This window comes from Mesorhizobium sp. B4-1-1 (genome assembly GCF_006439375.1).
Lineage (GTDB): Bacteria > Pseudomonadota > Alphaproteobacteria > Rhizobiales > Rhizobiaceae > Mesorhizobium.
The window spans coordinates 1-57136 of the sequence record NZ_VFTH01000019.1 but is presented as its reverse complement, the minus strand read 5'-3'; the positions used below and the strand labels follow the sequence as shown (position 1 = coordinate 57136).

General features: G+C 64.6%; 49 protein-coding genes and 1 pseudogene (1 of these 50 cut by a window edge). 25 read left to right on the top strand and 25 right to left on the bottom strand.

The window, feature by feature from the left end; genetic code table 11:
- The 3 genes from FJW10_RS23520 to FJW10_RS23510 form a co-directional block, all read left to right on the top strand.
- Window positions 1-1057, top strand: partial view of a PAS domain-containing sensor histidine kinase gene (locus FJW10_RS23520; protein WP_140901835.1) — the 3' portion only. Its footprint begins 680 nt before the window's first position; only the last 1057 of its 1737 coding nucleotides appear in the window; its start codon lies beyond the left edge, outside the window; the stop codon is at window positions 1055-1057.
- The gene (locus tag FJW10_RS23515) at window positions 1032-1823 is read left to right on the top strand and encodes a peptidoglycan-binding domain-containing protein (protein ID WP_140901834.1); all 792 of its coding nucleotides are present in this window, start codon (window positions 1032-1034) and stop codon (window positions 1821-1823) included. The genes FJW10_RS23520 and FJW10_RS23515 overlap by 26 nt, the downstream gene beginning before the upstream one ends.
- A 73-nt stretch (window positions 1824-1896) precedes the next feature.
- Window positions 1897-2244 (top strand): DUF1491 family protein, encoded by a 348-nt coding sequence (locus FJW10_RS23510; protein ID WP_140831007.1) that lies wholly within the window; start codon window positions 1897-1899, stop codon window positions 2242-2244.
- Window positions 2245-2249: 5 nt separating this feature from the next.
- Here FJW10_RS23510 and FJW10_RS23505 read toward each other — a convergent pair whose 3' ends face one another.
- The 5 genes from FJW10_RS23505 to FJW10_RS23480 form a co-directional block, all read right to left on the bottom strand.
- Window positions 2250-3248: a DUF2336 domain-containing protein gene (locus tag FJW10_RS23505; RefSeq protein WP_140901833.1), complete on the bottom strand. Its 999-nt coding sequence runs from the start codon at window positions 3246-3248 to the stop codon at window positions 2250-2252.
- 398 nt (window positions 3249-3646) lie between these two features.
- Window positions 3647-4195, bottom strand: a complete 549-nt coding sequence (locus FJW10_RS23495; protein ID WP_140901831.1) for a DUF1254 domain-containing protein — start codon at window positions 4193-4195, stop codon at window positions 3647-3649.
- Complete coding sequence (locus FJW10_RS23490; protein WP_140643545.1) at window positions 4188-4772, bottom strand: DUF1214 domain-containing protein; 585 nt, start codon at window positions 4770-4772, stop codon at window positions 4188-4190. The genes FJW10_RS23495 and FJW10_RS23490 overlap by 8 nt, the downstream gene beginning before the upstream one ends.
- Window positions 4773-4852: 80 nt before the next feature.
- Window positions 4853-7009: a penicillin-binding protein 1A gene (locus tag FJW10_RS23485; protein WP_140901830.1), complete on the bottom strand. Its 2157-nt coding sequence runs from the start codon at window positions 7007-7009 to the stop codon at window positions 4853-4855.
- Between the two features lie 164 nt (window positions 7010-7173).
- Window positions 7174-7812: a TetR/AcrR family transcriptional regulator gene (locus tag FJW10_RS23480; RefSeq protein ID WP_140901829.1), complete on the bottom strand. Its 639-nt coding sequence runs from the start codon at window positions 7810-7812 to the stop codon at window positions 7174-7176.
- 111 nt (window positions 7813-7923) lie between these two features.
- Between FJW10_RS23480 and FJW10_RS23475 the strand changes: the two are divergent.
- From FJW10_RS23475 to FJW10_RS23465, 3 genes and pseudogenes are all read left to right on the top strand, one after another.
- Window positions 7924-10334 (top strand): annotated as a pseudogene (locus FJW10_RS23475) (FAD-dependent oxidoreductase).
- Window positions 10335-10346: 12 nt separating this feature from the next.
- A complete protein-coding gene (locus FJW10_RS23470; RefSeq protein ID WP_140901828.1) occupies window positions 10347-11900 on the top strand; it encodes a trimethylamine methyltransferase family protein in 1554 nt (517 codons plus the stop codon).
- A gap of 138 nt (window positions 11901-12038) precedes the next feature.
- Window positions 12039-12446: a DUF3168 domain-containing protein gene (locus tag FJW10_RS23465; protein WP_140901827.1), complete on the top strand. Its 408-nt coding sequence runs from the start codon at window positions 12039-12041 to the stop codon at window positions 12444-12446.
- 14 nt (window positions 12447-12460) lie between these two features.
- On the opposite strand, the gene FJW10_RS23460 is transcribed toward FJW10_RS23465, so the two are convergent.
- On the bottom strand, window positions 12461-12844 hold the full coding sequence (locus tag FJW10_RS23460; RefSeq protein ID WP_140831866.1) for an ester cyclase: 384 nt from the start codon (window positions 12842-12844) through the stop codon (window positions 12461-12463).
- 315 nt (window positions 12845-13159) lie between these two features.
- On the opposite strand from FJW10_RS23460, the gene FJW10_RS23455 reads away from it, so the two are divergent.
- The 12 genes from FJW10_RS23455 (at window position 13160) to FJW10_RS23400 (ending at window position 27444) form a co-directional block, all read left to right on the top strand.
- Window positions 13160-13459, top strand: coding sequence for a hypothetical protein (locus tag FJW10_RS23455; RefSeq protein WP_140901826.1), 300 nt, complete (start codon window positions 13160-13162; stop codon window positions 13457-13459).
- A gap of 63 nt (window positions 13460-13522) precedes the next feature.
- Window positions 13523-14188, top strand: coding sequence for a response regulator transcription factor (locus FJW10_RS23450; RefSeq protein WP_140901825.1), 666 nt, complete (start codon window positions 13523-13525; stop codon window positions 14186-14188).
- Window positions 14172-15599, top strand: coding sequence for an ATP-binding protein (locus tag FJW10_RS23445; protein WP_140901824.1), 1428 nt, complete (start codon window positions 14172-14174; stop codon window positions 15597-15599). The genes FJW10_RS23450 and FJW10_RS23445 overlap by 17 nt, the downstream gene beginning before the upstream one ends.
- Window positions 15600-15727: 128 nt before the next feature.
- A complete protein-coding gene (locus tag FJW10_RS23440) occupies window positions 15728-16165 on the top strand; it encodes a hypothetical protein (protein WP_140643565.1) in 438 nt (145 codons plus the stop codon).
- 104 nt (window positions 16166-16269) lie between these two features.
- A complete protein-coding gene (gene ccmI, locus FJW10_RS23435) occupies window positions 16270-17406 on the top strand; it encodes a c-type cytochrome biogenesis protein CcmI (RefSeq protein ID WP_140901823.1) in 1137 nt (378 codons plus the stop codon).
- 4 nt (window positions 17407-17410) lie between these two features.
- Window positions 17411-17851: a cytochrome c maturation protein CcmE gene (gene ccmE / locus FJW10_RS23430; protein ID WP_140901822.1), complete on the top strand. Its 441-nt coding sequence runs from the start codon at window positions 17411-17413 to the stop codon at window positions 17849-17851.
- Complete coding sequence (locus FJW10_RS23425) at window positions 17851-19836, top strand: heme lyase CcmF/NrfE family subunit (RefSeq protein WP_140901821.1); 1986 nt, start codon at window positions 17851-17853, stop codon at window positions 19834-19836. Before ccmE ends, FJW10_RS23425 begins: the two co-directional genes overlap by 1 nt.
- Window positions 19833-20297 (top strand): cytochrome c-type biogenesis protein, encoded by a 465-nt coding sequence (locus FJW10_RS23420; RefSeq protein ID WP_140901820.1) that lies wholly within the window; start codon window positions 19833-19835, stop codon window positions 20295-20297. Before FJW10_RS23425 ends, FJW10_RS23420 begins: the two co-directional genes overlap by 4 nt.
- 132 nt (window positions 20298-20429) lie before the next feature.
- Window positions 20430-21986: a Do family serine endopeptidase gene (locus tag FJW10_RS23415; protein WP_140831036.1), complete on the top strand. Its 1557-nt coding sequence runs from the start codon at window positions 20430-20432 to the stop codon at window positions 21984-21986.
- Between the two features lie 311 nt (window positions 21987-22297).
- A complete protein-coding gene (locus FJW10_RS23410) occupies window positions 22298-22972 on the top strand; it encodes a response regulator transcription factor (protein WP_040991372.1) in 675 nt (224 codons plus the stop codon).
- Window positions 22973-22980: 8 nt separating this feature from the next.
- Window positions 22981-24462, top strand: coding sequence for a HAMP domain-containing sensor histidine kinase (locus tag FJW10_RS23405; RefSeq protein WP_140831038.1), 1482 nt, complete (start codon window positions 22981-22983; stop codon window positions 24460-24462).
- Window positions 24463-24474: 12 nt separating this feature from the next.
- Window positions 24475-27444, top strand: coding sequence for a bifunctional [glutamine synthetase] adenylyltransferase/[glutamine synthetase]-adenylyl-L-tyrosine phosphorylase (locus FJW10_RS23400; RefSeq protein ID WP_140901819.1), 2970 nt, complete (start codon window positions 24475-24477; stop codon window positions 27442-27444).
- On the opposite strand, the gene FJW10_RS23395 is transcribed toward FJW10_RS23400, so the two are convergent.
- Together FJW10_RS23395 and pepN are read right to left on the bottom strand one after the other, a co-directional pair.
- Window positions 27441-29762: a PAS domain-containing sensor histidine kinase gene (locus FJW10_RS23395; protein WP_140901818.1), complete on the bottom strand. Its 2322-nt coding sequence runs from the start codon at window positions 29760-29762 to the stop codon at window positions 27441-27443. The two genes, FJW10_RS23400 and FJW10_RS23395, sit on opposite strands and share 4 nt — an antisense overlap.
- Window positions 29763-29927: 165 nt before the next feature.
- A complete protein-coding gene (gene pepN, locus FJW10_RS23390) occupies window positions 29928-32573 on the bottom strand; it encodes an aminopeptidase N (protein WP_140901817.1) in 2646 nt (881 codons plus the stop codon).
- A gap of 214 nt (window positions 32574-32787) precedes the next feature.
- Here pepN and FJW10_RS23385 point away from each other — a divergent pair, with 214 nt between their 5' ends.
- A complete protein-coding gene (locus FJW10_RS23385) occupies window positions 32788-33735 on the top strand; it encodes a DMT family transporter (RefSeq protein WP_140901867.1) in 948 nt (315 codons plus the stop codon).
- Between the two features lie 4 nt (window positions 33736-33739).
- Here FJW10_RS23385 and FJW10_RS23380 read toward each other — a convergent pair whose 3' ends face one another.
- From FJW10_RS23380 to FJW10_RS23370, 3 genes are all read right to left on the bottom strand, one after another.
- The gene (locus FJW10_RS23380) at window positions 33740-34552 is read right to left on the bottom strand and encodes a helix-turn-helix transcriptional regulator (RefSeq protein WP_140901816.1); all 813 of its coding nucleotides are present in this window, start codon (window positions 34550-34552) and stop codon (window positions 33740-33742) included.
- A gap of 89 nt (window positions 34553-34641) precedes the next feature.
- Window positions 34642-35568 (bottom strand): uracil-DNA glycosylase, encoded by a 927-nt coding sequence (locus FJW10_RS23375; RefSeq protein ID WP_140901815.1) that lies wholly within the window; start codon window positions 35566-35568, stop codon window positions 34642-34644.
- A 46-nt stretch (window positions 35569-35614) separates the two neighbouring features.
- Window positions 35615-36253: a hypothetical protein gene (locus FJW10_RS23370; RefSeq protein WP_140831052.1), complete on the bottom strand. Its 639-nt coding sequence runs from the start codon at window positions 36251-36253 to the stop codon at window positions 35615-35617.
- A 251-nt stretch (window positions 36254-36504) separates the two neighbouring features.
- On the opposite strand from FJW10_RS23370, the gene FJW10_RS23365 reads away from it, so the two are divergent.
- Both FJW10_RS23365 and FJW10_RS23360 read left to right on the top strand, forming a co-directional pair.
- Entirely contained in the window at window positions 36505-38184 is a 1680-nt protein-coding gene (locus tag FJW10_RS23365; RefSeq protein WP_140901814.1) for an electron transfer flavoprotein-ubiquinone oxidoreductase, read from the top strand.
- Between the two features lie 150 nt (window positions 38185-38334).
- On the top strand, window positions 38335-38931 hold the full coding sequence (locus FJW10_RS23360; RefSeq protein WP_140901813.1) for a DUF922 domain-containing protein: 597 nt from the start codon (window positions 38335-38337) through the stop codon (window positions 38929-38931).
- Between the two features lie 30 nt (window positions 38932-38961).
- Here the strand turns inward: FJW10_RS23360 and FJW10_RS23355 are convergent, their stop codons facing one another.
- The 5 genes from FJW10_RS23355 to FJW10_RS23340 all read right to left on the bottom strand — a co-directional run bounded on the left by FJW10_RS23355 (window position 38962) and on the right by FJW10_RS23340 (window position 42603).
- Window positions 38962-39972, bottom strand: a complete 1011-nt coding sequence (locus tag FJW10_RS23355; protein ID WP_181177637.1) for an endonuclease/exonuclease/phosphatase family protein — start codon at window positions 39970-39972, stop codon at window positions 38962-38964.
- Window positions 39973-40100: 128 nt separating this feature from the next.
- The gene (locus FJW10_RS23350) at window positions 40101-41558 is read right to left on the bottom strand and encodes an AMP nucleosidase (RefSeq protein ID WP_246674354.1); all 1458 of its coding nucleotides are present in this window, start codon (window positions 41556-41558) and stop codon (window positions 40101-40103) included.
- A gap of 126 nt (window positions 41559-41684) precedes the next feature.
- Entirely contained in the window at window positions 41685-41879 is a 195-nt protein-coding gene (locus FJW10_RS23345) for a hypothetical protein (protein ID WP_140901810.1), read from the bottom strand.
- Window positions 41880-41928: 49 nt separating this feature from the next.
- Window positions 41929-42063, bottom strand: coding sequence for a hypothetical protein (locus FJW10_RS30995; protein ID WP_281405140.1), 135 nt, complete (start codon window positions 42061-42063; stop codon window positions 41929-41931).
- A 198-nt stretch (window positions 42064-42261) separates the two neighbouring features.
- The gene (locus FJW10_RS23340) at window positions 42262-42603 is read right to left on the bottom strand and encodes a DUF2147 domain-containing protein (RefSeq protein ID WP_140831065.1); all 342 of its coding nucleotides are present in this window, start codon (window positions 42601-42603) and stop codon (window positions 42262-42264) included.
- A 428-nt stretch (window positions 42604-43031) separates the two neighbouring features.
- Between FJW10_RS23340 and FJW10_RS23335 the strand changes: the two genes are divergently transcribed.
- Both FJW10_RS23335 and FJW10_RS23330 read left to right on the top strand, forming a co-directional pair.
- Window positions 43032-43298: a sel1 repeat family protein gene (locus tag FJW10_RS23335; protein ID WP_140901809.1), complete on the top strand. Its 267-nt coding sequence runs from the start codon at window positions 43032-43034 to the stop codon at window positions 43296-43298.
- A 368-nt stretch (window positions 43299-43666) separates the two neighbouring features.
- Window positions 43667-44788, top strand: a complete 1122-nt coding sequence (locus tag FJW10_RS23330) for an ABC transporter substrate-binding protein (protein WP_140901808.1) — start codon at window positions 43667-43669, stop codon at window positions 44786-44788.
- A 123-nt stretch (window positions 44789-44911) separates the two neighbouring features.
- On the opposite strand, the gene FJW10_RS23325 is transcribed toward FJW10_RS23330, so the two are convergent.
- The 8 genes from FJW10_RS23325 to FJW10_RS23290 form a co-directional block, all read right to left on the bottom strand.
- Window positions 44912-46876, bottom strand: a complete 1965-nt coding sequence (locus tag FJW10_RS23325) for an acetyl/propionyl/methylcrotonyl-CoA carboxylase subunit alpha (RefSeq protein ID WP_140901807.1) — start codon at window positions 46874-46876, stop codon at window positions 44912-44914.
- Between the two features lie 49 nt (window positions 46877-46925).
- On the bottom strand, window positions 46926-47303 hold the full coding sequence (locus FJW10_RS23320) for a hypothetical protein (protein ID WP_140901806.1): 378 nt from the start codon (window positions 47301-47303) through the stop codon (window positions 46926-46928).
- Window positions 47304-47422: 119 nt separating this feature from the next.
- Window positions 47423-47953, bottom strand: a complete 531-nt coding sequence (locus FJW10_RS23315; protein WP_140901805.1) for an O-acetyl-ADP-ribose deacetylase — start codon at window positions 47951-47953, stop codon at window positions 47423-47425.
- 2 nt (window positions 47954-47955) lie between these two features.
- On the bottom strand, window positions 47956-49563 hold the full coding sequence (locus tag FJW10_RS23310; protein WP_140901804.1) for a carboxyl transferase domain-containing protein: 1608 nt from the start codon (window positions 49561-49563) through the stop codon (window positions 47956-47958).
- A 2-nt stretch (window positions 49564-49565) separates the two neighbouring features.
- The gene (locus FJW10_RS23305; RefSeq protein WP_140901803.1) at window positions 49566-50729 is read right to left on the bottom strand and encodes an isovaleryl-CoA dehydrogenase; all 1164 of its coding nucleotides are present in this window, start codon (window positions 50727-50729) and stop codon (window positions 49566-49568) included.
- A gap of 48 nt (window positions 50730-50777) precedes the next feature.
- On the bottom strand, window positions 50778-51425 hold the full coding sequence (locus FJW10_RS23300) for a TetR/AcrR family transcriptional regulator (RefSeq protein ID WP_140901802.1): 648 nt from the start codon (window positions 51423-51425) through the stop codon (window positions 50778-50780).
- A gap of 96 nt (window positions 51426-51521) precedes the next feature.
- The gene (locus FJW10_RS23295) at window positions 51522-51803 is read right to left on the bottom strand and encodes an acylphosphatase (protein WP_140901801.1); all 282 of its coding nucleotides are present in this window, start codon (window positions 51801-51803) and stop codon (window positions 51522-51524) included.
- Between the two features lie 68 nt (window positions 51804-51871).
- Window positions 51872-52984 (bottom strand): pyridoxal phosphate-dependent aminotransferase, encoded by a 1113-nt coding sequence (locus tag FJW10_RS23290; RefSeq protein ID WP_140901800.1) that lies wholly within the window; start codon window positions 52982-52984, stop codon window positions 51872-51874.
- 134 nt (window positions 52985-53118) lie between these two features.
- On the opposite strand from FJW10_RS23290, the gene FJW10_RS23285 reads away from it, so the two are divergent.
- Window positions 53119-54801, top strand: coding sequence for a sulfotransferase (locus tag FJW10_RS23285; protein ID WP_140901799.1), 1683 nt, complete (start codon window positions 53119-53121; stop codon window positions 54799-54801).
- 65 nt (window positions 54802-54866) lie between these two features.
- Window positions 54867-56546, top strand: a complete 1680-nt coding sequence (locus FJW10_RS23280; RefSeq protein WP_140901798.1) for a sulfotransferase — start codon at window positions 54867-54869, stop codon at window positions 56544-56546.
- Between the two features lie 349 nt (window positions 56547-56895).
- Here the strand turns inward: FJW10_RS23280 and FJW10_RS23275 are convergent.
- A partial coding sequence (locus FJW10_RS23275) for a porin (RefSeq protein ID WP_181177636.1) occupies window positions 56896-57136 on the bottom strand: 241 nt, incomplete at its 5' end.

The following is a 57136-nucleotide window of genomic DNA, read 5'->3' as shown; positions in this document are numbered from 1 at the left end:
CGTCCATCTTTCCGACCGCGTCGCCTATCTCACCGCTTTGGCCGACATGCGCGAGGGCGCGCCGAAGCGCCGGCTTGATCTGCGCATCCGCTTGCCGCGCGAGGGTTCCAGCGCGACCGACAATTTCCGCCCGTTCAGCCTCGATCTGCTGCGCGGCGAAGTCGACCGCGACGTCTTCACCCTGGTCCTGCGCGAAAACGACGCCGTCGCGGCACTTCACGACGAGCTTGCGGAAGCCAGAGAGGCCGCTGCGGCCGCCGAAGTGGCCAAGGGCCGCTTCCTGGCGGTGGTCAGTCACGAGCTGCGCACGCCGCTCAACGCCATCATCGGCTTTTCCGACATGCTGCTGCATGAGATGTTCGGCGCCTTCAAGGATCCGCGCCAGAAGGAATATGTCGGCCTGGTCAGGGAGTCCGGCCAGCATCTCCTGTCCGTCGTCACCTCGATCCTCGACGTCTCGCGCATCGAGGCGGGCGCCTATGCGACCGAGCTGGAGCCGTTCCGCTTCGTCGAGGCGGTCGACATGTGCCGCTCGATGATGCGGCCGCTGGCCGACGCCAAGAGCATAATTCTTGCCACGCAGATCGCCCCGGATGCGGGCGAGATCAATGCCGACCGCCGGGCGGTCCAGCAGATCCTGATCAATCTCGCTTCGAACGCCGTGAAGTTCACGCCCGATGGCGGCAGCGTGGTGATCGGCGCCAAGCGTGTCGGGTCGCACCTGCATTTCTGGGTGAGCGACACCGGCATCGGCATCGCCGAGGAGGACATGGCCAATCTCGGCAAGCCGTTCATGCAGGTCCAGAACGACTACACGCGCCGTTTCGAGGGAACCGGGCTCGGCCTGTCGCTGGTCAAGGGCCTGGTGGCGCTGCACGAGGGCACGATGTCAATCGAGAGCGCGCCGGGTGAGGGCACCACGGTGACGATCGGCCTGCCGGTGAACGGGCCGAAGCGGCGTTCCGGTGCGCCATCCGGCGTGCTGGCCATGCCGGCGGCCAAGCCGAAGGGGGATGCAGATGGGGACAGCAATGGCTCGCTCCGCAAAACGGCCTAAGGTGGTCGAACCAGAGCGCGGCGTCCTCGCCGAGGGCGCTGTTGCCGTCGGTCAGCTGATCGCGAGCAATCCGGTCCTGGTCGGCGGCTCGACCGCTTTCCTGGTGACGCTGTTCTACGTCTCGGCCAATGCGCTCTGGTATCAGCCCTTTCCGCATACCGGCGCCTTCTTCGCCACCCGGACCATCGTGAATTTCCCGCATACCGTCTCCGACGAACCGGAAACCACCATCAACATCGTGCGCCAGGCGCCGGCGCAGCCGGTGGCCAAGCCGGATCCGGTCGTCCAGCAGGTGCAGGGCATTCTGAAGGACCTCAACTTCTACGACGGCACCGTCGATGGTCTCACCGGGCCGGCCACGCGCAAGGCCATCCAGGCCTATCAGTTGAAAGTCGGGCTGCCGGGGTCGGGCGAGATCGACACGGCGCTGCTCGACCAGCTTGGCGCTCGCCAGACCACGGCGGCCATCCCGCACCCGGCGCCGCGGCCGGCCGGCGCGGCAGCCGCGACGCCGTCGGCCAAGCCGTCGGCAATTCCGGTCTCGGCCCCGGCCGATGACCCGACATTATCTCCCGACGCCCGCATCGTCAGGATCCAGGCCGGCCTGAAGGCTTTCGGCAATAGCGACATGCAGCTCGACGGCAAGGTCGGCGCCCGCACCAAGTCCGCAATCAAGGAATTCCAGGCCCTCTTCGGCCTTCCCGAGACTGGCGAGCCAGACGAGGCCGTCTATGTCAAGATGCGCGAGATCGGCCTGACGAACTGAGCGGCGGCGCCCGATCATTTTGGTTCCTTCATTCTTGCTGTAAGGAACCGCGCATGACATCCGGAACCTTGCCATGCGCGTAACCGCCGATCTCTGGGTCTCGGCCCTTGTGCGTCGCGTCTTCGGCGCCGGCGGCTTTGCCGCCATCGTCAAGCGCGGAGCGACGGAGGCCGGCGCTGTCTTCGTGCTGTCGCGAGGCCGGATGGGAGAGGTGGCCCTCTATGGGCCGGCGCCGCAGACGAGCTACGATTCGGCCAAGCCCGATGACCGGTTCTTTACCGCGCTCGGTACGAGCGACGATGGCTCGGCTTTCGATGCGCGGCTGGAGCGGGAGAAGAAATTCGATCCCGACATCTGGGTGGTCGAGATCGAGGGCGGGACCGTTCCCGTCGAAGAGCTTCTTTCCGTGAAGGCGGATTAACCGCGTCAGGAGGCCTTGAGTCCGGCGCTCGCCTCGTCGCTGTTTGAGGCTTCGCGGCTTTCGGTGTGTACTGCATTGCCTCGGATCGCCCGCGAAAGGGTCTCGGCCTTCCAGGCGCGGACCTTGTCCAGCGCCGCCTCGCGATGCAGCAGCCGGTAGCGATCGAGGAACAGGCGGATCGCCTGCGGATGCGGGAACTCGCCGGGATAGACCGCGACTGCGATCAGGAATGCCCTGTCTTCGCTGAGGTCGAGAGCCCGCAGCGCCGCAAGCAGGGCGGCATAGCTCGACTGCCCGGTCACCGAACGGGCCGTCGCGAAGTCGATATCCAGCGCGTCGGCAAGCGCGGTCTGGAAGAAGGCCGCGTTCCCCGTCAGCGCCGTCTCGCGCAGTTTCACATAGGCCGGCTGGCCGAGGAAGGTATTGACGTCGGCGCTGTCACCGGTCGGGCGCATCATCGACCGCAGGCGGCGCCGCGCATTCTCCTCTGCATGGCCGGGCGCGGGGCGGTCGGCGTCCGCCTTGGCCTTGGCCTCCGGTTTCGGCGCAAGCCTAGTGACCGTCTCGGGCGGCTGCGTCATGACCAGCGTCGGTCTTTCCAGCGCGCGGATCAGGTCGGCGATCGTCGGGTTGAGTTCCTTGCGGCGCGCGATGGCGCGCGCGTGCGGCAGCCCGTGCCGGCCGATCAGCGCGATGAGGTCGACGTTGCTCAGCGCCTTGGAGCGGGTGAGCAGGGGGGCTGCGGTCTCGACCGGCTCTTCGGCCAGTCGCCTGACCAGCGCGGCCGGCGCATATTCGCATTCGGAAAGGGCAGCGGCGACATAGCGGCGCGACTCGACAGAAACCTCGTTGAACAGCGGCAGCGTCAGATCCTCGAGCTGGGCGATCTCGCGGCGCGAGGGGCGCGTCAGCGAGCAGAAGGCCGACACGGCGGCGCGGAACAGCCTTTCGGCCTTTCCAGCTTCGGTCCGGATAGCGATTTGCCTGAAATCCGAAGATGACACGGAGGATACGCCCGACACTCGACACAATCCTGAGCCGCGCAATCCGGCCGGGCCGGTTTCGCAACTCCAGGAAAAACAAACATCAAATTAGCCGCGATCCGTTAGCGCTCCGTTAACCCTCTACACTCCTTAATCAACTTTGGAGGCGTTGCGTTGTGCTCCGGTCAAACCGAGAGGGAATGCGCGAACCATGGGCATGGTCCTGTCTTTTGTGCCGCGAGCGGCACCTGTAAATCGAGCAAGTCACGACACCGCGACGGCGGCAGCGGTCATCATTTTCCCCGGCGTCCGCTATGAGTTGCATCCGCAGGCCGGTGAGGCACGGCCCGGCGAGAGCGGCCCCGACAGGCCGGGCTCCTCGCCACCTGCCAAGCCGCATCACTGATCGGGCGCCTTTCTCAGTAATCCTGCAATTCGCAGGCGCTCTGCTCGAGGAAGCGTGACACGATCGGCTTCCAGCTCTCGTCCGGCACGAAGGCGCGGACGACGAAGATGCCTTCATCGATCGGCGCCTCGACGAAGATCGCGCCCTGCAGATCCTCCGGAAGGTCGCGCCGCACGTCGATCATCTGCGCCGGCGTCAGCACGATGGCATCGAGTTTTTCGCCATTGGCGTTGTGATCGTTGAAGGAATAGATGTTGTGGCCGCTGCGGTCATAGACCGAGGCCGACCAGAACGGCACGTCGCCGGGCGCTCTGATCCTGACCAGTCCGTCCGTGAGATCGAATCGGCAGGCGGCGGCATAAAACAGCGGATCGACCGATTTCACCACCGGCGCGCCGCCGGCCTCGGCGTCGAGCCGCGTCATCTTGTAGAGGTCCGAAGCCATCGCCAGCCGCGACCAGGCATCGCGTTCGGAAAATTCCGGCACCAGGAACAGCACCACGATGTGTACGATGCCGGCGCCGAGCAGGCCGAGGATGAGGGCGTGCAGCAGGCTACGCATTGCAGCCCGCCTTCAGGATGCGCGGCAGCGTGACGTCCGAGAGGCCGGTGCTCGAGGCGATCGGCGTGTCGTAGAAGGTCAGCACGAAATACATCTTGCCGGAGCCGCCGGTCAGCAGCCAGTTGCCGGGAGCCGGGCGATTGCCGACGGAAATGACGACGGAATTGTCGGGCTGACGCAGCACTTCGTAGGATTGCAGCGCCGACTGCCTCGGCTTGCCTGTGTCGATCACGCCAAGCGACTGGTCGGCGGCATAGAGCGTCCAGAAGCGGGCAGTGGGATAACCGCCCTCGATCGTGTAGGCGCATTCGCGTTTCAGCGGCTCGCCCGCGTCGTCGCGCTCGGCCACGAAGGCAAGCCCCTCGGCCTGGCCGAGCGCCAGCACGCCCTCGCGCGCCACGCGCGCCTTGGAATAGGGGTCGGCCGCCAGCGTCCCGACTTCGGGGAAGGCGGTCCATTGGCCGATGCGGATCGCGCCGACGCCGTCCTGCGCGTTGAGCGCATACCAGACGCTGTAGCCGCCAAGTCCGATGGCCATGGCAAGCGAAAGCAGCGTCAGGATGGCGTTCTTGAGCATGAGAGCCGCAAACAGAGGAGGTTGCCCGGGATATCGCGGCGCGGGGTGCCGTGGCAAGCCGGCTTCGCGCCAGCGCGGTCCTAAAGCGCCGAAAGCGTCTCCGGCAGGCTGGGGGCGCCCAGCACGGGCGCGGCCTGGAACGCCTTGCTCATTTCTCGTAGCGTCTGGCTGGTGCGGCTGGAAAGCACCGGCGGGCGTTCGGCCTCGGCCTGCGCCGCCGCCGCGTCGGCTTCCTTCTTCGCCGCTTCCTCGGCCTTGGCCGCGACTTCCGGGTCGACCCACGGATGATCGATGCCCGGGATCGGCTTCAGGTCGATGTTCTGATGGGCATAGACCATCAGCCGCTGCCAGACCATCGCCGGCAGCGAACCGCCGGTCATTTTGTTGGTCGGCGTGAAGTCGTCATTGCCGAGCCAGACGGCGGCGGTGTAGTTGCCGGTGAAGCCGACAAACCAGGCATCGCGATAGGATTGCGTCGTGCCGGTCTTGCCGGCGACGACAATGTTCGGAAGCTGGGCGCGTCTCGCGGTGCCTATAACCGGCACCGCCGCCAGCATGGTGTTCATGTATTTCAGCGCCTTTTCCGACAGCACGCGGTGCGGCGCCGCAGCATCCTTGGCCCAGTCATAGACCACCTCGCCGGTGCGGGTGACCAGTTGGGTGATGCCGTGGCGCGAGCCGACGAAACCGTTTTGCGCAAAGACGCTGTAGCCGGTCGCCTGGTCCATCACCGTCATGCCGGAGGTGCCGAGCACCATGGTCTTGTGCGCTTCCAGCGGCGATTCGACGCCCATCGATTCGGCCATCGCCTTGATCGGGCCGATGCCGAGATAATCCTTGGCGAGCCGCACCGGCACCGTGTTGATCGACTTGGCGATCGCCGTGAGCAGCGTCACGTTGCCGGCCGACCCGCCGCTGTAATTGTGAGGCGACCAGTTGCCCCAGCTGACGGCGCCGCCGGAAACCACCGAGTCCGGCGTGAAACCGTGCTCCATCGCTGTGGCGTAGACATACGGTTTGAAGGATGAACCCGTCTGGCGTAGGGCCTTGGTGGCGCGGTTGAACTGGCTGGTGCCATAATCGCGGCCGCCGACGATGGCCCGCACCGCGCCGTTGGTCTCGATGACCACCACGGCGCCTTCGGTGACGTTGTATTCCTTGCCGAACTGGCGAAGATGGAACTCGACGGATTCCTCGGCCGCCTTCTGGATGTTGGCGTCGAAAGTGGTGTGGGCGACCAGCGAGTGCTGGCCTGGCTTGGCGATCTTCTTCACCTCGTCGAAGGCCCAGTCGAGGAAATAATCCGGGCTCTTCTGCTCGCCACGATCGACGACGTTGGCCGGATGCAGCCGAGCCTGCAGCACCTGGCCCTCGGTCATGAAGCCGGCATCGACAAGGTTGGACAGCACGACATTGGCGCGGGCACGGGCCGCCGGCAGGTTGATGTGCGGGGCGTATTTGGTCGGCGCCTTGAACAGCCCGGCCAGCATCGCCGCCTCGGCAAGGCTCAGGTCCTTGACGCTCTTGCCGAAATAGAAATCCGCCGCCGCCTCGATGCCGAAGGTGCCGCCGCCCATATAGGCGCGGTCGAGATAGAGTTGCAGGATCTCTTTCTTGGAAAGATTCGCTTCCAGCCATAGCGACAGGAAAGCTTCCTTGATCTTGCGCTCGAAGGTGCGCTCGTTCGACAGGAACAGGTTTTTGGCGAGTTGCTGCGTGATGCTGGAGCCGCCCTGGACCACGGAATTGGCGCGCACATTCTCGAAGATCGCGCGCGACAGGCCCAGCACATCGATGCCGTAATGGTCGAAGAAGCGCCGATCCTCGGTCGCCAGCACTGCCTTGATGACGATGTCCGGCATCTCGTCTACCGGCACGGAATCGCGCTGGATGATGCCGCGCTGGCCGATCTCGTTGCCGTAGCGATCGAGGAAGGTGACGGCGAAGTCGCCCTGGCTGCGCCAGTCGCCGGTGGTGATGTCGAAGGCGGGCATGGCGAGCGCGAGCAGCACCACGAAGCCGCCGGCGCCCATGGTGAAACCTTCGCTCAGCAACTCGATGATGGCGCGGCGCCAGCCATGCACCCGGAAACGGCGGGAAAAGATGGTCGCCGCTTCCCAGAATTCGCGGGCCTTGAAGCTGATCTCATAGAGCGAGGAATCGAGCCATGCGTCGACGCCGAGCAGCGCCGAAGCGACCCGGCCTCTTCTCTTGCTTGGTTTCGAAGGACTTGCCATTCCAGACTTCCGCCCCAACGCACTTCGCCTGGAAACTGCATGGCAGTTTCGGGCGCCTCCCCCGCAAGACTAATCGACCATTTTAGCGTCGCTCACAAGGGCAGCGAGGCAACAGCACAAGCTTTGTTGATTGGTGGCGCCCTGACCGTGGACGGCGGACTATATCACCGCGCCGCGATGAAGCGCATGAAATGCGCCACATCCGCCTCGGTCGGCTCCTGGCCGGTGAAGGAGCGCAGATAGGCGGCGAGATGGCTGACCCGCGCCTCCACCGGTTCCTTGAGGTCGAGCACGTAATAGCCGATCTGCATGTAATAGAGGACGCGGGCGCGGATGAAGGCGTCCTCGCCGTCATAGCCGTGCCGGCGGTACATGTCGCGGATGGCGCTGAGGCGCTCGTCGTCTGCCTGGTCGATCATGCGCCGCACGTCGGCCGCGCGCCTGGCCCATTCGCGGACGGCGAAATCGAGCCTGGGGTCGAACAGGCGCTCGTCGGCCCAGCATTCAAAGACGTTCATCACGCCCATGATGATGGTGTCGGCCGGCCGACCGGCACGCTCGACGATCGCCGTGGTGTTGGTGTCGTGCCAATGCGCAAGCAACTGGTCGAGCAGGTCCTGCCGGCTGTTGAAATACCAGTAGAAGCTCGAGCGCGACACGCCGAGTTTCTGGCCGAGCGTCAGCACGCGCACGCTCTCGATACCGTCTGAAATCAGCGTCTGCAGCGCGAGATTGATCCAGTCGGCACGGGTCACCTTGATGTTGCCGGGCGCCGGCTCGTCCTGGGAAGCGGTCATGGTCATGATCGAACAAGTGGCACGGCGCGGAGTGGCGCGCAAGTTCTGGACAGAAGTGTCTAGACACATGTGTACAGGATATGTATCTTAAGAGCCTCCAACGAGAGGGAGAGGCTCGTGAAATCGCATTATCGGGCAGTCGTCATCGGGGGAGGCGTGGTCGGCGCCTCGGTGCTCTACCATCTCACGCGGTTCGGCTGGAGCGACGTCGCGCTGATCGAGCGCGCCGAGCTGACGGCTGGCTCGACCTGGCACGCGGCCGCCGGCTTCCACGCGCTCAACGCCGATCCCAATGTCGCGGCGCTGCAGGACTACACGATCAAACTCTACCGCGAGATCGAGGCCGAGTCCGGCCAGAATGCCGGCCTGCACATGACCGGCGGCGTCAACATGGCGAGCGACCCGCAGCGCTGGGAATGGCTGAAATCGGCCTGGGCGGTGTTTCAGTCGGTCGGCATCGAGACGGCCCGACTGGTGACGCCCGAGGAAATCAAGGAGATCTGCCCGATCGTCGATGTCGGCGACGTGCTCGGCGGCCTTTATGATTCCAACGAGGGCCATCTCGATCCCTATGGCACCACGCACGCCTATGCTGGCGCTGCCAGAAAGCGCGGCGCCGATGTGATCCTGCGCAACCGCGTCATCGAGCTGAAGCCGCGCGCCGATGGCGGCTGGGACGTGGTCACCGAAAAGGGCACGATCGTCGCCGAGCATGTCGTCAATGCCGGCGGCCTGTGGGCCAAGCAGGTTGGGCTGATGGCCGGCGTCGACCTTCCGGTGACGCCGATGGAGCATCATTATTTCGTCACCGAGGACATTCCCGAAGTCGCCGCCCTCGACAAGGAGCTCGGCCTCGCCGTCGATCTCGACGGCTTCTCCTATCTGCGTCAGGAGCGCAAAGGCGTGCTGCTCGGCGTCTACGAGCAGAACCCGAAACACTGGAACATGGACGGCGCGCCCTGGGATTACGGCATCGAGCTGATCCCCGAGGACATCGATCGCATCAGCCCGGAGCTCTCCAAGGCCTATCAGCGCTTTCCCTGCCTGGCGAAGGCCGGCATCCGCAAATGGGTGAACGGCGCCTTCACCTTCACGCCGGACGGCAATCCGCTGGTCGGCCCTGTCAGGGGGCTGAAGAACTACTGGGTCGCCTGCGGCGTCATGGCCGGCTTCAGCCAGGGCGGCGGCGTCGGCAAGTCGCTGGCCGAGTGGATGATCCACGGCGAGCCGCAAGCCGACATCTTCGGCATGGACATCGCCCGCTATGGCGCCTTCGCCGCCAACCGCGAGTATCTGCGGCAGACCACGGGCCAGTTTTATGCCCGCCGCTTCGTCATGACCTTCCCCAACGAGCGCCTGCCTGCCGGCCGGCCGCTGAAGCGTCCGGGCGCCTATGACGGCATGAGCGCCGCCGGCGCGGATGGACGGCGTCCTGGGGCCTGGAGATCCCGGCCTATTTCGCGCCGATGGGTTTCCGCGAGGAGACGACGCTAAAGCGCTCCAACGCTTTCGAGATCGTCGGCGACGAGGTGCTGCAGGTCCGCCGCGCCGCCGCCCTCGTCGATACCACGGCCTTCTCGCGCTATGCCGTGTCGGGCGCCGGCGCCGAGGCCTGGCTCGACCGGTTGCTCGCCTGCCGGCTGCCGAAGCCGGGCCGCGCGAAGCTGGCGCCGATGCTTGGGTCCGACGGCCGGCTGAAGGGCGATCTCACCGTGCTCAACTGGGGCGGCGGAGAATACTGGATCATGGGCTCCTATTATTTGCGCGAATTCCACATGCGCTGGTTCGAGGCGCACATCGCCGAAGGCGTCTCCATCGCCGACATCTCGGACGCCATGTCCGGCTTCCTCGTCACTGGTCCGAACGCACGCCGGATCGTCGAACGCACCACCCATCAGGACATCTCTGCGGCAGCCTTGCCGTTCATGGCTTGCGGCGCGTTCGACATCGGCATGGCACGCGCCCGGGTCGCGCGGCTGTCCATTGCCGGCGAGCTCGGCTTCGAGATCAACTGCCCGGCCACCCTGCATTCGAGCCTGCGTGAGACGCTGCTTGCCGCCGGCGAAGACCTCGGTCTCGCCGAGATCGGCTATTACGCGCTGAATTCGCTCAGGCTGGAAAAGAGTTTCGGCATCTGGTCGCGCGAATTCACGCAAGGCTACACACCCGGCCAGACCGGGCTCGACCGCTTCATCGCCTTCGACAAGGGCGATTTCATTGGCCGCGAAGCGGCGCTGAAAGAGCGTGAGGCCGGTGTTTCCAGGCGTATCGTGACGCTGGAGGTCGACGCTGTCGACGCCGATGCCAGCGGCTTCGAGCCGGTCTGGTCCAAGGGCCGGCGCATCGGCTTCGTCACTTCCGGCGGCTACGGCTACACGATCGGCAAGAGCGTCGCCCTGGCGTTGCTCGATGACGATTTCGCCGGTGAGGGGACGGAACTTTCCGTACACATTGTCGGGGTCGAACGGCCGGCGCGCGTCATCGCGGGCTCGCCCTACGACGCTGAAGGCAAGGCGATGCGGCAATGAGGAGGAACCGCCATGATTGACGAGGCCGCACGTGATCTCAGGCGCGAGCGCCGGCGGGGACGCACCGGCGAGGCGGGCAGCGAGTCTAGCCGGCATCCGAATTATCGGTCGCTGAAGAACCCCTTCCTGCCGCAGCCGATCTTTTCCGACGACCAGGTCGCCGCGATCCACGCTACCGCGCTGCGCGTGCTGGAGGAGCTCGGCATCAAGGTGCTGCTGCCCGAGGCCCGCGCCATCTACGCCAGGGCCGGCGCATTGGTCGACGAAGACAGCCAGATGGTCAGGATCGGCCGCGACATGGTCGAGGCAGCACTTGCCGCGGCGCCGCGCGCGATTCCCGCCCTTGGCGGCGACCGCTCGCGGGATCTGATGCTCGAGCTCGGCTCGATGACCTTCCTGGCCGGCTCCGGCGCCCCGAACGTCACCGATCTCGAGCGCGGCCGCCGGCCGGGCACGCTCCAGGCCTTCGAGGAATTCATCAAGCTGATCCAGCATTTCGACGTGCTGCATATGCTCGGCCCCTGCGTCGAGCCGCAGGACGTCGACACGCGCTTTCGCCACTATGCCACCGGCCGGGCGCAACTGACGCTGTCCGACAAGGTGCCCTTCGTCTTTGCCCGCGGCACGCCGCAGGTCGAGGACAGTTTCGAGATGATTCGGCTGGCGCGCGGCCTGTCCGAAGACGAGTTTGCCGGCAGCGCCCATAGCTACACGGTCATCAACACCAACTCGCCGCGCCAACTCGACATCCCGATGGCGCAGGGCATCATCGACTTCGCCCGCGCCGGCCAGATATCGATCATCACGCCCTTCTGCCTGGCAGGCGCGATGGCGCCGATCACGGTTGCCGGCGCGCTGACCTTGCAGCATGCCGAGGCGCTGGCCGGCCTCACGCTCGCGCAGATCGTGCGGCCTGGCGCACCGGTGGTCTATGGCTCCTTCTCGTCCAATGTCGACATGAAGTCGGGCGCTCCGGCCTTCGGCACGCCGGAGCATGTCAAGGCCACGCTCGGCGCGGGCCAGCTTGCGCGTTTCACCGGTCTGCCTTGGCGCTCCGGCGGCGGCAGCGCCGCCAACGTCTCGGATGCGCAGGCGGCACACGAGACGCAGTTCGCGCTGTGGGGCTCGGTGCTTGCCGGCGCAACCGTCTGCATCCACGCCGCCGGCTGGCTGGAAGGCGGCCTGAGCGTTTCCCTGGAAAAACTGATCACCGACATCGAAGCGCTGCAGACGGCCGCTGAGCTTTGCGCCACGACGCCGGGCGATGCCGACGCTATCGGCTTCGAAGCGATCGCCGAAGTGCAGCCTGGCGGCCATTTCTTCTCGGCTGCGCACACGATGGCGCGCTACCGCACCGCCTTCTACGAGCCGGTGGTGGCCGACTGGTCGAATTTCGGCAACTGGACACAATCCGGCTCGAAGACCGCGACGGAGCGCGCGACCGGCATCTGGAAGCGGATTCTTTCCGATTTCCAGCCGCCGGCCCCCGCTGCCGCCACCGCGGGCGTGCTCGACGAGTTCATTGCCAAGCGCACCGAGGAGGGTGGCGCGGCCCCGGTCTCATGATTTGACGAAAACGTAATAAATTCGAGACCTTCGCCCTTCACGCTATAGTCAAGACGATTCGCGATCTGGCATCGGATCGCGAGCGCGGCTACGTTGTCGGGCCGCGGCACGGAGACATGTGTTGGCGATGGACGGTAGATGACGGCGCCCGGCGATCTGATGCAGGCCTTGTTCCTGAGGCTGAAGACCGATGCGTCGCTATCGGCGCTGCTCGGCGGCGCTGGCCTGCTCGAAGAGGCGAACGACAAGGCCGCCTTTCCACACGTGACCTACGGCCGTACCAGTGCCTTCGACCTGGACACCGGTGCCGACAACGATGGCGACCAACTGATCACCTTGCATGTCTGGTCGAAAGCTCAGGGCGAGGTCGAGACACGCCTCATCATGGACAGCATCAAGGCGCGCCTCGATGGCGCAGCACTTTCCATCGGCTCGCGCGGTCAGACGCGCCTGTCGCTGGAATTCGCCGAGGCGCGCTATGACGAGGACCTTGCGGTCCATCATGGATTGCTGCGCTTCCACGCCTTGACGCAGGAAGACGCCTGAGAGGCTGGCGGACCTCAGAGCTGCGCCTGGATGGCGGCCTTGTCGATGACCGACCAGACCTCGCGAATCCGTCGGTCGTGGAATTCGTAGAAAACGTTCTCGGCGAAGGAAACCCGCCTGCCGTGCACCGGCAGGCCGAACAGCACGCCCTTGGGCCGGCAGTCGAAATGCAGTCGCGCCGCCACGCGCGGCGGCTCCGAAATCAGGAACTCGATGTTGAAACGCAGGTCGGGAATGGCCTCGAAATCGCCTTCCAGCATGCGGCGATAACCCGAAAGCCCGATCGTCTCACCATTATACTGCACCTCATCGCCGACGAAGCGGCCGAGATTGTCCCACTCCTGGTCGTTCAGGCAGGCGATGTAGCCCCGATAAAGATCGGCAATATCCTCGCGCATCATGGCATGCTCCATGGTCGTCCGGCGTTCCTACACCGGAGCAATTCCAGGAAAGTGTGATCGGTTTTCCGTCCGGAATTGCGTTAAATTAGAGCACTAGCTAGGGCTGGATGGAGAATCCGCATCCGAAAAGCGTAGCGGGCGGACTGATTTTCCGGCTATGAATTTGCATCCGGAACCAGGGAGCCTCTGGCGACTGCACTGGCGTCCACAGGAGTGCATTCATTTGTCTCGCGCAGGGGGAATGGCGGGCATGGATTTTCGATTGTTCACCGTTCATTTCACGTTCAGCCCATATGGGTTAGAACCGTGATCATGAACAACCTTGGCTCCCATGTCCGCAAAGCAGTGCTGGCGCTTGCCGCAGCCGGCCTCTTTGCGTCGCAGACGACGGCAATGCCGGTCATCGTCCCGTCGGTCGACCAGCCGGTCGTGCTTGCCGCCGGCGATTGCTACGCCATCGGCCAGCAGGTCGCCGCGCAGAATGGCGGCACGCTGGCCAAGGCCTCGCAGGCGACGCGGGGCGGTCAGCAGGTCTGCGTCATCGTCGTGCTGGTCCCCGGCAAGGACGGACAGCGTCCGCGCCGCTCGGAAATCGTCGTCCCGATGGGCTGACCTTACTCGTTTCCCAGGCCGGCGGAATCGGCCTATACGTCTCCCAGCAACAGGCTTCAACCCATGCGCGTGCTCGTCGTCGAGGATGACAAGGATCTCAACCGGCAGCTGGCCGACGCGCTGGTCGACGCCGGCTATGTGGTCGACCGCGCCTATGACGGCGAGGAGGCGCACTTCCTCGGCGACACCGAGCCTTACGATGCCGTGGTCCTCGATATCGGCCTGCCGCAGATGGACGGCATCAGCGTTGTCGAGCGCTGGCGCCGCGGCGACCGCAAGATGCCGGTGCTGATCCTGACCGCGCGCGACCGCTGGAGCGACAAGGTGGCCGGCATTGACGCCGGCGCCGACGACTATGTGACCAAACCCTTCCACATCGAGGAGGTGCTGGCCCGGGTGCGGGCGCTGATCCGTCGCGCCGCCGGCCATGCATCGTCGGAGCTCACTTGCGGGCCGCTGCGCCTCGACACCAAGGCGTCCAAGGCCGACGTCAACGGCGTGCCGCTCAAACTCACCTCGCATGAGTTCCGGCTGCTCGCTTACCTGATGCATCATATGGGCGAGGTGGTGTCGCGCACCGAGCTGGTCGAGCATCTCTACGACCAGGATTTCGACCGCGATTCCAACACCATCGAGGTGTTTGTCGGCAGGCTTCGCAAGAAGATGGGCATCGACATGATCGAAACCGTGCGTGGCATGGGCTATCGCATGCGTGAGCCGGAGGCGTGACGCGGAACCGCTGAAGCCAACCACAGGCGCGCGGCTCTCGAGACTGCGGCTTTGGCCGCGCTCTCTGACCTTCCGCGTCATCGCTTTTTCCACCATCTGGGCGATCCTGACGCTGGTCGTCATCTTCACCCTCATCACCACGCTTTACCGCCAGGCCAGCGAACGCGGCTTCGACAGCCTGCTTTCGGCGCATCTGTTCAACCTGATCGGTTCCGTCGGCATTTCCGACAACGGCGCGCTGACCGGCTCGCCCGACCTCGGCGACCTGCGCTTTTCCGAGCCGAATTCCGGCTGGTACTGGTCGGTCGAGCCTGCTTCCGAAGGCGTGCATGGCGAAATCCATTCCTCCTCGATGACGACTTCACTCTTGTCGCCGAGCGTCGCGGAAGTGCCCTTCAACTCGAACTTCCAGCGCAGCTATTCGATGGAGGGCATAAAGGGCGAGCAACTCGAAGTTTTCGAGAGCGAGTTCGTGCTGGACGCGAAGAACCGCGCCGCCCGTTTCCGCGTCATGGGCAACCACAGCGAGCTCGAGCAGGAGATCGCCAGCTTCCAGCGCCGCCTGCTCACCTATCTGTCGCTGTTCGGCGTCGGCATGATCGCCATCAACGCCATCGCCATCCTCCTAGGTCTCCAGCCTTTGCGCCGGGTCCGCAATGCGCTGGCTATGGTGCGCGAAGGCACCGCCCAGCGGCTCGACGGCAGCTTCCCGGCCGAGATCGAGCCGCTGGCCAACGAGACCAATGCGCTGATCGAGAACAACCGGCGCATCGTCGAGCGCTCGCGCACCCAGGTCGGCAACCTTGCCCATTCGCTGAAGACGCCGCTCGCCGTGCTGATCAATGAGGGCCGGGCGCTCGGCGGCGCCAAGGGCCAGTTGATCGCCGAGCAGGCGGCCTCGATGCAGAAGCAGGTCGACCACTATCTGCAGCGCGCCCGCGTCGCCGCGCAGCGCGACAGCGTCGTCTTCCGCACGCCGGTTTCGCCGCTGGTCGAGCGCATGGTGCGCGTGCTGCGGAAACTCAACCCGCAAACCAGGCTGACGCTGTCGCTGCCGCCGGCGGAGATCGTCTTTGCCGGCGAGCGCGAGGATCTCGAGGAACTGCTCGGCAACCTGCTCGACAATGCGATGAAATGGGCCAAAGGCGCCGTCGCCGTGACGATCGCCACTATTTCGGGAAGCGGCAACCTGTTTGAAATCGTTATAGAGGATGACGGCCCGGGCATTCCCGAGGACAGTGCGCGGGAGGTGTTGAAGCGTGGCAAGAGACTCGACGAGACGAAGCCGGGAACAGGGCTCGGGCTCGCCATTGTCGCCGACCTCGTCAACGAGTATGGAGGCTGGCTGGCGCTGGAACGGTCCGGCATGGGCGGCTTGAGGGCGGTGGTGAGATTGCGGAGCCTTCAATGATGTTTTTTATCGATTTTCGAGCAAGGGCTGGCGGCCAAATTTCCGACAAATATCAACACTATGGGCTCGATGTCCTCCCCGATGACGCGGCCCCCAGCTCATCCCGCTCAAGAGAACCGGTTGTTGGCATGAAGATCCGCGTCGCGCTCGTTTCCGCCCTGCTCGCCGTTTCCGGCTGCACGACGCTCGGCAGGGGCGGTCCAACCTCTCCGGTCACGCCTGTTTCCACGCCGCCCGCCGGCGGCAAGGTCTCGACCGGCATCGTTTCGGCCATGAATGGCGGGCTTATCGGCGGATCGGTCGGCTCGGGCCTCAGCGATGCCGAAAAGCGCAAGGGCCTGGAAGCGGAGTACAAGGCGCTGGAATACAACACCAGTGGCCAGAAAGTGACGTGGAAGAGCGACAACTCCTCGCATTATGGCGAGGTCGTCGCCGCCCAGCCCTACCGGGTCGGCTCGCAGGATTGCCGCCAGTACACCCACACCGTCTATACCAGTGGCGCGGGCGTCACCGCGCGCGGCACCGCCTGCCGCAACGCCGATGGCAGCTGGACGCCGCTGACCTGACGGCTTTCGAACGGAATTAGGCCTGTGGCCGACGGCGCCTGCCGTCAAAGCGTCGCACGATGGTCGTGTTGGCAGGGCAGGGCTCTGCCGCTATTGGAATAGGCATGCTGTTTTGGGTCATAGCCGCAATCCTCACGCTGGGCGCCAGCCTGGCGGTGCTGTTGCCGCTCACCGGCGGCATGAAAGGCGCGTCGCCGGCCGGCGATCATGATCTCGAAGTCTATCGCGACCAGCTTTCCGAGCTCGACCGCGACATGGCGCGCGGCCTGATCCAGCCGGGCGAGGCCGAGGAGGCGCGTGCCGAGATCGGCCGCCGCATCCTGCGTCTGGGCGCGGCTGAAGAGCCGGCCTCGGCGACGCCCAGGCCCGCGCGCGGCGCCAGATGGGTCGCCAGCGTGGCCGTGCTTGCGGTTCCCCTGCTGAGCTGGGGACTCTACGGGATGCTCGGCTCTCCCGATCTGCCCTCGCAGCCGCTGGCCGAACGTCTGGCCAAGAACCCGGCCGATGCCTCGGTCGACGAACTGGTCGCCCGCGCCGAAGCCCATCTCGCCGCCAATCCGTCGGACGGCAAGGGCTGGGATGTGCTGGCGCCGATCTATCTTCGGCTGCAGCGCTTTCCTGACGCCGTGACCGCCTATCGCAACGCCATCCGCCTCGACGGCGACAGCGCCGTGCGCCAGTCGGGTCTCGGCGAGGCGATCGCCAGTGCTGCCGGCGGCATCGTTTCGGCCGACGCCCAAAGCGCCTTCGAGGCAGCCCTGAAGCTCGATCCGGCCAACGCCAAGGCGAATTTCTACTTGGGCGTCGGCCTCGCCCAGGAAGGCAGGAAGGCCGAGGCAGTTGCTGCCTGGCAAAAGATGCTCGGCCAGCTCGCGCCGGATTCGCCCTGGCGCAACGCCGTTCAGCAGGCGCTTGCCGAGGCCGGCGAACCGGCTGTCGCCGAGGCCGCGCCGGCAAACGGGCCGGACGCGCAGCAGGTGGAAGCCGCGCAACAGATGTCGCCGCAGGACCGGAAGGCGATGATCGAGACCATGGTCGCCGGGTTGGACGACAAATTGAAGCAGAATCCGCGTGACGAGGAAGGATGGATGCGGCTCATCCGTTCCTATGTCGTACTTGGCAAGGCCGACCAGGCGCGGGCCGCGCTCGGCCGCGCTGTCGCCGCCTTCGGGGCGGACAGTGAACAGGCCAGGAAATTCACCGCCTTCGCCACCTCGCTCGGCGTAACGGCGACGGAGTAAGGCAATGACGCGCAAGCAGAAGCGACTGTCGGTGATCGTGGCGGGGCTGGCTTTCCTCGGCGCCGCTGCCGGCCTCACCTTCTATGCGCTTGGACAGAAGGCCTCCTATTTCTACATGCCGGCCGATCTCGCCACGGCGAGTTTGCCGCCCGGACAACGCATCCGGCTCGGCGGTCTCGTCGAGAAGGGCACCATCGTGCGCGGCCAGGGCGCCACCGTCGCCTTCTCGGTCACCGACAAGCAGAAATCGGTCAAGGTCACCTATACCGGCATCCTGCCCGACCTGTTCCGCGAGGATCAGGGCGTCATCACCGAGGGCGCTTTCGGCCCGGACGGCGTGTTCGTCGCAGACAGCGTTTTGGCCAAGCATGACGAGCGTTACATGCCCAAGGAAGTCGCCGACGGCCTGAAGGCCAAGGGCGTCTGGCAGGAAAGCACAAATTGATGGTTGAGACCGGACATTTCGCGCTCGTGCTGGCCTTCGCTCTGTCGCTGGTGCAGATGCTGGTGCCGCTCGTCGGCGCCCGCACCGGCAATCAGCGCCTGATGGCGGTCGGCGGTCCGGTGACGGTCACCGGCTTCGCGTTGACCGCGCTGTCCTTCGCCGCCCTTGCCAGCGCCTATGCCGGCTCCGACTTCTCGGTGGCGAGCGTGTGGGAGAACTCCCATTCGCTGCAGCCGATGATCTACAAGATCACCGGTACCTGGGGGAACCACGAAGGCTCGATGCTGCTGTGGGTGCTGATCCTGACCTTCTTCGGCGCGCTGGTCGCGGTCTTCGGCAACAACCTGCCGTCAACGCTCAAGGCCAATGTGCTGGCCGTGCAGGGCATGATCGGCGCCGCCTTCTTCCTGTTCATCCTGGCGACGTCCAATCCATTCATCCGCCTCAACCCGGCGCCGATCGAGGGCCGCGACCTCAATCCGATCCTGCAGGATCTCGGCCTCGCCATCCATCCGCCGATGCTCTATCTCGGCTATGTCGGCTTCTCGATCTGCTTCTCCTTTTCGGTCGCGGCGCTGATCGAGGGGCGCATCGACGCCTCCTGGGCGCGCTGGGTGCGACCCTGGACGCTGGTCGCCTGGATGTTCCTCACCGGCGGCATCGCCATGGGTTCCTACTGGGCCTATTACGAGCTCGGCTGGGGCGGCTTCTGGTTCTGGGATCCGGTCGAGAACGCCTCCTTCATGCCCTGGCTCGCCGGCACCGCGCTGCTTCATTCGGCGATCGTCATGGAGAAGCGCTCGGCGCTGAAGATCTGGACGCTGCTGCTCGCCATCCTGACTTTCTCGCTGTCGCTGCTGGGCACTTTCCTGGTGCGTTCCGGCGTGCTGACCTCGGTGCACGCCTTCGCCACCGATCCGGCGCGCGGCGTCTTCATCCTGTGCATCTTGACGCTGTTCATCGGCGGCTCGCTGGCGCTGTTTGCGCTGCGCGCCTCGCGGCTGACGGCGGGCGGCCTGTTCCATCCGATCTCGCGCGAGGGCGCGCTGGTGCTGAACAATCTCTTTCTCACAACCGCCACGGCGACGGTGCTGGTCGGCACACTCTACCCCCTGGCGCTGGAGGCGATCACCGGCGGCAAGATCTCTGTCGGCGCGCCGTTCTTCGACCTGACCTTCGGCCCGCTGATGCTGCCGCTGCTCGCGATCGTGCCGTTCGGCCCCTTGCTCGCCTGGAAACGCGGCGACGTCATTGCCGCCTCGCAGCGGCTGATGGCGGCCTTCGCCCTGGCGATCGCCGCAATGCTGGTCACTGGCCTGTTCATCGACGGCGCCTCGGTCTTCGCAGCACTCGGCGTCGGCCTCGCCGTCTGGCTGGTCGCCGGCGCACTGACCGACCTTGCCGTCAAATCCGGTTTCGGTTCGGTGGCGCCGGCCGTCATGCTGCGCCGCTTCGCCGGCCTGCCGCGCTCGGTCTTCGGCACGGCGCTGGCGCATCTTGGCCTTGGGCTGACCTTGCTCGGCATCGTCGGCACGCTCTCCTTCGGCACCGAGAAAATCCTCTCCATGCATCCCGGCGAGACGGTGGAGCTCTCCGGCCATACGCTGCGCTTCGAAGGGCTCTCCCCGCAGAAAGGTCCGAATTTCACCGAAGATCGCGGCCGCTTCCTGATGATAGGCGCCGACGGCAACGCCGATGGCGCAATCACCTCCGCGAAACGCTTCTATCCGGTGCGCCAGACGGTGACGACGGAGTCCGGCATCAGGACGATTGGGTTGAGCCAGCTTTATCTGTCGCTCGGCGACGAGAACAACGACGGCTCCGTCGTCGTGCGCCTCTGGTGGAAGCCGTTGGTGACGCTGATCTGGGGCGGCGGCCTGGTGATGATGGCGGGCGCGGCCATGTCGCTGCTCGACCGCCGCCTGCGCGTCGGCGCGCCGGCAAAGCGGCGCAAGCCGGCGGCGGCCTTGGCGACCCCGACATGAAAGCGAGGTTTTCGCTCGCCTCGCTGGTCCTGCTGCTGGCGCTGTTCTTCGCCGGCGCGGCCCAGGCGGTGAAGCCTGACGAAGTCTTGCAGGACCCGGCCTTGGAGGCGAGGGCGCGCGCGCTGTCCGAAGGTCTGCGCTGCATGGTCTGCCAGAACCAGTCGATCGACGAGTCCGATGCCGATCTTGCCCGGGACCTGCGCGTCCTGGTGCGCCAGCGCCTCGTCGCCGGCGACACCGACCAGCAGGTGATGGATTACATCGTCTCGCGCTATGGCGAGTTCGTGCTGCTCAAGCCGCGCTTCAGCCTGCGCACCGCGCTGTTGTGGGGCACGCCGCTGCTCCTGCTGCTTGTTGGCGGAGCCTTCATCGTCATCGGCGCCCGCTCGCGCCGTTCGACGACAGCTGCGCTTTCGGCGGAGGAACAGGCGGCTCTCGACTCGATCCTGCGCCGCGAATAGACCACGCCTGCGGTCCAACATTACAAAACTTTCATGTACCGGAAATGGCGCCGTAATGTGCGGCTCTCTAATCCTCTTGCCCGAGGATGCTTCGCCTGAGCGCATCCACGTCGATAGAGGATAAGAACCCCCATGAATAACGCCCCCAATTCATTTTCCAGCACCCGAAAGCGCCTGATGGCCGCCGTCGCTTCCCTGGCCCTTGTCGGCACGGTTGGCGCGGGCATGATCGCAACCGGCACCGCCCCCGTGCTGGCTGATGCCGTGCGCGTCGAAGCCCCGCAGATGCCGAGCTTCGCCGATGTCGTCGAGCACGTCTCGCCGGCGGTCGTCAGCGTCAAGGTCAAGGCCAAGATCCAGCCGACGGCCGACAACGGCTCGGACGATCAGGACGGTTTCGACAACCTGCCTGACAATCCGCAGCTGCGCCGCTTTTTCAAGGAATTCCGCGGCTTCGGCGACCAGGGTCAGGGCGGCCAGTTCGGCATGCGCCGCTTCAACCATCGCGACCATGGCAATGGCGAGCCGCGTCCGGTCGCTCAGGGCTCGGGCTTCTTCATCTCGGAAGACGGTTATCTCGTCACCAACAACCATGTGGTTTCGGAAGGCTCGGACTTCAGTGTCGTCACCAATGACGGCAAGGAGCTCGACGCCAAGCTGATCGGCACCGATCCGCGCACCGATCTTGCCGTGCTCAAGGTCGATGGCGGGGGCAACAAGTTCACCTATGTCGACTTTGCCGACGACTCCAAGGTCCGCATCGGTGACTGGGTGGTTGCGGTCGGCAATCCCTTCGGTCTCGGCGGCACCGTCACCGCGGGTATCGTCTCGGCTCGCGGCCGTGACATCGGCGCCGGCCCCTATGATGACTTCATCCAGATCGACGCCTCGGTCAACCGCGGCAATTCGGGCGGTCCGACCTTCAACCTCAACGGCCAGGTGATCGGCATCAACACCGCCATCTTCTCGCCGTCGGGCGGCAGCGTCGGCATTGCCTTCGACATCCCGGCCTCGACCGCCAAGCAGGTCGTCCAGGACCTGATGAAGAGCGGCTCCGTCCAGCGCGGCTGGCTCGGCGTCGAGATCCAGCCGGTCACCTCCGACATCGCGGAGTCGCTCGGCCTGAAGTCGGACAAGGGCGCGCTGGTCTCGAGCGCCCAGGATTCCGGTCCGGGCAAGAAGGCGGGCATCGTCGCCGGCGATGTCATCACCCAGATCGACGGCAAGGATGTCGCCTCGCCCAAGGAACTCGCCCGGATGATCGGTGCATTCGCGCCGGGCAAATCCGTCGATGTTACCGTCTGGCGCAGCGGCAAGGATGAGACGGTCAAGGTCGATCTCGGCACGCTGCCGGCAAGCGACAAGCAGGCCTCGAACGACGACAACAACAAGCAGTCGGCGCCCGCCGCCAAGGCCGACACGCTGGCCGATCTCGGCCTGACCGTCACCAAGGCGGAAAACGGCAAGGGCCTCGTGGTCACCGACGTCGATCCCGACAGCGACGCGGCCGACCGCGGCATCCAGCCCGGCGACGTCATCACCTCGATCAATTCGAACGACGTGAACACCACCGACGACGTGTCCAAGGCGATGACCGATGCCGCCAAGGCCGGCCGCAAGGCCGTGCTGATGCAGATCACCCGCGACGACTCCAACCGCTTCGTCGCGCTGCCGGTCGGCAAGGGCTGATCTTCAATTTTCAACTTTTCCCTGCGGCGGTATCAACACCCCCGAGCCGCCGCCGGGAAAACATGGGGCCGAGCACGTAAGTCAGTCACCGTGTTTCGCTCCTGGCGGCAGCGGGTTTCCCATCACCCGCTGCCGCTTATCGCATGTCGCCCAAAAGTGGGTAGCGGTTTTGGGATCACGACATGCGGAACGAAATGCATGTCGCCCAAAAGTGGTTGCCGGTTTTGGGAAGAAGACATGCGACCAATGAAGGCAAGGCACGAAGAATGACTGCCTCTCAAACTTCCGGTGAAATCGCGTATAACGGCTCCATGAAGATTCTCGTCATGGAAGACGATCGCGAGGCGGCGGATTATTTGCAGAAAGCCTTCGCCGAGGCGGGCCACACCGCCCATGTCGCCGGCGACGGCGAGACCGGCTTCGCGCTCGCCGATGCCGGCGACTATGACGTGATGGTGGTCGATCGCCTGATGCCGCGCCGTGACGGCCTTTCGGTGATCGCCGCACTTCGCTCGCGCGGCAACACCACGCCGGTGCTGATCCTTTCGGCGCTGGGCGAGGTCGACGACCGCGTCACGGGCTTGCGCGCCGGCGGCGACGATTATCTCACCAAGCCCTATGCCTTTTCCGAATTGCTTGCCCGCGTCGAGGTGCTGAACCGCCGCGCCAGCGCGCGCGAGTCCGAGACCGTCTACCGCGTCGGCGATCTCGAGCTCGACCGGCTGTCGCATTCGGTCAAGCGCGCCGGCCGCGAGATCACGCTGCAGCCGCGCGAGTTCCGCCTGCTCGAATATCTGATGCGCCATGCCGGGCAGGTGGTGACGCGAACCATGCTTCTGGAAAATGTCTGGGACTATCATTTCGATCCGCAGACCAACGTCATCGACGTCCACGTCTCGCGCCTGCGCGGCAAGATCGAAAAAGGCTTCGACAAGCCGATCCTGCACACGATCCGCGGCGCCGGCTACATGCTGAAGGGCGGGTGAAGCCACAGATGGCTCTCTCCCTGCCGGCCATCATGAAGACGACGGCGGCCCGGCTCTCGGCGCTCTATCTTCTGCTTTTCGCGCTCTGCGCCGTGCTGCTCGTCTTCTACATGACGTCGCTTTCGGCGCGCATGCTAACCGCGCAGACGCAGGAGACCATCAACGACGAGGTGCTGGGCCTGGCCCGCGCCTATCAGCGCGGCGGCCTGCCGGTGCTGGTGCGCGTCGTCGAGGCCCGCTCGCGCCAGCCCGGCGCCAATCTTTACCTGATCGCCGACGCCAACGGCCAGATCCTGACCGGCAATGTGCAGAGCCTGGAGCCGGGGGTCATAGAGACCGAGGGCTGGACGACAGAACCGTTTTCCTACCAGCGCTTCGGCGAGGGCGAGCTCGATCGGCTGCGCAGCGGCGGTTCGGACCAGGCCACGCCTCCGGCCAACGACAGCAGCAACAGCCCCCAGTCCACGGGGGAAAAGGGCCACAACGCCATCGCGCTGGTGTTGAGACTGCCCAACCAGATGATCATGCTGGTCGGCCGCGACCTCGGCGAGCCCGAGCGCTTCCGCGCCGTCATCAGCCGCGCGCTGACCCTGGCGCTCGGTATGATGGGGCTTGGCGGCATCCTGATCTGGTTCTTTGTCGGGCGCGCGGCGCTCAAGCGCATCGACAGCGTCTCGGACGCCAGCCGCCGCATCATGGGCGGCGATTTGTCCGGACGGCTGCCGGTCACCGGCGCTGGCGACGAATTCGACCGCCTGTCGGCGAACCTCAATTCGATGCTGGCCAGGATCGCCATGCTGAACGAGGGGCTGAAGCAGGTCTCCGACAACATCGCCCATGATCTGAAGACGCCGCTGACCAGGCTGCGCAACCGCGCCGAGGCGACGCTCGCCGGCAGGCACAAGACGGAAGATTACCGCCAGGCGCTGGAAGGCACGATCGCGGAGTCCGACCAGCTCATCAAGACATTCAACGCCATCCTGATGATCTCGCGCCTGGAGGCCGGCTATTCCTCGGAACAGACCGGTCCCGTCGATCTCGCCGCGACGGTGAGCGACGTCGTCGAACTCTACGAGCCGGTGGCGGAAGAGGCGGGCGTCGCGCTGGAAGCGACAGTGCCCGAGGCCTTTACCATCAACGGCAACCGCGAGTTGATCGGCCAGGCGCTGTCCAACATCGTCGACAACGCCATCAAATACTCGACCGACGCCGCCGAGACGCCGAAAGTGCGTGTGGCGCTGGAGCGCATCGGCAACGAGATCAAGCTTGCCGTCAGCGACAACGGCCACGGCATTCCGGACGACGCCGATCGTGCCCGAGCCACGGAGCGTTTCGTGCGCCTGGAAAAGAGCCGATCGCAGCCGGGCTCGGGCCTGGGTCTCAGCCTGGCCAAGGCAATCATGACTTTCCACAACGGAAGGCTTGATCTTTTGCCCGCCAATCCCGGATTGTCCGTGGTTATGAGTTTCCCATTGCGGGAGACGCATTGACGGCGCGGATAAATGGCGAAGAAGAAAATCGAATCCGAATTCCGGCTTAACCCGACACTGGCGCTCCGCCCCCTGGACGCGAAACATGCCCGGCGCGAATTGTCGGAAATCGCCGACGCCGCCGAGGAGGAGGGGCTTTCCCGACTCGCAGCGTTCCTGGCGGGCCAGGGGCCGCTGCAGGATCTGCTGGCGGCCGTCTTCGACCTCACGCCCTTCCTGCGCGATGTGGCGCGCCGGCGGCCGGCGATCCTCGATACGCTGTTCGACCTGACGATCGAAGCGCGGCTCGATGCCATAGGCGAAGCGATCGGCGGCGCGGCCAAGGCGGAAGACGCTTCGGAAGCGAGCCTGATGATGGCGCTCAGGCAATGGAAGACCGAAGCGCATTTCCTGATCGCGCTGGCCGACCTTTCAGGCGAGGCGGAGACCTCCGTGACGGTGCGCCGGCTCAGCGATCTTGCGGACGCCTGCACATGCGCCGCCGTCGATTTCCTGCTGCTCGACGCGCATCGGCAAGGCAAGGTCAAACTACCGCATCCGGCCGAGCCTGCCAGGGATTCAGGCTGGATCCTGCTCGGCATGGGCAAACTCGGCGCGCATGAGCTGAACTTTTCCTCCGACATCGATCTCGTCGTCTTCTTCGAGCCGGAGGCGCCGGCCGTCATCGATCCGCTCGACGCGACCGAACTGTTCTCCAGGCTCACCCGCCGTCTCGTGCGCATCCTGCAGGATCGCACCGAGCATGGCTATGTCTTCCGCACCGATCTGAGGCTGCGCCCCGATCCCGGCTCGACGCCGCTGGCGATCCCGGTCGAGGCAGCACTTCGCTATTACGAGGCGCGCGGGCAGAACTGGGAGCGCGCCGCCATGATCAAGGCGCGGCCGGTTGCCGGCGATCTTGCTGCCGGCGCCGCCTTCCTCAAGGAATTGCAACCCTATGTCTGGCGCAAATACATGGACTACGCGGCGATCGCCGACGTCCATTCGATCAAGCGCCAGATCCATGCCCACAAGGGCCATGGCGAGATCGCCGTGAAGGGTCACAACGTCAAGCTCGGCCGCGGTGGCATCCGTGAGATCGAGTTCTTCGTCCAGACCCAGCAGCTCATCGCCGGCGGCCGCTTCCCGGAACTGCGCGGCCGCGAGACCGTGCCGATGCTCGCAGCGCTTGCCGCGCGCGGCTGGATCACCGCTGACGCCCGCGATGCGCTCACCCGCCAATACTGGTTCCTGCGCCGTGTCGAGCACGCCATCCAGATGGTCGCCGACGAGCAGACGCACATCCTGCCGGAAGAAGACGAGGAGCTCAAACGCATCGCACTGATGCTGGGTTTTGCCGGCGAGGCGGAATTCACGCAGGCCTTCCGCGCCTCGCTGCAGCAGGTCGAGCGCCATTACGCGGCGCTCTTCGAAACCGCTCCCGAACTCTCGGCCGGCGTCGGCAATCTGGTCTTCACCGGCGATGTCGACGATCCCGATACGCTGCAGACGCTGCATGGCCTCGGCTTCCAGCGGCCGAGCGACATCTGCCGCGTCATCCGCGGCTGGCATTTCGGGCGCTACCGCGTCACCCAGTCGGCGGAGGCGCGCGAGAGGCTGACCGAACTGACCCCGGCGCTGCTGAAAGCCTTCGGCCAGACGCGTCGCGCCGACGAGGCGCTGATGCGCTTCGACGAGTTCCTCGCCGGCCTGCCGGCGGGCATCCAGCTTTTCTCGCTGCTGCAATCGAACCCGGCGCTCTTGAAGCTGATGGCGACCATCATGGGCGCGGCGCCGAGGCTGGCTGCCATCATCACCCGCCGCCCGCATGTCTTTGACGGCCTGCTCGACCCGGCCTTGCTTACCGAACTGCCGGACCGCGCCTATCTTTCGGCGCGGCTTGCCGCCTTCATCGAGGGCGACCGCGCCTATGAGGATGTGCTCGACCGCCTGCGCATCTTCGCCTCCGAGCAGAAATTCCTGATCGGCGTGCGCCTGCTTGCCGGCTCGATCGATCCCGCGCGCGCCGGCCGCGCCTTCTCCGATCTCGCCGACCTCACCATCGAGGCGGCGCTGAACGCGGTGATCGCCGAATTCGCGCTGCGCCACGGCAGTGTCGCGGGCGGCAGGGTGGCCCTGCTCGGCATGGGCAAGCTCGGCAGCCGCGAACTCACGGCCGGTTCGGATGTCGATCTCATCCTGCTCTACGACCACGACGCGGATGCCGAGGACTCCGACGGCGAAAAGCCGCTGGCGCCTTCGCATTACTATACCCGCATGACGCAGCGCCTGATCGCCGCCGTCTCGGCGCCGACGGCCGAAGGCGTGCTCTATGAGTTGGACCTGCGCCTGCGCCCCTCGGGCAACAAGGGGCCGGTCGCCACCCATATCGATGCGTTCAAGAAGTATCAGCGCCAGGACGCCTGGACCTGGGAACACATGGCGCTGGCACGAGCCCGCGCCGTCGGCGGCGATGCCGTACTCTGCGCCGAGCTCGACGATGAGGTGGCGGTGGTGCTGGCGCAGCCGCGCAATGCCGCCAAGGTGAAAGCCGAGGCCTTAGACATGCGCGCGCTGATCGAGAAGGAGAAGCCGCCGCGCGATCTCTGGGACATCAAGCTGATCCCGGGCGGGCTCATCGATCTCGAATTCATCGCCCAGGTCGCGGTCATCGCCGGCGATGTCGAGCCCGGTCGCCGGTTCACGGCGACCGCCGACATTTTGGCCCGGCTTTCTCCTGATTTCGCCTCAGCCGATGTGCGTGAAGAGCTTGGCGAGGCCTATCGGCTCTATCTGGCGCTGACCCAGATGATCAGGCTTTGCCTCATCGGCGAGTTCCAGCGCGACGATGTCCCGCCTGGACTCTCGGATCTGCTGCTGGCGGTCACCGACCTGCCGGATTTCGCCGTCCTGGAAGCACATCTCAAGGAGACGTCGCGGAAGGTCAGGCAGGATTTTGGCCACTTGCTTCGCACGGGCGCGTCGAAACGCGGGATGAATTAGGCCGCCGCCTTCACTGTCGGAGGAGCCTTCTTCAGCGGAATGCGCACCGACACGATGGTGCCTGCACCCTCGGTCGAGCGGATCTTCAGCGCGCCGCCCTGCAATTCGGCCAGCGAGCGCGAGATGGCGAGTCCGAGGCCCGAGCCGGTGTGGTTCTTGGAGAACTGGTTCTGCACCTGCTCGAACGGCCGTCCGAGCTTGCTCAGCGCCTGCTTGGGGATGCCGCAGCCATTGTCCTCGATGGTGAGCAGCAGCGCCCCGGACGTGTTGCGAGCCCTGACCGTGATTTTGCCGCCCTGTCCGGTGAATTTCACCGCGTTGGAGAGCAGGTTGATGGCGATCTGCTTGATCGCGCGGCGGTCGGCATAGACGCGCATCGCATCGGCGATGCGCGTCTCGACATTGATCGACTTTTCCGCCGCCTGCAGCGAGATCACCCGCACCGTCTCCTTGATCAGCGGGCAGAGGTCGATCTCCTCGCGGTCGAGCGAGAACTGGCCGGCTTCGATCTTCGACATGTCGAGGATGTCGTTGATGACGCCGAGCAGGTATTTGCCGCTGCCGTTGATGTCGGTCGCGTATTCCTCGTAGCGCTCGGAGCCGAGCGGCCCGAACAGGCCCTGCTGCATCAGCTCGGAGAAGCCGATGATGGCGTTGAGCGGCGTGCGCAATTCATGCGACATATTGGCGAGGAATTCCGACTTGGCACGATTGGCCGCCTCGGCGCGCTCGGTTTCCTTCATGTATTTGCGGTTGAGCTCGACCAGTTCGCTGGCGCGTTCCTCCTCGGCGCGGCGGGCCAGGCTGAGATCGTGGATCGTCGCCATCAGCCGGCGCTCGCTGTCGACCAGTTTTTCCTGGTGCAGCTTGATCTGCGTGATGTCGGAGCCCACGGAAACGACGCCGCCGTCGCGGGTCCTGAGCTCGTTGACCTGCAGCCAGCGGCCGTCGGCAAGCTGGCGCTCCAAGCTGACGCCGCCCTGCGGCCCGTTGGCATTGGCGAGCCTGCGTTCCGAGGCGAAGGCCAGCATGCGCTCCTCCAGCATATCGCGGGTCGCGCCCGGTACCACGTCGCGGTCCGACAGCCCGTTGTCCTTCTGGAACTTCGAATTGCACATGATCAGCCGTTCGGCGGCATCCCACAGCACGAAGGATTCGTTGATGTTCTCGATCGCGGTCCTGAGCCGCATGTCGGCCGCTTCCGAGCGCAGCGCCAAGTGCCGCTGCTCGGTGACGTCGACGGCGATGCCGATCAGCTGGATCTCCGGCGCCTCCGGGTCGATCACCTGGGCGCGGGCTCGCATCCACACCCACTGCCCGTCGGCATGGCGCATGCGGAAAACCTGGTCGATATGGTCGATCTCGCGTTCGATGATGCGGTTGGCGAGCTCGAACAGGTCGCCGTCTTCCGGGTGGATGATCTCGTCGACCTCGCCGAAGGAGAGCATCGTATCGCAGGGCTCATAGCCCAGCATGTCGTACATCGAGCGCGACCAGTACATCTTGCCGCGCACCATGTCCCAGTCCCACAACCCGCAGCGGCCGCGCACCAGCGCCATGTCGATGCGCTGATGCGCTTCGAGATAGATGCGGTCCGCCGCCTGGGCGCGCGCCGCCTGGCCGAAATAGGCGTAGAGGATGACGATCAGCACGCCCGCCGTCAGCACGAACAGCGTGACGTTGAGCGACATCGACTTGCGCCAGCTGTCGAACACCGCTTCCTGCGGCACCAGCACGGCGGCCGCATGTTTGCGGTCGCCGCTGAGGCTGACGGCGGCAAACCAGTCCTGTCCCGAGATGCTGACGTCCATCACGCCGGCGCGGTCGCCGAACATGAACAGCGGCTGGCCGCCCAGCACGAGGCTGTCCAGCGTGCGGCCCTGCCAGCCCGTCGACAGCGGCGAAACGGCGATGACCTTGAAGTTGGCATCGGTGATGGCGAGCACATGGGCGCGGCTCATGGCGCCCTGGCGGCCGGTGTTCTCCAGGAGGCTTATGGCATTGACGCCGGCCGCGCTGGGGTCGGCGGTGACGGCCTGCGCCATCTGGCCGGCAGCCAGCGCCAGCACGGCCTTGGCGTCGCGCTCGATCTCGTCATGCTCGTTCATGAGCGACAGGAAGCGCAGCGCGGCGATGACGACGAGAAAAACGACGATCAGCGCCGGGATCGACCGGCGCAGCAGCGGCTCGGCGGCCAGGAGCCGCTGATAAGTGGGTTCGGCGATCAGGCGCGTATTGCCGGCAAGTCCATCGCTCCTTGCCTTGCGACGCGCAAAAGCCTTCCCTCCGGGCGCGCCCCACGCGTCCGCCTTGGCCATAAATGGCACTCCCCGATCTGCCGCATACTTGGATGATCCGGCTACGCCGCACGCCCGAATCGTCAGTAAAGAATCAAAGCTGATTCGCCTTGTCCAGTGGCGCGGGCGAAAAAGATTAAAAGTTGATTGAAATTTGTCAAAACTGCCGATCGGGGAGATTGCTAGTCACGCCAGCGTCCGTTCCACGATATCGCGCAGATCCGCCGAAAGATTCTCGGCCTTCGCCATGTCGAGCAGCACCTGCCTGGCCTTGGCCTGACGTCCAGGCTCCAGCGAGCGCCAGGAGCGTAGCGCCGTGGCCAGACGCGCCGCCACTTGCGGGTTGCGCTTCTCCACTTCCAGCACCGTCTCGGCGAAGAAACGGTAACCTTCGCCGTCGGGGCGGTGGAAGCCGGTCTGGTTGGCGCTTGAGAAGGTGCCGATCAGCGAACGCACCCGGTTCGGGTTGGCGATCGAGAAGGCTGGGTGCCGCATGAGCTCACGCACTTTCTCGACGGTGTTCGCGCCCGGCACACCGGCCTGGATCTGGAACCATTTGTCGAGTACCAGCGCGTCGCTGCGATAGCGGGCCTCGAAAGCGGCCAGAGCTTCTTCGGCCTCGGCCGTGCCTGGATGGCGATGCGCCAGCACGGCGAGCGCTGCGGCGCGGTCGGTCATGTTGGTGGCGGCGGTGAAGTGCCTTGCGGCGAGGCCCGCGCCGCCCGGCAGCAGCGAAAGATAGTCGAGCAGGATGTTGCGCAAGGCCCTGCGCCCGGCGCTCGCCGCGTCCGGGCTGAACGGACCCTTCTCGGCGAGGCTCTCATAGAGCGCCGGGAAGGCCTCGCTGTTTGCCTCGGCGATCATCCGCGCCATCGCCTCGCGTGCGGCAAAGATGGCGTCCGGGTCGATGCCCTTGCCGATGTCGCGGGCAATATCGGCTTCGCCGGGAAGCGACAGCGCGAGCGCCCGGTAGGCCGGCTCCAGCGCTTCGTCGCCGGCGATCCTGCCGGCAAGCTCGGCAAGCCGCGCCGCAAACACCGGGTCCTTGCCGCCGAGGATCTGGCGGAAGGCGGCGATCAGCGCATCGGTCAAGAGCGTGTTGAACGCCTGCCAGCGCGCGAAGGCGTCGCTGTCATGCGCCGCGAGGAAGAACTGGTCGTCGGCCTTCTGCTGCACCGAAAGCGTGATCGGCGCTGAGAAGCCGCGGTTGAGCGACACCGAAGGCCGTTGCGAAATACCCGAGAAGCGCACCGTGTGCCGACGCTTGCGGATGTGGATGACACCGTCATCCACAATTGCACCCTCGACGGCAGTCCAGGTGACGGGCTTGCCGTTGGCGCCGACAAGACCGAAAGCCAGCGGGATATGCATCAGCCGCTTGCGGCTTTCCGACGGCGTCGGCGGCACCGACTGCTCGATCTCCAGCGTGAACTCCTTTGCCGCCGCATTGTGCGTGGAGCTCACCGTCAGGTTCGGTGTGCCGGCCTGATGGTACCAGAGCGCGAATTGCGCCAGGTCGCGGCCCGAGACGTCCTCGAACACTTTAAGGAAATCCTCGATCGTCGCCGCCTCGCCGTCATGCCGCTCGAAATAGAGGTCCATGCCGGCACGGAAGGTTTCCGGCCCGAGGATGGTGCGGATCATGCGCACCACTTCCGAACCCTTCTCGTAGACGGTCGCGGTGTAGAAGTTGTTGATCTCGCGGTAGCGTCGCGGCCTGACCGGATGCGCCAGCGGCCCCTGGTCTTCCGGGAACTGGTGAGCGCGCAGCGTGCGAACCTCGGCGATGCGCTTCACCGCCCGCGAGCGCTGGTCGGCGGAGAATTCGTGGTCGCGGTAAACCGTCAGCCCTTCCTTCAGGCAGAGCTGGAACCAGTCGCGGCAAGTGATTCTGTTGCCAGTCCAATTGTGGAAATATTCATGCGCGATGATCGCCTCGATGTTGGCGAAGTCGGCATCCGTCGCGGTCTCCTCGTCGGCCAGCACATATTTGTCGTTGAAGACGTTGAGGCCCTTGTTCTCCATGGCGCCCATGTTGAAGTCGGAGACGGCGACGATATTGAAGACATCGAGGTCGTATTCGCGGCCGAAGGCTTCCTCGTCCCATTTCATCGAGCGTTTCAGCGCGTCCATCGCATAGCCGGCAAGCTGCTCCTTGCCGGGCTCCACATAGATGCCGAGCTCGACCTCCCGGCCGGACATGGTGATGAAGCTGCCCGACACCTTGCCGAGCGCCCCCGCCACCAGCGCGAAAAGATAGGAGGGTTTGGGGAAGGGGTCGTGCCAGACCGCGTAGTGCCGGCCGCCGGCGAGCCCGCCGCGTTCGACGGGATTGCCGTTGGAGAGCAGCAATGGCGCCTCGTTGTGCGCGGCTTCGATGCGCACCGTGTAGACCGACAGGATGTCGGGACGGTCGAGGAAATAGGTGATGCGGCGAAAGCCCTCGGCCTCGCATTGCGTGCAATAGACGTTGTTGGAGCGATAAAGGCCCATCAGCGCCTCGTTGCGCGAAGGCGCGATCTCTGTCTCCAGCCGCAGCTCGAAACGCTGCGCCGCCGGCGGCTTCAGGATCGTCAGCCGGTCAGGCGTCGCCTCATAGTCGCTGGCCGGAAGCGTATGCCCGTCGACGGCAATGCCGAGCAACGTCAGCCCGTCGCCGTCGAGCACCAGCGGCGTCGAGGCGGCGACGCCCTCGCGCCGCTCGATCGCAAGCAGCGCGGTCACATGGGCCGCGTCCGGCGACAGGCGGAAGTCGAGGCTGGTCGCGGGGATGAGATAGTCGCTGGGGCGATAGTCTTCGAGCTTGAAGACATGGCCGGTATCTGTGCGCATTCCTTAGGCTTTTCCTGTTGATTTCGGGCGGCCAGCCAGCTTGGCTGGTCCAAGAATTTTGAGGTGCGCGCTCTTTACACGAAACGGCCACTCGACAAAACTGCGGGATAGGTTGTGTCTCGCAATTCCGGACGGAAAACCGTTACACACTTTTCCTGGAATTGCTCTTGGCCTATTTCGCGGCTTCGTTTCCCGACTACCCTTACGAGGCAAGATGACCGTCGATCATGCCGTCGGCCACAACACGCTGCGCGGCATTACGCTGAAGATCGTCTCGGTGACGGTCTTCGTCGGCATGCAGACCTGCATCAAGGCGGCCGGCGACGTGCCCGCAGGGCAGATCGTCTTCTTCCGCTCCTTCTTTGCCATCTTCCCGATCATCGCCTTCCTGGCCTTCAAGGGTGAATTGGCCACGGCATTCACGACGAGACGGCCGTTCAACCATATCGCGCGCGGTGTGGTCGGCGTCGGCGCCATGGGGCTCGGCTTCTTCGCGCTGACCAGGCTGCCGCTGCCGGAAGCGATCACGCTGAACTACGCCCAGCCGCTGCTGGTCGTCGTGTTCTCCTCGATCTTCCTCGGCGAGACGATCCGCGTCTACCGCTGGAGCGCGGTCGCGGTCGGTCTTGCCGGCGTATTGGTCATCTCCTGGCCCGAACTGACGCTGCTCAATTCCGATGAAGGCCTCGACGACCACGAGGTGCTGGGCGTCATGGCCGCGCTGATCGCCGCAGCGATCTCGGCGGTCGCCATGCTTCTGGTGCGCAATCTCGTCCAGACCGAAAAGACGGCAACCATCGTGCTGTGGTTCTCCTCGACCGCCTCGGTGCTGTCGCTCTTCACGCTGCCCTTCGGCTGGCAGGCGCTGACACCGATGCAGGCCGCGCTCCTCGTTGCCGCGGGCTTCTGCGGCGGGCTCGGCCAGATCCTGATGACGGCGGCCTACCGCCATGCCGAAGCCTCGGTCGTGGCGCCCTTCGAATACACCTCGATGATCCTCGGCGTCGTCGTCGGATATTTCGTTTTCGGCGACGTGACCTCGCTGAACACCCTTGCGGGCGGCGTGATCGTGGTCGCCGCCGGCATCTTCATCATCTGGCGCGAGCGGCAGCTCGGCCTCGAGCGAACGCGCACCAGGACGGTCACGCCGCCGCAGGGGTGAAGGCCTACGAAGCGGTCGCCCGCTCTTTCGCCAATCGCACCAGCACCGTCCTTGTCTGCTCATCCGCAGGGAAAAAGGATTCGATCGCCAGTTCCGACAGCGTGACGTCGAGCGGCGTACCGAAGACCGTGATCGTGCTGATGAACGACAGCACCTGATCGCCATGCGCGAGCCGCAGCGGATGCACGATGCCGCTCGGTTCGACCGGCGCCGGCCGGCTGCTCCTCATGCCGGACGGATAGGTGCGCAGTTCGCGTTCCAGTTCGATCAGCACCGGATCGCCGGTGGCATCGTTCTGGTGCTTCAGCCGCTCGATGAGATGCGCGCGCCATTCCGCCAGATTGACGATGCGCGGCGCCACGCCGCCCGGATGCAGGCTGAGCCTCAGCACATTGACCGGCGGCGCGAGAAGCGATGCTTCGGAGATGTCGGCGAGGAACGGAGCAATCGCGGTGTTTGCCGAAACGAGGTTCCAGTGCCGGTCCACCGCCAGCGCCGGGAAGGGTTCGTGGCCCTTGAGCACAGTCTCGACGGCGGCAAGCGCCGGCGCCAGCGTCGCATCGGTGAGCGGCTTTTCGCTGAAGCTCGGCGCGAAGCCGGCGGCAAGCAACAGTTGATTGCGTTGGCGCAGTGGAATCGACAGCTGCTCGGCCAGATGCAGCACCATGTCGCGCGAAGGCTGGGCTCGGCCGCTTTCGACGAAGGAGAGATGCCGTTGCGAGATATCGGCCTCCATGGCGAGGTCGAGCTGGCTCATGCGCCGCCGCGTGCGCCACTCGCGGATGAGGCTTCCGGCGGAGAGTTCGGATGTGGTCATAGGGTAGCACTAGGCTGTGGAGGGAGGGATTTCAATTACCTGGGAGGTTATTGGCTTCCGTTCTCCCGCAAGGGAGAAGGGGAAGACGTTCACGCCAACCCCTTCAACTTCGCCTTGACCTCGAGAAAATCCCGCCAGGCCAGCTTCTTGTGCGCCGGCGTTCTCAAGAGATACGCCGGATGCAGCGTTGGCATCGCCGGAATGGCTATGCCCGACGCCGTCGTGTGCACCCGCCAGTTGCCGCGCAGGCGCAGGATGCCCTCGGTCGTGTTGAGCAGCGTCTTGGCCGACGGACCGCCGAGATTGACCAGTACCTTGGGATTGACCAGTTCTATCTGCCTTTCGATGAACGGCCGGCAGATTTCGGTCTCGTGCGGTGTCGGCGTGCGGTTGCCCGGCGGCCGCCACGGAATGACGTTCGCGATATAGGCCGAGTTGCGGTCGAGGCCGATAGCGGCGAGCATACGGTCGAGCAGCCGGCCGGAGCGGCCGACAAAGGGCAGACCTTCGAGGTCCTCGTCTCGGCCCGGCGCCTCGCCGACCAACATAAGGTCGGCTTTCGGATTGCCGTCGGCGAAGACGAGGTTCTTGGCGGTGAATTTGAGATTACAGCCGTCGAAGCCGGCCATCTGCTGGCGGAGTTCCTCGAGCGTCGAGGCGCTTGCGGCCAGTTGCCGGGCAAGCAGCGCCTGCGCCTCGTCGGGAACGGTGGCGGCTGGCATGCGCGCCGGAGCGTCCGGAATATTGCGCGCGTCGAGGCCGGATGATGGCGTCGGTGGCTCCGGCGCCTGGGGCCGCTCCGGGCCCTGCCCGGGTGCCGGGCGGCTCTCGGATCTGGGGTCGCGAGGCGGTGCGGCTGGCTGCCGCTCGGCGGGCCTGCGTTCGGCCGACTTCGCAGCCGCTTCGGCAAACCGATTGACCGGCGCGTCTTCAAGCGGCTCGTCGACGCCGGCGCTGGCATAGAAGGCGAGCAGTTCGGCGATGTCGGCTGGTGTGCTGGGGGAGGCGGCAGTCATGGCGCCACCATCGTCCGCGCGGCGCCGATTTGCAACCTCGCCGAGGTCATCCAGTCGGGATGCGCGGATCCTGCACAATGTAAAACGTCCAGCGCGGCGTGTAGTCGGTGATCAGGAAGTCGAAGGTCGCCGTCTTGAGCGGGTCGACCTTGCCGTTCTTGAACAGCAACTGGTCATAGGGTTCGAACCGGCGGTCGAAATCGGCGAAATTGCTCGACCAGATGTTGTCGGGCGTCTTGTTGCGCTGATCGAAGGAAAGGCCGTCGCCGAACACGCTTGGCTGGTCGAGGATTTCCTGCAGCTCGAACTGGAATTCCACCCAGGGCAGGGCGCTGTTGTTGAGCACGTCGATGCGCATATACATCACGCCGTTGGCGACCTGGCCCGCCTTGCCGAATGGCTCGATCGGCTTGGTCGCGCGGATCGTCAGCGTCACCGGCGTCGCCGTGTTCAGTTCCTCCCTGATGATCAGCGGGTCTTCCCTGGTGCCGATGCCGGAAGCACCCGTGATGCGGAAGCCGCCCAGTTCGTCGGAGAAGGAATAGGCGCCGGTGGCCCAGACCTTCACCGGATCGGTATGCGCCGGCACGGACAAAAAGAGGAGTGGAAGAACCGCGCGCCAGGCCATGCCTGGCGTGAAGAGTAAGCGCTTTGATGGAAAGCCGGCTGGCTCTGGACTGCGCATGGTGCGAAGTATTGCCGATAACCAAGCCGTCGAACAATTAAAAACATGCGGACGCGGCCTGGCCTTCCATCCATTTGGCGCTGGCCTATGCTTGGCCATGGCCTGCGCGGCGACCGTTTCGTAGGGAAAACCGCGACTTTTTGTCGAAATCGGCGTTGTCACGTCGGCGCCGGTTTCGCGTCGCGAATTGATGCGCTATGCAGCGCGTGAGCCAGCACAATGCGAAAACATGGCGAGCCAGTGAGGGGTCGATGAGCGAAATCGAACGCGAGAGCATGGAATTCGACGTGGTGATCGTCGGCGCGGGTCCCGCCGGCCTTGCCGCCGCGATCCGTCTGAAGCAGCTCAACCCGGACCTTTCCGTCGTCGTCCTTGAGAAGGGCGGCGAGGTCGGCGCCCATATCCTGTCGGGTGCGGTCGTCGATCCGATCGGCATCGACCGGTTGCTGCCCGGCTGGCGCGAGGAGGGCGATCATCCGTTCAAGACGCCTGTGACCGCGGACCATTTCCTGGTGCTTGGCCCCGCCGGCTCGTTCCGCCTGCCCAACTTCCTGATGCCGCCGCTGATGAACAACCACGGCAATTACATCGTCTCGCTTGGCAATGTCTGTCGCTGGCTGGCGACCAAGGCCGAGGCGCTGGGCGTCGAGATCTATCCGGGCTTCGCCGCGGCAAGCCTTGTCTACAACGACGCCGGCGCCGTCACCGGCGTCATCACCGGCGACATGGGCATCGAGAAGGACGGCACGCACGGCCCGGCTTACGCGCCGGGCATGGCGCTGATGGGCAAATATGTGCTGATCGGCGAAGGCGCGCGCGGCTCTCTCGCCAAGCAGCTTATCGCCAAATACCGGCTTGCCGACGGCCGCGAGCCGGGCAAGTTCGGCATCGGCCTCAAGGAGCTCTGGCAGGTCAAGCCCGAGAACCACAAGCCGGGCCTGGTTCAGCACTCCTTCGGCTGGCCGCTCGACATGAAGACCGGCGGCGGCTCTTTCCTCTACCACCTCGAGGACAACCAGGTGGCGGTCGGCTTCGTCGTCCACCTCAACTACAAGAACCCCTATCTCTCGCCCTTCGAGGAGTTCCAGCGCTTCAAGACGCATCCGGCGATCGCCGGCACCTTCGAAGGCGCCAAGCGCATCGGTTATGGCGCGCGCGCCATAACCGAGGGCGGCTGGCAGTCCGTGCCGAAGCTTTCCTTCCCCGGCGGCGTGCTGATGGGCTGCGCGGCCGGCTTCGTCAATGTGCCGCGCATCAAGGGTTCGCACAATGCGGTGCTCTCGGGCATGCTGGCGGCCGAGCATGTGGCCGAGGCGATTGCCGGCGGCCGAGCCAATGACGAGCTCGCTTCCTATGAGGAAGCCTGGCGCGGTACCGATATCGGCAAGGACCTGAAGAAGGTCCGCAACGTCAAGCCGCTCTGGTCGCGCTTCGGCACCATTGTCGGCGTCGGCATCGGCGGGCTCGACATGTGGCTGAACACGCTGTTCGGCTTCTCGCCCTTCGGAACCATGAAGCATGGCAAGGCCGACTATGCGACGCTCGAGCCGGCCTCCAAGCATCAGAAGATCGCCTATCCGAAGCCGGATGGCGTGCTGACCTTCGACCGGCTCTCCTCGGTGTTCCTTTCCAACACCAACCACGAGGAGAACGAACCGACCCATCTGATCGTCGGCGACATGGCGCTGCAGCAGCGTTCCGAGCACGATGTCTTCGCCGGTCCCTCGACCCGCTACTGCCCGGCCGGCGTCTATGAATGGGTGGACAAGGACGGCAACGCCGCCGCCGATCCGGCGGCAAAGGACGTGCGCTTCGTCATCAACGCGCAGAACTGCGTGCACTGCAAGACCTGCGACATCAAGGATCCGAACCAGAACATCAACTGGGTGCCGCCACAAGGCGGCGAGGGCCCGGTTTATCAGGGGATGTGATCGCCCCGACCGGGCCGTCTCGACCGCCGCCAAAGAGAAAGCCGGCGAAGGCACGGTCTACCGGGGCATGTGTGATCCGCGCCTTATCGGCCAAGGCCGTTGAAGCCGCGCGCCGAGTGTGGTCTGCTTCGCCCGAACAAGGAGGCGGACATGCGGCGGACCAGTCTGGCGATATTAGCTGCTGCCGGTGTGCTTTTGTGCGGGGCCGCCTCCGCCGGCACCAGGCTGACCGTGCATGTGCGCACCTACGACGTCGCCGGCAAGACCGGCGCGGAACTGATCGAGGCGATGGACGGCCTGGGGCCGAGGCACGGCCATGCCACGCGCGCCATCGCCGAGACTGGCTACGCTGTGCATTGGAAGCTCGATGTGACGCGCGACAACGGCATCTGCCGGCTGCGGCAGGCCAACGGCACGATCGACATCACCTACACGTTTCCGCGCCGCATGTCGCAGGCTGGTCCGGCCCTGGGCAGGCGCTGGGAGCGTTTCATGGCTGGCGTGCGCCAGCACGAGCACACCCATGGCCGCATAGCCAAGCAGATGATGCGGGCGACCGACACGGCGCTTGCCGGGCTGAAGCGGCAGGACAACTGGTTCTGCACCAGTCTTCGCCGGGACGCCAGGCGTCGCATCGACACGATCTATGCCGACTACGAGGCCAGGCAGAACGCCTTCGACGCGCGCGAGCACCGCGACGGCGGCCATGTCGAAAAACTGGTCAATGCGTTGGTGGGGAAGAACTGAACTTAAGTCCGTTCGCGTATCAGGAGGGCGTCAGCTGCGCGGCTCGTCCGGCGCCTCGTTCGCCGCCAGCGCCGACTTGTGCTCGTCCTCGGGCGCGTTGCTGTCGGACCGCAGCGTGAATTCGACCAGCACAGGCAGATGGTCGGAGCCGGTATCCTCCAGCCGGGCCGACGACAGGATCGTCACCCCGCCCTTGCTGAACACCTGGTCGATCGGCAGGCCCGCATAGCGGCGCAGGACGTCGGGCAACGTGCGGTGGATCCAGGTCGGGCCGGCCGACGGCATCAGCGTCATGCCGCCGAGCCGCGCCACCCGCCGCACCGCCGCGCTCCACGGCACGGCGTTGCAGTCGCCGGCCATGATGGCGGTCTCGCCGAGCCTGGCCAGCGGTTCCGCCAGTTCGCCGATCTGCCAGTATTGCTCCTTCGGCCACGGCCAGCTGAGATGGATCGCGGCGACGTTGACCGGAATGCCGCCGAAATCGATCGTGGCGGTCGCCATCGCGCCGCGCGGCTCGCAACGCGGCGCGGTGCCGACGGCGAAGGGGCGGCGCGAAAGCAGCGCGACGCCGAATATGCCGTTGGGATAGTCGCAAAGGATCCGATAGGGATAGGCGCTGGCAATATAGCCGAGCTCCGTGGCCCACATCCCAGACACTTCGTCGAGCGTGATGACGTCCGGATTGGTCCGGCCGATCAGCGACAGCACCTTCTTCGGCGTCGGATTGTTGAAGCGCAAGTTCATCTGCAGCAGGCTATAGACCATCCTGTCGGCCGGCTTTGCGAACGCCTGCGGCGTCGACAATCTCGGCAGCGCGCTTGTCGTCGTGGCGAAGCAGGCGATGGCGAAGACCAGCGCGGCGACCGCCTGCAGCCGGTAGGGGCCGGCAAGCAGCGCCAGCGCGAGCAAGGCCGTCAGCACGCTCAGATGCATGCGGAAATGCGAGAAGGAATCGAACGCCGGATGCAGCGTGCCGAAGAATCCGGCCAGCAACGCGGCCGAGCATGCCATCATCGCCAGGAATGTCAGTTGAGCCATCATGCTCAAGCGTGCGCCGCCCGTTGTCATTTGCTCCGACTGTCCCAGCCTTCCACCCGGATCGCTTATCGGCCAAATTGCGGCTCAAGCAAGACGACCGATTGCCTCGCCGGTGGCCGGCCGGCACGCGTCTACTGGAATGCCGTCTCGGAAAAGCTTCTCAGCTTGCGCGAATGCAACCGCTCCATCGGCATCTCGGCCAGCTTCTCCATCGCCCTTATGCCGATGGTGAGATGCTGCGCCACCTGCCGCTTGTAGAATTCGGTCGCCATGCCGGGCAGCTTCAGTTCGCCATGCAGCGGCTTGTCGGAGACGCACAGCAGCGTCCCGTAGGGCACGCGGAAACGGAAGCCGTTGGCGGCGATGGTGGCCGATTCCATGTCGAGCGCGATGGCGCGCGACTGCGACAGGCGCTGCACCGGTCCGCGCTGGTCGCGCAGTTCCCAATTGCGGTTGTCGATGGTGGCGACGGTTCCGGTTCGCATGATGCGCTTGAGGTCGTAGCCCGACAAACCAGTCACCTCGGCGACCGCTTCCTGCAGCGCCACCTGGATTTCGGCCAGTGGCGGGATCGGCACCCAGACCGGCAGGTCGTCGTCCAGCACATGGTCCTCCCGCACATAGGCATGCGCCAGCACATAGTCGCCGAGCGCCTGCGTGTTGCGCAGGCCCGCGCAATGGCCGAGCATGACCCACGCATGCGGCCTCAGCACCGCGATATGGTCGGTTATCGTTTTGGCGTTGGACGGGCCGACGCCGATATTGACCATGGTGATGCCGCCATGGCCGGGCTTCTTCAGATGGTAGGCCGGCATCTGCGGCAGGCGCTGCGGCGACGTGCCTTCCGATGCCGTTGCCCCGTTCCGGGTCACGACATTGCCGGGTTCGATGAACTCGACATAGCCGCTGTCGCCACTGGCCATCAGCTCGCGGGCCCGCGCCACGAATTCGTCGATGTAGAACTGGTAATTGGTGAACAGCACGAAATTCTGGAAATGCTGCGGGCTGGTCGCCGTGTAATGCGTCATGCGGTGCAGCGAGTAATCGATGCGCTGCGCGGTGAACGGCGCCAGCGGCCGCGGCTCGCCAAACGCCACCTCAAACGTGCCGTTGGCGATCTGGTCGTCGGTGCCGTCGAGATCCGGCACGTCGAACAGGTCGCGGATCGGCCGCTTGATGCGCTCGGCGGCCGCCCCGTCGACATAGGTGCCTTCGAGGAAGGCGAAATGCAGCGGGATGGGCGTCGTCGATTCCGCCACCGTCACCGTCACGCCGTGATTGCGCATGATGAGCCTCAACTGCTCGATGAGATAGTTCTCGAACAGTTGCGGCTGGGTGATCGTGGTGGCGAAATGCCCGGGCGTCGGCATATGGCCATAGGCCTGGCGCGAGTCGACCTGACTGAACGAGGTCGTAGTGACGCCGATCTGCGGGTAAAAGGCCCGGTAGCGCTTGCTCTCGTCCCCGCCAGCGGCAAGCGCGGCGAAGGAATCGCGCAGGAATTTTGTGTTGCGGTCGTAGAGCGCCTGCAGCGCCGCAACGGCCTTTCTGGCGTCGTGGAAGCTCTGCTTGCCGAATGGCTCCGGCATGACGACCGATTCGATAGCTTGGGGGTAGATTCGCTTTTCCATGGCTCAATATAGAGACTCAGGAGAGCGCTTGGGAGGGGGAGCCAGGCCTCAAGCGGTCCGGCGCGTCGTTTTTCTTCGGCTGCCTTATCCGCGCTGCAGGCTGATCAGCAGCACGAAGCCGACGCTGGTGTTCTTGCGCGGCGGCGCCTCGATCCTGTTGCCCGTGTCGGCGCGCATCATCGGCACCGCCAACACGGGGGCGGCAAGCAACATCAGGATGAGCGTCGCCCGCGGCAGCAGCCGAAGGGCATTGGTTGCGATGGCGGCGATGCGGTTCATTTTAGTGGTGTCCCCGTTCCAGCTTGGTCGTTTCAGCGCTTGAATTGGTTCACGAGGCCGACAACGTAGGCACCGGCCGTTCCCACGGGCGGGCTGAATGACCGGCCTCCGCAACGAGAATGGCGAAGAACATGCCAAACAGGCTCATCAGCAGGCAGACGATTGCGAAGCGGCGGGCAAGCATTTCTCTCTCCTTCAATGCGGGAGAGAATGCCGGAATGCCTCTGAACCGGTTCTGAGACCGGTATTCATCTGCGGTTCAAATTGATTGACGAGGTCTTGAACAGGTGCCGGTGGCGCAGCGCCGGTCCGGCGGAGCGCCGCCGCTCCAAAGGAAAACGGGGCCGTTCGGCCCCGTTTCGGATGATCTGGAATCTGGCGATCAGAGCTTATGCCAGGTCTGGCTCTTGCAGATCAGGCCGCCAAGTACGCAGCCGCTCATCTTGAGCGTCGTGCCCGTGAGCGTCGCCTTGCCGGAATAGGTCTTGTCGTTCGCCGGGTCGGTGATGTTGCCGGCATATTTGTTGTCGCCGGTCGCCTTCATCGAGCCGATCGTCTTGCCCGCATATTTGCCGGTCTTGAGGGTGATGGAGAACGAGCCGCCGCCGCCGATCGTCGCCGTCTCGCCGGACTGCGTCTTCCAACTGCCTTCGATCGGGTCGGCCCACGCGGCGCTCGCCATGATCACTGTGGCCGCCAGGGCCAGGCTCATCTTTCGAAACATCTTGTCCTCCTCCCTATGGGGTTGCGGCGGGCTCCGGTCCGCCTTCCTGCCCCTTACGCAAAGGTAAAGCTAATCCAGCTCCCGCCAAAACAAAAGCAGTGCCGCCACGGAAGGTTGCAAGGATTTTCGCGCCCCTGCATTGCCCGGAATAAACGAAACTCGAAAAACGCTTCGGTTTCCGTGGTTAGCGAAGTCTTGATTCCGCTCGCGGCAATTTTCATCGAATTTGATGCAAAATGGCTGAAACGCTGGATTCCCATGCTTAACAGTTTTTCGCGTTTACCTCTTGTTTTAGCTTTGTTTTCCTCAAATTAAGCAAGCCATTTAACGACAGATTCAAGGCCAGCCGTCATCCTCGAAAGCATCGAAAGAGCGCCCCGCCCCAAGGGAAAAGGAGGCGGCTCTCGGGAGCCAGACAGGGGATTGAAATGGCACGTTTTGAAATGCTTGAAGACGGCTTCGGCGCCATGGGGGCAACTGCCCAGGCCGACATTCTTTTCGAACTGGGCATGATGTATGCGACCGGCCGCGATTGCGAGACCGACGTCGTTGCCGCCCACAAATGGTTCAACATCGCCGCGATCAAGGGCTCGGCCCGCGCCGCCGAATTGCGCTCGGAGCTGTCGACCACCATGTCGAAAGTCGAGATCGCCACGGCGCTGCGCGAAGCGCGCGAATGGATGACGATGCACTGATCCTCAGCGCGCGCAGCGCTCGGAAGCTGATTGGGACAAGGCCGCGAAAAGACGGCCGGTCAAGAAGAACGAGAACGCGGCAGGTTGAAACAACCGAAGCCACGCAAAACAGGGAAGCGAGCGGGGTTCAGGCGCGGGGCGCCGGGGAAGCTCGATTGCAAAAAGCCGCGACCGGCCGGGACAAGGCCGGCGCGGCTTTTTGCATTACGCCTGGTAATCAGGCGCGTGGCCCAAGAAATCCTCGCCTAAATGAACCAAAACCTTCCGCATTGTGCTCTCGACAGTTTCGGCGAAGGGTGAAATTGTCCCGGCTCTGTGGAAGAAGCGCGGCCGGAGCGGCGCGCGCAAGTGGAGGAGTTCTTATAGTCATGAAAAAATTGGGTATTTTGAGCGCGGCCGCATTTGGCCTGATGATGAGCGCCCCGGTTGCCTTCGCCGACGACATCACCATTTCGGTGGTCGGCCCGATGACCGGCCAGCTCGCCACCATCGGTGACCAGTTCAAGCAGGGCGCGCAGGCTGCCGCCGACGCGATCAATGCCGCTGGCGGCGTCAACGGCTCCCAGATCAAGCTCGACATCGAGGACGACCAGTGCGATCCGAAGCAGGCGGTCTCGGTCGCCAACCGCATCGTCGCCAACGGCGTCAAGTTCGTCGACGGCCATGCCTGCTCGGGCTCAAGCATTCCGGCCTCGGCCGTCTATGCCGAAGCCGGCGCGCTGATGATGAGCCCCGCCTCGTCCAACCCGGTGCTGACCGATGCCGCGGCCAAGGCCGGCTGGCCGACCATCATGCGCCTCTACACGCGTGACGACGCGCAGGGCGCCTTCATCGGCCCTTGGATCGCCAAGAAATACGCCGGCAAGAATGTTGTCGTCCTGCACGACAAGAGCGCCTACGGCCAGGGTGTCGCCGATGCGGTGAAGGCGACGATGAATGCCGGCGGCCTCAAGGAAGTCGACTATGAAGGCATCAATGCCGGCGAGAAGGACTATTCGGCCCTCGTCACCAAGCTGAAGGAACTCAAGGCCGATGTCGTCTATTTCGGCGGCTATCACCCGGAGGCGGGCCTGATCCTGCGTCAGGCGGCCGAGCAGAACGTCAAGTTCCAGCTGATCATGCCGGACTCGATCGCCTCGCCGGAATTCTGGCAGGTCGCCGGCCCGGCCGGTGAAGGCACCATGTTTGTCTTCCCGTCGGACCCGCAGTCGAAGCCCGAAGCCAAGGACGCCGTCGCCAAGATCAAGGCCGGCGGCTTCACGCCGGAAGGCTTCACGCTGTTCTCCTATGCGGTGATCCAAGCCGTGGCTGAAGGCGTCAAGCGCGCCGGCACCGACGATCCGGCCAAGGTCGCGGAGGCGCTCAAGGACGGCAAGCCGATCAGCACCGTCGTCGGCGACGTTGTCTTCGACGAGAAGGGCGACCTGAAGAACGCCAGCTACGACATCAACCAGTGGCACGACGGCAAATACGCGCCGATCCAGCCGTAATTCGGTTCTGCAATCGAGGAAATGGCCGGGCTTGTCCCGGCCATTTTCGTTTGTGCCGTGGCATTGACGTACAGGCGAGGCCGGCGCTGTCCCGCCGACATAGCTATTCAATCATTCAGCACTTCAGCCCTGGCCGTCCTCCGCGAACCGGACCAGCACCGTGCCGTCGCTGACCTGTGCGCCCTCGGCCGCGATCTCGGCGATCACGCCGTCATGCGGGGCGGCGATCATATGCTCCATCTTCATGGCTTCGAGGATCAACAGCGGCTGGCCCTTGATCACGGCATCGCCCGCCGCGGCGCGCACCAGCTTGACCAGGCCTGGCATCGGCGCGCGCAGGCTGCCTGCGGCGGCTCCCGCCTCGTCGGCCTTGGCAAGCGGATCGGGAACCGTGAACGTATAGCCGACCGCGCCCTCGAAGACGGTAACGTGGCCGGGCCAGCGGGCGGCATGCGGCATGGTCCGCAAATCGTGCGTGTTCACCGCATCATGCGGTGCCTCCAGCGCCACCTGGAAGCGGCCGTCAGGCCGTGCCGAAACCCTGGCCAGGATGTTCTCCTCGCCATGGCGCAGGCGAATGCGGCGCGACAGCGTGTGGAAATGCGCATAGCCGGAAAGCGTGGACCAGGGATCGGCGGCGGGACCCGGCGTGCCGGCATCCATCGCGGCCAGCGCCGCCGCGGCGATCGTCTCGTCGCCCGGCCCGGGAATGGTGGTGAGCGCCTCCTGATGCCGCCCGATCAGCCCGGTATCGACGTCGCCGGCCGCGAAATCGGCGTCGGCCGCGAGCGCCGCCAGGAAGGCGGTGTTGACGGTCGAGCCGGCGACTTCGGTCCGGGCGAGGGCATCGCGCAGCGCGCCGAGCGCCGTGGCTCGGTCCTTGCCGTAAACAACCAGCTTGGCGATCATCGGGTCATAGAAGGGCGAGATCGCATCGCCGGCACGCACGCCGGTCTCGATGCGCATCGCTGCGCCTTCCGCCGCGGCGTCGGGGAATTTGAGATGATGCAGCGTGCCGGTCGCCGGCAGGAAACCCTTCGCCGCATCCTCGGCATAGAGGCGTGCCTCGAAAGCGTGGCCGGCAAGCGCGATCTCGCCCTGCGTTTTCGGCAGTTTTTCGCCGGATGCGACGCGAAGCTGCCATTCGACCAGATCGACGCCGGTGACCATCTCGGTGACGGGGTGCTCGACCTGCAACCGCGTGTTCATCTCCATGAACCAGAAGCGGTCGGCTTTGAGCCCCTGAGAGGCGTCGACGATGAACTCGATCGTGCCGGCGCCCGAATAATTGATCGCCTTGGCGGCCTTCACGGCCGCCTCCGTCATCGCCTTGCGCAGCACCGGCGTCATGCCGGGGGCGGGCGCCTCCTCGATCACCTTCTGGTGGCGGCGCTGCGCCGAGCAGTCGCGTTCATAGAGATGCACGACATTGCCGAAATTGTCGCCAAATACCTGCACTTCGATATGGCGCGGCTTGTCGACATATTTTTCCACCAGCACGCGATCGTCGCCGAACGCCGCTTTCGCTTCGCGCCGCGCGCCGGACAGCGCTTCCGAGAAATCGTCGGGGTGGTCGACGCGTCGCATGCCCTTGCCGCCGCCGCCGGCCCGCGCCTTGATCAGAACCGGATAGCCGATCTCGCGCGCCTTGGACGCAAGCAGCACGATCTCCTGCGCCTCGCCGTGATAGCCGGGCACCACCGGCACGCCGGCGGTCTCCATCAGCCGCTTGGCGGCGTCCTTCAATCCCATGGCGCGGATCGAGGCGGCGGAGGGGCCGATGAAGACGAGGCCCGCCGCCGTCACCTCGTCGACGAAGTCGGGGTTTTCCGACAGGAAGCCGTAGCCGGGGTGGATGGCCTCGGCACCGGTGGCGAGTGCCGCCGCCACGATCCTGTCGCCGCGCAGATAGCTCTCGCCGACGGGCGAGGGGCCGATATGCACCGCCTCGTCGGCCATCTCGACATGCAGGGCCTTGGCGTCCGCATCGGAATAGACGGCAACGGTGCGCACGCCGAGTTTGCGGGCGGTGCGGGTGACGCGGCAGGCGATCTCGCCGCGATTGGCGATCAGGATCTTGCCGAACATGGAGCCCTCCCGTTTTTCTGCGGGTGGCGCCAGTCCAGAAGGCGCCGATTTACTTCGAAACTGCGATCGCGCAGCCGCCGCTCGCGGTTCTGACCTTCCACTTTTTCAGGCCGTACTGGCAGTTGCGCAAAGCGATCTCTTCCGCCGCCTTCTGAGTCGGCGCGTTGAGTTTTGCCCCACAAATTATGTAAAGATCGACCACCCGCGAATAGAAGGTCGTCGCGTAGGCCGAATGCCCGCTCGCCGCTTTGTAAGCGAGATAAGCTTTGTAGCAGGCTTCCTTTGGATCCAGCGACAAATTTGGAGCAAACCGCTTGTCCCCCATCTTGCCAGCCAGCGATTCTGCCACCGCGGCGGCGGGTGCTGCGAATATTAGAACTACGGCAAGCATCGAGACGATCGGCTTGCGGCAATATTTCGAGATCATTTCCACCCAACCCCATTTGCCCAGTGCAAGATGAGGAATAACGAATATTTTTCGCCCGCGCCAGCGGGCGTTTGGAAATTCGCACTTGCCTGTACTGTGGAATCGCTTGGTCCATAAGTTCAGTCTTTCTCAGCGTCAGCAGCGGCCCGCCGGTAAAGTTCCGCCATCTGGTCGTCGAAGCAGCAGAAAGTAAGGACCTCCGGCACCGTGTTTTGTCGCAAGAAGTCGGCTGTCGTGCCTACGGCGATACTGGTCGCTTCGTCCTTGGGAAAGCCGTAGATGCCGGTCGAGATCGCCGGAAAAGCCACCGTCCGGCAATCATGGCCACGCGCGATTTCGAGCGAGCGCCGATAGCAGGAGGCGAGCAGTTCGGCTTCGCCCTTGCCGCCGCCTTGCCAGACCGGCCCCACCGTGTGGATGACATAGCGCGCCGGCAGCCGGTAAGCCTTGGTCAGCTTCGCATCACCGGTCTTGCAGCCATGCAGCATACGGCATTCGGCGACCAGCTCCGGCCCTGCCGCGCGATGGATGGCGCCGTCGACGCCGCCGCCGCCCAGCAGCGATGAATTGGCCGCGTTGACGATGGCATCGACCGCGAGCCTGGTGATGTCGCCGGTGTGCACGCGGATCCTGTCGCCGAGAGCGCCCATCGTCACATCCTGAACACGCCGAATTTCGTCTCCTCGATGCCGGCATTGAGCGCCGCAGAGAGGCTGAGTGCCAGCACTTCACGGGTCCTGGCCGGATCGATGATGCCGTCGTCCCAGAGCCGCGCCGAGGAGTAGAGCGGGTGGCCCTCATGCTCGTATTTCATTAGGATAGGCTTTCTGAACTTCGCTTCCTCGTCGGCGCTCCATTCACCGCCCTTGCGCTCGATGCCCTCGCGCTTGACCATGGCGAGCACCGTCGCCGCCTGCTCACCGCCCATCACCGAGATGCGCGCGTTCGGCCACATCCACAGGAAGCGGGGTGAATAGGCGCGGCCGCACATGCCGTAATTGCCGGCGCCGAAGGAACCGCCGATGATCACGGTGAGCTTCGGCACCTTCGCGGTGGCGACCGCCATGACCAGCTTGGCGCCGTCCTTGGCGATGCCGCCGGCCTCGTATTTTCGCCCGACCATGAAGCCTGTGATGTTCTGCAGGAAGACCAGTGGAATGGCGCGCTGGCAGCAGAGCTCGATGAAATGTGCGCCCTTCAGCGCGCTTTCGGAAAACAGCACGCCGTTGTTGCCGATGATGCCGACCGGCATCCCGTGCAGATGCGCGAAGCCGGTGACCAAAGTCGTGCCGTAGTTTTGCTTGAACTCGTCGAACTCCGAACCGTCGACGAGACGCGCGATCACCTCGCGCACGTCATAGGGCTGACGCAGATCCGTCGGCACGACGCCGTAGAGTTGCCGCGGATCGTAAAGCGGTTGAATCGGCTTCTGCAAATTCAGGCTTACGGCCTTGTTGCGATTCAGGTTCCGGATGATGCGCCGGCAAATGGCCAAGGCGTGTTCATCGTCCATGGCGTAGTGATCGGCGACGCCGGAAAGCCTGGTGTGGACATCGGCGCCGCCAAGCTCCTCGGCGCTGACATCCTCTCCGGTGGCGGCCTTCACCAGTGGCGGGCCGCCAAGAAAAATGGTCGCCTGGTTGCGCACCATGATCGTCTCGTCCGACATCGCCGGCACATAGGCCCCGCCGGCCGTGCAGGAACCCATCACGCAGGCGATCTGCGGGATGCCGGCCGCCGACATGTTGGCCTGGTTATAGAAGATGCGGCCGAAATGCTCGCGGTCGGGGAAGACCTCGTCCTGGTTCGGCAGATTGGCGCCGCCGCTGTCGACCAGATAGACGCAAGGCAAATTGTTCTGCAGCGCGATCTCCTGCGCCCTGAGATGCTTCTTCACCGTCAGCGGATAATAGGTGCCCCCCTTCACCGTGGCGTCGTTGACGACGACCATCACTTCCTGGCCTTCGACGCGGCCGACGCCGGTGATGATGCCGGCGGACGGAATGTCCTCGCCATACATCGACCATGCCGCGAACTGGCCGACCTCGAGGAAGGGCGAGCCGGTGTCGAGCAACTGCGCCAGCCGCTCGCGCGGCAAGAGCTTGCCGCGGCCCTGGTGGCGCTCACGCGCCTCGTCGGAGCCGCCGCGCTCGACGCTTGCCGCCTTCTCGGCGATGTCGGCCACCAGCGCGCGCATGCGCTCGGCATTGGCGCGGAAGGTGTCGGAGGACGGGGAGATTTGGGTTTGAAGCGTCGTCACTGTCACACCCCCTCCGCCATGATCTCGCGCCCGATCAGCCAGCGGCGGATCTCGCTGGTGCCGGCGCCGATCTCGTAGAGCTTGGCGTCGCGCAGCAGCCGCCCGGCCGGATAATCGTTGATGTAGCCATTGCCGCCGAGCAACTGGATGGCGTCGAGCGCCATCTGCGTGGCCTTTTCGGCGGCGAAGAGCACGCAGCCTGCGGCGTCCTTGCGCGTAGTCTCGCCGCGGTCGCAGGCGGCGGCCACCGCGTAGACATAAGCCCGCGCGGCGTTCATCGTCGAGTACATGTCGGCGAGCTTGCCCTGCACCAGCTGGAACGTACCGATCGGCTGGCCGAACTGCTTGCGCTCATGCACGTAAGGCACGGCGACGTCGAGGCAGGCCGCCATCAGCCCGATCGGCCCGCCGGAGAGCACCGCGCGCTCATAGTCGAGCCCCGACATCAGCACCTCGACACCGCGCCCTTCCTCATGCAGCACATTCTCGAACGGCACCTCTACATTCTCGAACACCAGCTCGCCGGTGTTGGAGCCGCGCATGCCGAGCTTGTCCAGCTTCTGCGCGACTGAAAAGCCGGCCATCGTCTTTTCGACGATGAAGGCCGTGATGCCGCGCGCATGGCGGTCCGGATCGGTCTTGGCATAGACCACCATCGTTCCGGCGTCGGGGCCATTGGTGATCCACATTTTCGAGCCGTTGAGCACATAGCGGTCGTTGCGCTTTTCGGCGCGCAGCCTGAGCGACACCACGTCCGAGCCGGCGCCTGATTCCGACATCGCCAGCGCGCCGACCGTCTTGCCCGAGCAAAGGGCAGGCAGATACTTCTCCTTTTGCGCCGGAGTGGCCCAGCGGTTGATCTGGTTGACGCAGAGGTTCGAGTGCGCGCCGTAGGAGAGGCCGACCGAGGCCGATGCGCGCGAAATCTCCTCCATCGCCACGACATGCGCGAGATAATTCATGCCGGTTCCGCCGAAATCGGGATCGGCGGTGATGCCGAGCAGGCCGAGCGAGCCGAGCTCGACCCACAGATGCGCGGGGAACTCGTTGGAGCGGTCGATCTCGGCCGCGATCGGCGCGATCCTGTCCTGGGCGAAGCGCCGCACGGTATCGCGCAGCGCCTCGATGTCGGGATCAAGTCCGAAGTTCAGCGTATTCGTGTACATGCCGTTCCTCCCTGCGCATGCCCGGTATTCGCGGAGATCATGCCTGTATCAGAGTGCCACGGCGTCCCTGGCGCGCCCGGAAGGACGCGCGGTGCCATGGCTGATTGTCGCGCCGACCAGGCGCATTGTCATCGAAAGATATGATGCCGTGACTTCAGCGATCGACAGCCGCTCGCCGGGCCGGAACCAGACGATGACGCCGGTCATCATCTGGATCAGCGCCATGGCGGTGAGCCCGGTATCGTCGATCTGAAAGACGTCAGCCTCGGCGCCGTCGCGCAGGATCGTGCTCAGCTCCTTCTCATAGGCCGTGCGCATCTTGAGGATCTGCGTCAGCCTTTCGTGCGACAGGCTGCGCAACTCCATGTTGGAGACATGGGTGGCGTGACGCCGCTCTATGTGGAAGGCGATGTGGTTCTCGACATAGGCGGCAAGGCGGGTGACTGGATCAGCGCTCGCCGGCCGCGCCGCTTCCCAAGCCTTGAGCAGGCCTTCCATATGCTCACGCATCAACGTGAACAGAAGGTCCTCCTTGGTCGGGAAGTAACGATAGAGCGCGGCCGCCTGCACGCCGACCCCCGCCGCCAGCTGCCGCATCGACATCGCCTCGTAGCCGAGGCGCGCGATCAGGCTGACCGCCGCCTCACGGACGGCCGCTTCGGTTTTTTCCCCGTCGGAACCTGTGGTGCGCGCCATGTTCGCCTCCAGCAACATTAATAAAACGAACGTTCAATTAATTCAAGATACCTTATGGGCCCGTTGCCCGCCCTGGTTTGCGGAGGCGAAGTGAAACTAGACGACGATCCTGAAATCCACGGGCGCGGCGTCGGACGCTTCCTCGATCTCGACCTTCGAGACGAGCGCGCCCCGCGGCCCTTGCCACAGGCGTTCGATCATCGCCATGACAGCGGCATCGGCGCCGGCAATCAGCGCGGCGACCGAGCCGTCGCGCTCGTTGCGCACCCAACCCGTCAGTCCGAGGCGCATGGCTTCGCCGCGCGTCCAGACACGGTAGCTCACACCTTGAACCTTACCGGAAATGCGCGCCCGAACGGTTCTGTGTTTGCCTTGCATTGCCTGTGCTCCGCGTTGCACTTGGCGGAATCTGGCACAGCAAAAGGCAAAGGCAACAGGGGCTCGGGCTAGTTCCCCCGCGCCGCCGCCAGGACGCCGGGCAGTTCCTCGGCGAAGATGTCGAGCTCGTGGTCGAGGCCGACGCTGACCCTGATGCAGCGGTCGAGCACCGGCACCATCGGCTTGCGGATGAACACGTCGCGCGACAAAAGGTTCTGCATCACTTTCAGCGCGAAGGCGCCGTCGCGGCCGCAGTCGATGGTGACGAAATTGGTCGCCGACGGCAGCGGCTTGAGGTCGTTCTGCCTGGCGATGGTTGAAATGCGCTCGCGGCCCGCGGCCACGCGCGCCGCCACCGAGCGCAGGTAGTCCTGGTCGGCAAGCGCCTCGAGGCCGGCGATCTGCGCCATGCGGCTGACGCCGTAATGGTTGCGGATCTTCTCGAAGTCGCGGATCACCTCCGCCTCCGCGACGGCGTAGCCGCAGCGTATGCCGGCCAGGCCGTAAGCCTTGGAGAAGGTGCGCATGCGGATGACGTTCGGCCGCGCAACGTCGATCGCAGGCAGCGCCGAGGCGGGTCCCAGCTCGCCATAGGCCTCGTCGAGCACCAGCATGGTGGTTTCCGGCAGCGCTTCGATGAAGCGGACGACATCGGGCGCCTCCCACCAGCTTCCCATCGGATTGTCGGGGTTGGAGAGATAGACCAGTGGTGCCTTTTCGCTCGCGACCTTGGCGAGAAGCCCGTCCAGGTCTTCCTTGTCGTTGGCATAGGGCACCGTCAGCAGGCGGCCGCCGACGCCGGCGATATGGAAATTGAAGGTGGGGTAGGCGCCGAGCGAAGTGACCACGGCTTCGCCGGGCCCGACATACATGCGCGCCACCAAGCCAAGCAGGCCGTCGATGCCTTCGCCCACGACCACGTTTTCGACAGCCACCTTGTGATGCGCGGCGGCCGCCACCTTCAGCTCGTAATTGTCGGGGTCGCAATACATCCACTGATCGCGGGCGACGCTCTCCATCCGGGCGATGACGCGCGGCGACGGCCCGAAACTGCTTTCATTGGCGCCGATGCGGGCGCGGAACGGCCGGCCGCGCTCGCGCTCCTGCGCCTCCGGGCCCACGAACGGAACCGTGGTGGGAAGCGCGCCGATGATCGGCGTGAGGGATGGGCGCTGGCGCATGGCAAAAGCTCGCGTGGAAGGGCGTTCTTGCTAGCGTGATCCCCCGACCGGTGCAAGCTGGCGTGGGGCCCCGCGGGCAAGGCGCAGTCTCGCGCGGGCTGGATTCCGGCGGCTTCTTTTGCTAGCGAAGCGCCATGAACAACCGTCTGCCGCCCGCCTGGGCCAAGCATATCAAGTCCGGTCCGGTACCCAAGCCATCCGCTCCGGCGCTCAGGTCCGGATCGCCCCAGGCGAATCCATCGAAACCGGACGCGCGCGCGCAGTCCGACGACCTGCTGCTGAAGCAGGCCCATGACCATCAGCAGGCCAAGCGCCCGAAGCAGGCTCAGGATCTGTGCCTGCAGGTTCTGGCGCGCACGCCGAAACACCCGCGCGCCCTCTACATCATGGGAACCGTATGCCTCGGCTATGACGACGAGATGGCGTTGCAATATTTCGCCCTCGCCATCGCGGAGGAACCGCGCAACGCCTACTATCACCTGAGACTGGGCGAGGCCTACGCAAAGGTCGGCGAACATTCGCAAGCAATCGAGCATATGCAACGCGCCCTGGAACTGCAGCCCGATCTTGTCGTGGCTCTCTGCGCCTTGGGGCACACCTACGTTGAATCCGATAAGCCCGATCTGGCTTTGCCGCTTTACGAGAGAGCGCTGAAAATCGACCCCGATCATCCCGAGATCAGAGTGGGGCTAGCCAATGCCCTGAGCAGCGTGGGCCGCATGGACGATGCCGCCGCCTGTCTGAATCAGTCAATAGAGCGGCGCATCGACCTGCCGGGCGCCTATTACAATCTTGTCCAAACACAAAAATTCACTGACGAGCCTCCGGAACTCCGCGCCATTCTTCGCGAACTTGGCAATTCGAAACTCGGGTCAGACGGGGCCCTGCTGCTCCACCATGCCGCCGGCAAGGTGCTGAATGACCTCAAACGCTATGATGAAGCGTTCGATCATTTCCGGAAGGGGAAACAGGCCTCTCAGCCATTCGATATCGATCAGTACCGTCGATGGGTTGACGCGCTGATCGAGGTCTTCACGCCGGGGTTGTTTGCCGCCGCCGAGCACGGCTTCGGCAATCCCTCCGAAGTGCCGGTTTTCGTGGTTGGCATGCCGCGCTCGGGGACGACGCTGACGGAACAGATCCTGGCCAGTCATCCCGATGTCTATGGCGCGGGGGAGCTTGCCAAATTGGGACGGGTTGCGAACGCCATCGGCCTCAAGCCCTCATTGGCCGGAAAGTTGAACGGGCTTGTCGATTCGATCACGCCGGAACTGTCGAAAACGCTCGCCGGGGAGCATCTGTCCTATCTCGCGGAACGATCAGCCACGGCGCTGCGTATCGTCGACAAGATGCCGCACAATTTTGAGCTGATTGGCCTTATCAGCCTGCTCTTCCCCAAGGCGCGTATCATTCACTGCCGCCGCGATGCCATTGACAATTGTGTCTCCTGCTTCGTTCTGCCTTTCAACGGTCATCACAGCTACAGCGACGACTTGAGAAGCCTCGGCCTCTACTATCGCGAATACGACCGCTTGATGCGCCATTGGAATGAGGTTCTTCCGGGCCGCATCTTCGAAAATCGCTACGAAACGCTCGTTGACGACCAGGAGGCACAATCGCGCCGTCTCATCGATTACATCGGGTTGCCCTGGGACGACGCGTGTCTGCGCTTTTTCGACAGGGAAGCGGCAGTCTCCACGCCGAGCCGCTGGCAGGTCCGGCAGCCGATCTACAAGACGTCGGTCAAGCGCTGGAAGAACTATGAAAATGAAATTCGGCCGCTGATAGAGGCGCTTGGCGACCTCGCCGACATTTGAACGAGAGGCACGCTGCTCACCGAGCTTTGACTGGATTCCATCGGTACTTATTGCTAGCAGATGCGATGAACAATCGTCTGCCGCCCGCCTGGTCCAAACACCTCAAGTCCGGCGCCACGCCGAAACCCAGATGGCATCAGGCAAGTCCGCCACGGCCAGCTCCGCCGAAGACAAATTCGTTCGCACGCGCACAAGCCGATGACGCGCTGTTGAAGAAAGCCTTTGAGCATCAGCAAGCCAAACGGCTCGGTGAAGCACAGGACTTATGCCTTGAAGTGTTGGCGCGGACGCCAAACCATCCGTTGGCCCTGTACATCATGGGCACGATTTGTCTGGGCTATGACGACGAGGCGGCTCTGCGCTATTTCGCGCGTGCGGTCGCAGAGGAGCCCGGAAACCCATACTACCATCTCAGCTTCGGCGAGACTTATGCGAAGCTGAGTGAATTCTCGGCCGCCATCAAATACATCCAGCATGCCTTGGAAATACAGCCCGATCTTGTGGAGGCCCTATGCGCCTTGGGGCGTGTTTATACCCAGTTCGACAAACCCGACCTGGCATTGGCGCTCTATGAGAAGGCGCTGAAGATCAACCGTGATCACCCCAAGGCACGGACCGGAATGGCTGCTGCGCTCTCCGGTCTTGGGCGTATGGACGAGGCCGGCGCCTATCTCAAAGAGGCGATCGAATGCCGTGTCGACGCAGCGGCTGCTTACTACGAGCTCGTGCAGAGCCGGAAGTTTACCGAAGAGCCTCCGGAACTTCAATCGATCGTTCGCGAACTCGACAGTCCGGGGCTTAACGCGGAGGCGGCGCAGAGCCTTCACTACGCCGCCGGGAAAGTGCAGAACGATCTCAAGCGCTACGCGGAAGCATTCGACCATTTCAACAAGGCCAAGCAGGCCGCCGGCTACAGGTTCGACATCGATCAGTATCGTCGTTTCGTAGACTCGACGATTGAAATCTTCACGCCCGGCCTGTTTGCTGCCGCGTCCGGCCTTGGCGATCCTTCCGATCTACCTGTGTTCGTGGTTGGCATGCCTCGTTCCGGAACGACATTGACGGAACAGATCCTGGCCAGTCATCCCGGGGTTCACGGCGCGGGAGAACTTGCAAAACTAAGGCGGGTGGCAAACGCAATCGGCCTCAAATCGTCGGCTGAAGATTTGGGCAAGCCCGTCAATTCCCTTACGCCGGAACTGACCAGGACGCTGGCCGAAGAGCATCTATCCTACCTCAGGGAGCGGGCGCCTGCGGCGCTCCGCGTCGTCGACAAGGAGCCACACAATTTTGAGCTGATCGGTCTTATCGCCGTTCTGTTCCCCAATGCGCGCATCATTCACTGCCGCCGCGATGCCATCGACAATTGCGTGTCATGCTATGTCCTGCCCTTCAGCTCGGCGCACAGCTACAATGCAGACCTGCGGGCACTCGGCCTGTACTATCGGGAATATGACCGCTTGATGCGTCATTGGAACGAGGTTTTCCCAGGCCGTATCTTTGAAAATCGCTATGAGACGCTTGTAGAGGATCAAGAGGCGCAGTCGCGCCGGCTCATCGATCATCTCGGCCTGCCTTGGGATGACGCATGCCTGCGCTTCTTCGATAGGGAAGGGGCGGTCACCACGCCCAGCCGCTGGCAGGTTCGTCAGCCGATATACAAATCGTCCGTGAAGCGCTGGAAGAATTACGAAAGCGAGGTCCAGCCTTTGATTGAAGCTTTGGGCGACCTCGCCGACGTTTGACTTCGGTCACGGGGTGCGGCTGCTCCGGGCGCCGTTTCACCGGGATTTGAAAGCTTTCCACCGCGCTGCGCCGCAATCAGGTCGAACGCCTAGAGTAATTCCAGGAAAAGCGTGAGCGGTTGGGCTCGGCGGTCTCGCCGCAGCCTTCCGTCCGGAATTGCGTAAAAACAAGGAAATAGAGCGGCGCGCCGTTTCCGTGAAATGGTGAAACGCTCTAACGTCGCCCCGGATATACTGCTGACGCATCATCCTAACTGCGCAGCGGTTTTGGGATCTCGACATCCATCAAACGGAAAAGAAAAACCCGGCGGTTGCCCGCCGGGTTCTCCTGTCTCCCCAGAACCTGGTCTTAGAAATCGCGCTGGAAGCGGACGATAGCGCCGACGGAGTTCTTCTTCTCTGAGCCGGCCCAAACGTTGCCGTGGTCGAAAGCATCCGAACCAACGTGCTGGTAGTCAACTTCGGGCGTGATCGTCAGGCCGGGAACGACGGTGTAGGCAATGTTGGCCGCGATGCCGTAATCCTTCCACTGATCGCCCGACACCTGGAGGTTGAACGAGGCCTTGTCGCTGAACTTGTAGGTGCCGCCG

Bases quoted from the DNA above. Each gene is read 5' to 3' on its own strand.
- pepN (WP_140901817.1), bottom strand. From the start codon at position 32,573: ATGCGCACAGATACCGGCCATGTCTTCAAGCTCGAAGACTATCGCCCC.
- FJW10_RS23460 (WP_140831866.1), bottom strand. From the start codon at position 12,844: ATGCGCGAGGATATTGCCGATCTTTATCGGGGCTACATCGCCTGCCTG.
- FJW10_RS23280 (WP_140901798.1), top strand. From the start codon at position 54,867: ATGAACAATCGTCTGCCGCCCGCCTGGTCCAAACACCTCAAGTCCGGC.
- FJW10_RS23360 (WP_140901813.1), top strand. From the start codon at position 38,335: ATGCGGCGGACCAGTCTGGCGATATTAGCTGCTGCCGGTGTGCTTTTG.
- FJW10_RS23375 (WP_140901815.1), bottom strand. From the start codon at position 35,568: ATGACTGCCGCCTCCCCCAGCACACCAGCCGACATCGCCGAACTGCTC.
- FJW10_RS23510 (WP_140831007.1), top strand. From the start codon at position 1,897: ATGCGCGTAACCGCCGATCTCTGGGTCTCGGCCCTTGTGCGTCGCGTC.
- FJW10_RS23515 (WP_140901834.1), top strand. From the start codon at position 1,032: ATGGCTCGCTCCGCAAAACGGCCTAAGGTGGTCGAACCAGAGCGCGGC.
- FJW10_RS23300 (WP_140901802.1), bottom strand. From the start codon at position 51,425: ATGGCGCGCACCACAGGTTCCGACGGGGAAAAAACCGAAGCGGCCGTC.
- FJW10_RS23335 (WP_140901809.1), top strand. From the start codon at position 43,032: ATGGCACGTTTTGAAATGCTTGAAGACGGCTTCGGCGCCATGGGGGCA.
- FJW10_RS23405 (WP_140831038.1), top strand. From the start codon at position 22,981: ATGGCTCTCTCCCTGCCGGCCATCATGAAGACGACGGCGGCCCGGCTC.
- ccmI (WP_140901823.1), top strand. From the start codon at position 16,270: ATGCTGTTTTGGGTCATAGCCGCAATCCTCACGCTGGGCGCCAGCCTG.
- FJW10_RS23315 (WP_140901805.1), bottom strand. From the start codon at position 47,953: ATGGGCGCTCTCGGCGACAGGATCCGCGTGCACACCGGCGACATCACC.
- FJW10_RS23490 (WP_140643545.1), bottom strand. From the start codon at position 4,772: ATGCTCAAGAACGCCATCCTGACGCTGCTTTCGCTTGCCATGGCCATC.
- FJW10_RS23400 (WP_140901819.1), top strand. From the start codon at position 24,475: ATGGCGAAGAAGAAAATCGAATCCGAATTCCGGCTTAACCCGACACTG.
- FJW10_RS23495 (WP_140901831.1), bottom strand. From the start codon at position 4,195: ATGCGTAGCCTGCTGCACGCCCTCATCCTCGGCCTGCTCGGCGCCGGC.
- FJW10_RS23365 (WP_140901814.1), top strand. From the start codon at position 36,505: ATGAGCGAAATCGAACGCGAGAGCATGGAATTCGACGTGGTGATCGTC.
- FJW10_RS23415 (WP_140831036.1), top strand. From the start codon at position 20,430: ATGAATAACGCCCCCAATTCATTTTCCAGCACCCGAAAGCGCCTGATG.
- FJW10_RS23350 (WP_246674354.1), bottom strand. From the start codon at position 41,558: ATGCCGGAGCCATTCGGCAAGCAGAGCTTCCACGACGCCAGAAAGGCC.
- FJW10_RS23420 (WP_140901820.1), top strand. From the start codon at position 19,833: ATGAAAGCGAGGTTTTCGCTCGCCTCGCTGGTCCTGCTGCTGGCGCTG.
- FJW10_RS23425 (WP_140901821.1), top strand. From the start codon at position 17,851: ATGGTTGAGACCGGACATTTCGCGCTCGTGCTGGCCTTCGCTCTGTCG.
- FJW10_RS23395 (WP_140901818.1), bottom strand. From the start codon at position 29,762: ATGGCCAAGGCGGACGCGTGGGGCGCGCCCGGAGGGAAGGCTTTTGCG.
- FJW10_RS23440 (WP_140643565.1), top strand. From the start codon at position 15,728: ATGAAGATCCGCGTCGCGCTCGTTTCCGCCCTGCTCGCCGTTTCCGGC.
- FJW10_RS23340 (WP_140831065.1), bottom strand. From the start codon at position 42,603: ATGTTTCGAAAGATGAGCCTGGCCCTGGCGGCCACAGTGATCATGGCG.
- FJW10_RS23355 (WP_181177637.1), bottom strand. From the start codon at position 39,972: ATGATGGCTCAACTGACATTCCTGGCGATGATGGCATGCTCGGCCGCG.
- FJW10_RS23380 (WP_140901816.1), bottom strand. From the start codon at position 34,552: ATGACCACATCCGAACTCTCCGCCGGAAGCCTCATCCGCGAGTGGCGC.
- FJW10_RS23325 (WP_140901807.1), bottom strand. From the start codon at position 46,876: ATGTTCGGCAAGATCCTGATCGCCAATCGCGGCGAGATCGCCTGCCGC.
- FJW10_RS23480 (WP_140901829.1), bottom strand. From the start codon at position 7,812: ATGACCATGACCGCTTCCCAGGACGAGCCGGCGCCCGGCAACATCAAG.
- FJW10_RS23465 (WP_140901827.1), top strand. From the start codon at position 12,039: ATGACGGCGCCCGGCGATCTGATGCAGGCCTTGTTCCTGAGGCTGAAG.
- FJW10_RS23295 (WP_140901801.1), bottom strand. From the start codon at position 51,803: ATGCAAGGCAAACACAGAACCGTTCGGGCGCGCATTTCCGGTAAGGTT.
- FJW10_RS23370 (WP_140831052.1), bottom strand. From the start codon at position 36,253: ATGCGCAGTCCAGAGCCAGCCGGCTTTCCATCAAAGCGCTTACTCTTC.
- ccmE (WP_140901822.1), top strand. From the start codon at position 17,411: ATGACGCGCAAGCAGAAGCGACTGTCGGTGATCGTGGCGGGGCTGGCT.
- FJW10_RS23285 (WP_140901799.1), top strand. From the start codon at position 53,119: ATGAACAACCGTCTGCCGCCCGCCTGGGCCAAGCATATCAAGTCCGGT.
- FJW10_RS23385 (WP_140901867.1), top strand. From the start codon at position 32,788: ATGACCGTCGATCATGCCGTCGGCCACAACACGCTGCGCGGCATTACG.
- FJW10_RS23330 (WP_140901808.1), top strand. From the start codon at position 43,667: ATGAAAAAATTGGGTATTTTGAGCGCGGCCGCATTTGGCCTGATGATG.
- FJW10_RS23470 (WP_140901828.1), top strand. From the start codon at position 10,347: ATGATTGACGAGGCCGCACGTGATCTCAGGCGCGAGCGCCGGCGGGGA.
- FJW10_RS23485 (WP_140901830.1), bottom strand. From the start codon at position 7,009: ATGGCAAGTCCTTCGAAACCAAGCAAGAGAAGAGGCCGGGTCGCTTCG.
- FJW10_RS23450 (WP_140901825.1), top strand. From the start codon at position 13,523: ATGCGCGTGCTCGTCGTCGAGGATGACAAGGATCTCAACCGGCAGCTG.
- FJW10_RS30995 (WP_281405140.1), bottom strand. From the start codon at position 42,063: ATGCTTGCCCGCCGCTTCGCAATCGTCTGCCTGCTGATGAGCCTGTTT.
- FJW10_RS23320 (WP_140901806.1), bottom strand. From the start codon at position 47,303: ATGATCTCGAAATATTGCCGCAAGCCGATCGTCTCGATGCTTGCCGTA.
- FJW10_RS23290 (WP_140901800.1), bottom strand. From the start codon at position 52,984: ATGCGCCAGCGCCCATCCCTCACGCCGATCATCGGCGCGCTTCCCACC.
- FJW10_RS23410 (WP_040991372.1), top strand. From the start codon at position 22,298: ATGAAGATTCTCGTCATGGAAGACGATCGCGAGGCGGCGGATTATTTG.
- FJW10_RS23455 (WP_140901826.1), top strand. From the start codon at position 13,160: ATGAACAACCTTGGCTCCCATGTCCGCAAAGCAGTGCTGGCGCTTGCC.
- FJW10_RS23305 (WP_140901803.1), bottom strand. From the start codon at position 50,729: ATGTACACGAATACGCTGAACTTCGGACTTGATCCCGACATCGAGGCG.
- FJW10_RS23345 (WP_140901810.1), bottom strand. From the start codon at position 41,879: ATGAACCGCATCGCCGCCATCGCAACCAATGCCCTTCGGCTGCTGCCG.